The organism is Alkalimonas cellulosilytica (genome assembly GCF_036325985.1).
GTDB classification, from domain to species: domain Bacteria; phylum Pseudomonadota; class Gammaproteobacteria; order Enterobacterales; family Alteromonadaceae; genus Alkalimonas; species Alkalimonas cellulosilytica.
Window position 1 is genome coordinate 115,343 of record NZ_JAUHLI010000010.1, and the last position, 57,671, is coordinate 173,013.

The 57,671-nt window shown below is 51.1% G+C and carries 48 protein-coding genes (1 of these 48 cut by a window edge); 28 read left to right on the forward strand and 20 right to left on the reverse strand.

The window, feature by feature from the left end; genetic code table 11:
- Positions 1-1,334, reverse strand: partial view of an acetolactate synthase 3 large subunit gene (locus QWY20_RS11440; protein WP_330129145.1) — the 5' portion only. It extends 406 nt beyond the left edge of the window; only the first 1,334 of its 1,740 coding nucleotides appear in the window; the start codon lies at positions 1,332-1,334; its stop codon lies off the left edge, out of view.
- A 27-nt stretch (positions 1,335-1,361) separates the two neighbouring features.
- Here QWY20_RS11440 and QWY20_RS11445 point away from each other — a divergent pair, with 27 nt between their 5' ends.
- Positions 1,362-1,493, forward strand: a complete 132-nt coding sequence (locus QWY20_RS11445) for a hypothetical protein (RefSeq protein WP_330129146.1) — start codon at positions 1,362-1,364, stop codon at positions 1,491-1,493.
- A gap of 149 nt (positions 1,494-1,642) precedes the next feature.
- On the forward strand, positions 1,643-2,491 hold the full coding sequence (locus QWY20_RS11450; RefSeq protein ID WP_330129147.1) for a co-chaperone YbbN: 849 nt from the start codon (positions 1,643-1,645) through the stop codon (positions 2,489-2,491).
- 8 nt (positions 2,492-2,499) lie between these two features.
- Here QWY20_RS11450 and QWY20_RS11455 read toward each other — a convergent pair whose 3' ends face one another.
- Positions 2,500-2,901 carry a response regulator gene (locus tag QWY20_RS11455; RefSeq protein WP_330129148.1) on the reverse strand — a complete coding sequence of 134 codons (402 nt, stop codon included), beginning with the start codon at positions 2,899-2,901 and terminating at the stop codon, positions 2,500-2,502.
- 94 nt (positions 2,902-2,995) lie between these two features.
- Between QWY20_RS11455 and QWY20_RS11460 the strand changes: the two genes are divergently transcribed.
- The gene (locus QWY20_RS11460) at positions 2,996-4,180 is read left to right on the forward strand and encodes a methyltransferase (RefSeq protein WP_330129149.1); all 1,185 of its coding nucleotides are present in this window, start codon (positions 2,996-2,998) and stop codon (positions 4,178-4,180) included.
- On the opposite strand, the gene QWY20_RS11465 is transcribed toward QWY20_RS11460, so the two are convergent.
- From QWY20_RS11465 to speA, 3 genes are all read right to left on the reverse strand, one after another.
- Positions 4,177-5,112 (reverse strand): acyltransferase, encoded by a 936-nt coding sequence (locus tag QWY20_RS11465; RefSeq protein WP_330129150.1) that lies wholly within the window; start codon positions 5,110-5,112, stop codon positions 4,177-4,179. The two genes, QWY20_RS11460 and QWY20_RS11465, sit on opposite strands and share 4 nt — an antisense overlap.
- A gap of 3 nt (positions 5,113-5,115) precedes the next feature.
- A complete protein-coding gene (locus tag QWY20_RS11470; RefSeq protein WP_330129151.1) occupies positions 5,116-6,009 on the reverse strand; it encodes an acyltransferase in 894 nt (297 codons plus the stop codon).
- An 83-nt stretch (positions 6,010-6,092) separates the two neighbouring features.
- Positions 6,093-7,979 (reverse strand): biosynthetic arginine decarboxylase, encoded by a 1,887-nt coding sequence (speA, locus tag QWY20_RS11475; RefSeq protein WP_330129152.1) that lies wholly within the window; start codon positions 7,977-7,979, stop codon positions 6,093-6,095.
- A 199-nt stretch (positions 7,980-8,178) separates the two neighbouring features.
- On the opposite strand from speA, the gene speE reads away from it, so the two are divergent.
- Positions 8,179-9,045, forward strand: a complete 867-nt coding sequence (gene speE, locus QWY20_RS11480; protein WP_330129153.1) for a polyamine aminopropyltransferase — start codon at positions 8,179-8,181, stop codon at positions 9,043-9,045.
- A 58-nt stretch (positions 9,046-9,103) separates the two neighbouring features.
- On the opposite strand, the gene QWY20_RS11485 is transcribed toward speE, so the two are convergent.
- Complete coding sequence (locus tag QWY20_RS11485; RefSeq protein ID WP_330129154.1) at positions 9,104-9,754, reverse strand: OmpA family protein; 651 nt, start codon at positions 9,752-9,754, stop codon at positions 9,104-9,106.
- Between the two features lie 150 nt (positions 9,755-9,904).
- Here QWY20_RS11485 and proB point away from each other — a divergent pair, with 150 nt between their 5' ends.
- Positions 9,905-11,041 (forward strand): glutamate 5-kinase, encoded by a 1,137-nt coding sequence (proB, locus tag QWY20_RS11490; RefSeq protein WP_330129155.1) that lies wholly within the window; start codon positions 9,905-9,907, stop codon positions 11,039-11,041.
- On the opposite strand, the gene QWY20_RS11495 is transcribed toward proB, so the two are convergent.
- Together QWY20_RS11495 and argA are read right to left on the reverse strand one after the other, a co-directional pair.
- Entirely contained in the window at positions 11,026-13,140 is a 2,115-nt protein-coding gene (locus QWY20_RS11495; RefSeq protein WP_330129156.1) for a DUF6351 family protein, read from the reverse strand. The two genes, proB and QWY20_RS11495, sit on opposite strands and share 16 nt — an antisense overlap.
- Positions 13,141-13,193: 53 nt before the next feature.
- Positions 13,194-14,516, reverse strand: coding sequence for an amino-acid N-acetyltransferase (argA, locus tag QWY20_RS11500; RefSeq protein ID WP_407935427.1), 1,323 nt, complete (start codon positions 14,514-14,516; stop codon positions 13,194-13,196).
- Positions 14,517-15,015: 499 nt separating this feature from the next.
- On the opposite strand from argA, the gene QWY20_RS11505 reads away from it, so the two are divergent.
- The 4 genes from QWY20_RS11505 (at position 15,016) to QWY20_RS11520 (ending at position 18,993) form a co-directional block, all read left to right on the forward strand.
- Positions 15,016-16,266 carry an HlyD family secretion protein gene (locus tag QWY20_RS11505; protein ID WP_330129158.1) on the forward strand — a complete coding sequence of 417 codons (1,251 nt, stop codon included), beginning with the start codon at positions 15,016-15,018 and terminating at the stop codon, positions 16,264-16,266.
- Positions 16,267-16,313: 47 nt separating this feature from the next.
- On the forward strand, positions 16,314-16,667 hold the full coding sequence (locus tag QWY20_RS11510) for a hypothetical protein (protein WP_330129159.1): 354 nt from the start codon (positions 16,314-16,316) through the stop codon (positions 16,665-16,667).
- A gap of 64 nt (positions 16,668-16,731) precedes the next feature.
- Positions 16,732-16,899 (forward strand): hypothetical protein, encoded by a 168-nt coding sequence (locus QWY20_RS11515; RefSeq protein ID WP_330129160.1) that lies wholly within the window; start codon positions 16,732-16,734, stop codon positions 16,897-16,899.
- Complete coding sequence (locus tag QWY20_RS11520) at positions 16,900-18,993, forward strand: peptidase domain-containing ABC transporter (RefSeq protein ID WP_330129161.1); 2,094 nt, start codon at positions 16,900-16,902, stop codon at positions 18,991-18,993.
- A 365-nt stretch (positions 18,994-19,358) separates the two neighbouring features.
- Here QWY20_RS11520 and QWY20_RS11525 read toward each other — a convergent pair whose 3' ends face one another.
- Genes QWY20_RS11525 through QWY20_RS11535 form a run of 3 tightly spaced genes read right to left on the reverse strand, consistent with a single transcriptional unit; the run spans position 19,359 to position 21,580 of the window.
- Positions 19,359-20,507 (reverse strand): glutathionylspermidine synthase family protein, encoded by a 1,149-nt coding sequence (locus tag QWY20_RS11525; protein WP_330129162.1) that lies wholly within the window; start codon positions 20,505-20,507, stop codon positions 19,359-19,361.
- 20 nt (positions 20,508-20,527) lie between these two features.
- On the reverse strand, positions 20,528-21,145 hold the full coding sequence (locus tag QWY20_RS11530) for a DUF1190 domain-containing protein (protein ID WP_330129163.1): 618 nt from the start codon (positions 21,143-21,145) through the stop codon (positions 20,528-20,530).
- A gap of 24 nt (positions 21,146-21,169) precedes the next feature.
- Positions 21,170-21,580, reverse strand: a complete 411-nt coding sequence (locus tag QWY20_RS11535; protein ID WP_330129164.1) for a DUF350 domain-containing protein — start codon at positions 21,578-21,580, stop codon at positions 21,170-21,172.
- Between the two features lie 278 nt (positions 21,581-21,858).
- Here QWY20_RS11535 and QWY20_RS11540 point away from each other — a divergent pair, with 278 nt between their 5' ends.
- The 3 genes from QWY20_RS11540 to QWY20_RS11550 all read left to right on the forward strand — a co-directional run bounded on the left by QWY20_RS11540 (position 21,859) and on the right by QWY20_RS11550 (position 27,747).
- The gene (locus tag QWY20_RS11540; protein ID WP_330129165.1) at positions 21,859-23,919 is read left to right on the forward strand and encodes a M13 family metallopeptidase; all 2,061 of its coding nucleotides are present in this window, start codon (positions 21,859-21,861) and stop codon (positions 23,917-23,919) included.
- A gap of 249 nt (positions 23,920-24,168) precedes the next feature.
- Positions 24,169-26,583, forward strand: a complete 2,415-nt coding sequence (locus QWY20_RS11545; protein WP_330129166.1) for an alpha/beta hydrolase family protein — start codon at positions 24,169-24,171, stop codon at positions 26,581-26,583.
- Positions 26,584-26,703: 120 nt separating this feature from the next.
- Positions 26,704-27,747 carry a hypothetical protein gene (locus QWY20_RS11550; RefSeq protein WP_330129167.1) on the forward strand — a complete coding sequence of 348 codons (1,044 nt, stop codon included), beginning with the start codon at positions 26,704-26,706 and terminating at the stop codon, positions 27,745-27,747.
- Between the two features lie 20 nt (positions 27,748-27,767).
- On the opposite strand, the gene malQ is transcribed toward QWY20_RS11550, so the two are convergent.
- Positions 27,768-29,906, reverse strand: a complete 2,139-nt coding sequence (malQ, locus tag QWY20_RS11555) for a 4-alpha-glucanotransferase (RefSeq protein WP_330129168.1) — start codon at positions 29,904-29,906, stop codon at positions 27,768-27,770.
- 406 nt (positions 29,907-30,312) lie between these two features.
- On the opposite strand from malQ, the gene QWY20_RS11560 reads away from it, so the two are divergent.
- From QWY20_RS11560 to QWY20_RS11570, 3 genes are all read left to right on the forward strand, one after another.
- The gene (locus QWY20_RS11560; RefSeq protein ID WP_330129169.1) at positions 30,313-33,081 is read left to right on the forward strand and encodes a TonB-dependent receptor; all 2,769 of its coding nucleotides are present in this window, start codon (positions 30,313-30,315) and stop codon (positions 33,079-33,081) included.
- Positions 33,082-33,152: 71 nt separating this feature from the next.
- Positions 33,153-34,655, forward strand: coding sequence for a tryptophan halogenase family protein (locus QWY20_RS11565; RefSeq protein ID WP_330129170.1), 1,503 nt, complete (start codon positions 33,153-33,155; stop codon positions 34,653-34,655).
- A gap of 239 nt (positions 34,656-34,894) precedes the next feature.
- A complete protein-coding gene (locus QWY20_RS11570; RefSeq protein WP_330129171.1) occupies positions 34,895-36,604 on the forward strand; it encodes a hypothetical protein in 1,710 nt (569 codons plus the stop codon).
- Between the two features lie 57 nt (positions 36,605-36,661).
- Here the strand turns inward: QWY20_RS11570 and QWY20_RS11575 are convergent, their stop codons facing one another.
- Positions 36,662-37,861 (reverse strand): cyanate transporter, encoded by a 1,200-nt coding sequence (locus QWY20_RS11575; RefSeq protein WP_330129172.1) that lies wholly within the window; start codon positions 37,859-37,861, stop codon positions 36,662-36,664.
- 118 nt (positions 37,862-37,979) lie between these two features.
- Between QWY20_RS11575 and QWY20_RS11580 the strand changes: the two genes are divergently transcribed.
- A complete protein-coding gene (locus QWY20_RS11580; RefSeq protein ID WP_330129173.1) occupies positions 37,980-38,477 on the forward strand; it encodes a MarR family winged helix-turn-helix transcriptional regulator in 498 nt (165 codons plus the stop codon).
- A gap of 289 nt (positions 38,478-38,766) precedes the next feature.
- Here QWY20_RS11580 and QWY20_RS11585 read toward each other — a convergent pair whose 3' ends face one another.
- From QWY20_RS11585 to phnD, 7 genes are all read right to left on the reverse strand, one after another.
- Positions 38,767-41,184: a PAS domain S-box protein gene (locus tag QWY20_RS11585; RefSeq protein WP_330129174.1), complete on the reverse strand. Its 2,418-nt coding sequence runs from the start codon at positions 41,182-41,184 to the stop codon at positions 38,767-38,769.
- 3 nt (positions 41,185-41,187) lie between these two features.
- On the reverse strand, positions 41,188-42,741 hold the full coding sequence (locus tag QWY20_RS11590) for a methyl-accepting chemotaxis protein (protein ID WP_330129175.1): 1,554 nt from the start codon (positions 42,739-42,741) through the stop codon (positions 41,188-41,190).
- 361 nt (positions 42,742-43,102) lie between these two features.
- Positions 43,103-44,206, reverse strand: a complete 1,104-nt coding sequence (locus QWY20_RS11595) for an OprO/OprP family phosphate-selective porin (RefSeq protein WP_330129176.1) — start codon at positions 44,204-44,206, stop codon at positions 43,103-43,105.
- 89 nt (positions 44,207-44,295) lie between these two features.
- The gene (phnE, locus tag QWY20_RS11600; RefSeq protein ID WP_330129177.1) at positions 44,296-45,096 is read right to left on the reverse strand and encodes a phosphonate ABC transporter, permease protein PhnE; all 801 of its coding nucleotides are present in this window, start codon (positions 45,094-45,096) and stop codon (positions 44,296-44,298) included.
- Entirely contained in the window at positions 45,086-45,895 is an 810-nt protein-coding gene (gene phnE / locus QWY20_RS11605) for a phosphonate ABC transporter, permease protein PhnE (protein WP_330129178.1), read from the reverse strand. Before phnE (QWY20_RS11605) ends, phnE (QWY20_RS11600) begins: the two co-directional genes overlap by 11 nt.
- Complete coding sequence (gene phnC / locus QWY20_RS11610) at positions 45,870-46,652, reverse strand: phosphonate ABC transporter ATP-binding protein (RefSeq protein ID WP_330129179.1); 783 nt, start codon at positions 46,650-46,652, stop codon at positions 45,870-45,872. The genes phnE (QWY20_RS11605) and phnC overlap by 26 nt, the downstream gene beginning before the upstream one ends.
- Before the next feature lie 83 nt (positions 46,653-46,735).
- Entirely contained in the window at positions 46,736-47,581 is an 846-nt protein-coding gene (phnD, locus tag QWY20_RS11615) for a phosphonate ABC transporter substrate-binding protein (protein ID WP_330129180.1), read from the reverse strand.
- Between the two features lie 248 nt (positions 47,582-47,829).
- On the opposite strand from phnD, the gene phnF reads away from it, so the two are divergent.
- The 12 genes from phnF (at position 47,830) to QWY20_RS11675 (ending at position 57,626) form a co-directional block, all read left to right on the forward strand.
- The gene (gene phnF / locus QWY20_RS11620) at positions 47,830-48,558 is read left to right on the forward strand and encodes a phosphonate metabolism transcriptional regulator PhnF (RefSeq protein WP_330129181.1); all 729 of its coding nucleotides are present in this window, start codon (positions 47,830-47,832) and stop codon (positions 48,556-48,558) included.
- 93 nt (positions 48,559-48,651) lie between these two features.
- Complete coding sequence (phnG, locus tag QWY20_RS11625; RefSeq protein WP_330129182.1) at positions 48,652-49,143, forward strand: phosphonate C-P lyase system protein PhnG; 492 nt, start codon at positions 48,652-48,654, stop codon at positions 49,141-49,143.
- Positions 49,136-49,714 carry a phosphonate C-P lyase system protein PhnH gene (gene phnH, locus QWY20_RS11630; protein ID WP_330129183.1) on the forward strand — a complete coding sequence of 193 codons (579 nt, stop codon included), beginning with the start codon at positions 49,136-49,138 and terminating at the stop codon, positions 49,712-49,714. The genes phnG and phnH overlap by 8 nt, the downstream gene beginning before the upstream one ends.
- Positions 49,714-50,850 carry a carbon-phosphorus lyase complex subunit PhnI gene (locus QWY20_RS11635; RefSeq protein ID WP_330129184.1) on the forward strand — a complete coding sequence of 379 codons (1,137 nt, stop codon included), beginning with the start codon at positions 49,714-49,716 and terminating at the stop codon, positions 50,848-50,850. Before phnH ends, QWY20_RS11635 begins: the two co-directional genes overlap by 1 nt.
- The gene (locus tag QWY20_RS11640; protein WP_330129185.1) at positions 50,847-51,749 is read left to right on the forward strand and encodes an alpha-D-ribose 1-methylphosphonate 5-phosphate C-P-lyase PhnJ; all 903 of its coding nucleotides are present in this window, start codon (positions 50,847-50,849) and stop codon (positions 51,747-51,749) included. Before QWY20_RS11635 ends, QWY20_RS11640 begins: the two co-directional genes overlap by 4 nt.
- Positions 51,746-52,576, forward strand: coding sequence for an ATP-binding cassette domain-containing protein (locus QWY20_RS11645; protein WP_330129186.1), 831 nt, complete (start codon positions 51,746-51,748; stop codon positions 52,574-52,576). The genes QWY20_RS11640 and QWY20_RS11645 overlap by 4 nt, the downstream gene beginning before the upstream one ends.
- A gap of 7 nt (positions 52,577-52,583) precedes the next feature.
- On the forward strand, positions 52,584-53,306 hold the full coding sequence (phnL, locus tag QWY20_RS11650; protein WP_330129187.1) for a phosphonate C-P lyase system protein PhnL: 723 nt from the start codon (positions 52,584-52,586) through the stop codon (positions 53,304-53,306).
- Positions 53,303-54,472 (forward strand): alpha-D-ribose 1-methylphosphonate 5-triphosphate diphosphatase, encoded by a 1,170-nt coding sequence (locus QWY20_RS11655; RefSeq protein WP_330129188.1) that lies wholly within the window; start codon positions 53,303-53,305, stop codon positions 54,470-54,472. Before phnL ends, QWY20_RS11655 begins: the two co-directional genes overlap by 4 nt.
- Positions 54,473-54,489: 17 nt before the next feature.
- Positions 54,490-55,074, forward strand: coding sequence for a phosphonate metabolism protein/1,5-bisphosphokinase (PRPP-forming) PhnN (gene phnN / locus QWY20_RS11660; protein ID WP_330129189.1), 585 nt, complete (start codon positions 54,490-54,492; stop codon positions 55,072-55,074).
- A complete protein-coding gene (gene phnP / locus QWY20_RS11665) occupies positions 55,065-55,823 on the forward strand; it encodes a phosphonate metabolism protein PhnP (protein ID WP_330129190.1) in 759 nt (252 codons plus the stop codon). Before phnN ends, phnP begins: the two co-directional genes overlap by 10 nt.
- Before the next feature lie 6 nt (positions 55,824-55,829).
- The gene (locus QWY20_RS11670) at positions 55,830-56,687 is read left to right on the forward strand and encodes an EamA family transporter (RefSeq protein ID WP_330129191.1); all 858 of its coding nucleotides are present in this window, start codon (positions 55,830-55,832) and stop codon (positions 56,685-56,687) included.
- Positions 56,688-57,035: 348 nt separating this feature from the next.
- Complete coding sequence (locus tag QWY20_RS11675; protein WP_051514543.1) at positions 57,036-57,626, forward strand: TetR/AcrR family transcriptional regulator; 591 nt, start codon at positions 57,036-57,038, stop codon at positions 57,624-57,626.
- The last annotated feature ends 45 nt before the right edge of the window (positions 57,627-57,671 follow it).

Genomic DNA, 57,671 nt, shown 5'->3' on the forward strand with positions numbered 1-57,671 from the left:
GGGTAATTCAGCTTCACGCCCATGGCGGCTGGTAAGCCAAAGCCCATGGTGCCCAGGCCGCCGGAGTTGATCCAGCGGTTTGGTTTGTTAAACTTGTAATACTGGGCAGCAAACATCTGGTGCTGCCCCACATCGCTGGTGACATAAGCTTCACCTTGAGTGATGCGGCTGACCGCCTCAATCACCGCCTGGGGCTTTAACACCGGCGTATCGCTGTCGTAATGCCCTCCATGCACGGCGCGCCACTCATCAATTTGTTGCCACCAGGTCGCCAGAGCCTGCACGTCCGGCTGGGCTTTCTTTTGCTCCAGTTGCGCCAGCATGGCTGACAGCACCGGCTTCACCAGACCAACAATCGGAATATGGGCATTGATGGTTTTGGAAATGCTGGCCGGATCGATATCAATATGGATGATGGTGGCTTCCGGGCAGAATTTTTTAGTGTTGTTGGTGACCCTGTCATCAAAGCGGGCGCCGACCGCCAAAATCACATCGGCATGGTGCATGGTCATATTGGCTTCGTAACTACCGTGCATACCCAGCATGCCAACAAACTGCCGATCGGCGGCAGGGTAAGCACCAAGGCCCATCAGGGTATTGGTCACCGGGTAGTTCAGCTTGCGGGCCAGCTCAGTCAGTTCTTCGGCTGCCTGGCCCATAATGACGCCGCCACCTGCATAAATCACCGGTCGCTTGGCTTTTAATAAAGCAGTGACCGCTTTTTTAATTTGCCCAGGGTGACCAGCGGCGGTCGGGTTGTAAGAACGCAGCTTAATCGACTCCGGATACTGGTACGGGTAGCGCTCATTGGGCATCGTCATGTCTTTCGGAATATCCAGCACCACTGGGCCTGGCCGGCCACTTTGCGCGATGTAAAAGGCTTTTTTGATCAGGTAGGGGATATCTTCTGGCCGGCGTACCGACATGTTGTGTTTCACAATGGGTCGGGAAATACCGAGCATGTCGGTTTCCTGAAAAGCATCTTCACCAATCAGGTGGCTCATCACCTGACCGGTCAGCACTACCATTGGGATCGAATCCATGTAGGCGGTGGCAATGCCTGTCACCGCATTGGTCGCACCGGGGCCAGAGGTAACCAGCACCACGCCAGCCTTGCCACTGGCACGGGCATAGGCATCGGCCATATGGGTGGCAGCCTGTTCATGGCGCACCAGCACATGCTTGACTTTGCTTTGCTGAAACAGCGCATCGTAAATATGCAGGACAGCGCCACCCGGGTAGCCATACAGGTACTCTACCCCTTCATCGGCCAGGGCTCGGATTACCATGGCGGCGCCAGACAGCATCTCAGGTTTGGTATTCTGGCTTGTCATCGCTTCATTCTCTTTTGGTTCTGTGTAATGCAAAGCAAAACGACCTGCATGCAGCAGGCGATTGAGTCTAACCTTGCCTGTGATGGCAAAGCTGTTATTGAACGTGGCTGGTTGGAGGTGCCGCTTCGTTGGCGGCTGCGGCTGTTTGTACTGTTTTAAGCCGTCTGTATGGCTCTAATGTACGTGATCACTGGCCCGATGTCGATGCCTTTTGCTGGTTTTTTCATGGCCTCGTTGCCTTGCCATGCCTTGCAAAACAACAGGGCTGTCCTCATAGTATAACCATTGCTCGTTAACAAGGAACAACCGTGTCTTCCAGCCCGATTTTTGATGTCAGTATGGACAATGTGCGTGAACTACTGGCCGCCTCTCAGCAACAACCAGTGGTATTTTTATTCTGGTCGGCGCAAAGCCAGGAATCGCTGCAACTGGATCAACAATTAAGTCAGCGCATTGCTAAAGCCCAGGGGCAGCTGTTACTGGCCCGGGTCAATTGCGATGAACAGCAGCAAATGGCGATGCAGTTTGGCATTCAGGCCCTGCCTACCACATTAATCATCAAAGATGGACAGCCGATCGATGGTTTTGCCGGCCCGTTGGACGACAAGGCACTGGACGACAAACTGGCGGCCTACCTGCCCAAAGCGGAAGACGAGCTGTTGCAGCAAGCTCTGGCTTTGTTGAGTGAGGCCAAGCATCAAGACGCCTTTCCACTACTCAGTGAAGCCTTGCAACTGGCACCTGAGCGGGTGGATATCAAGCTGTTACTGGCCGACTGCGCGGTAGAGCTGGGCCAGCTGGAGCAAGCAGAAGCCCTGCTGGCAACCGTGCTGCTGCAGGATCAGAATGCTGACTTTAAGGCCGTCCAGTCCAAGCTAACACTGGCCAAAGAAGCTGCCGACACCCCGGAAATTCAGGCTTTGGAAACAGCTCTGGCCAGCACACCGGATGATATGCAGTTAAAAGAACAGTTGGCCGTTCAGTACCAGCAGGTAAAACGCTCTGCTGAGGCACTGGAGTTGCTGTACGGCATTTTGCAGCAGGATTTAAACTTTTCGGAAAGCAAAAAGCTCTATCTGGATATCCTGGCGGCGCTGCCCAAAGGCGATCCAGCCGCCAGTCAGTATCGGCGAAAGCTTTACAGTTTGCTGTATTGACTCAGGGTTCATGACTCATTGGCTGGCAGCATGGTTTGCTGCCAGATCTGGCGGATGCGCTCTGACAGTGTCATGGGGTCAAAAGGTTTCACTACCACGTCGATCGCACCTAAGTCTTTGTACGATTGGACTTCATGGCTTTGCACCTTGGCAGTCATGAATACCACGGGTATGGTGCTAAGATCAAAACGTTGTTGCAGTTGTCGCAGGGTCTCAGGCCCATCCATGCCAGGCATCATCACATCCAGTAATACCAACTGAGGGTTAAAGTCGGCAAACTGTTCCAGCGCCTGCTGACCGCCATGGCAGCTGCATACTTCAAAACCACCTACGGCCTCCAGGGCGATTTTGGCAATTTGCTGAATGGAGGGGTCATCTTCTACATGAAGAATTCGAACCAGTTCGGTCATGTCAGGGAATTCCTGTTGAGCTACAGCTTAAGCCCACTATAATGCAGTTCTTTCGTCCAGGCAAAAAACCATTCAGACCTCTCAGGAGCAACCGATGTCGCACCAGGCTGACTTTATGCAATTACATCAGCTGCTCAGCCGCTACCAGCCTTACTGGCAGCTGATGCCTTTTGCCTGTGGCGAACTTCCCTGGCAAAACACCCATTTACAAGAAAGGCTGAAGATACTTTCGGATCACGCCATCGCCGAGCTCGACAAGGATCCAACCGCACGGCAAGCCTGGTTTATCGATTGTTTTCCAGAGTTGGCAGAGTTACCGGAATTGCCAGCTTTCACCCCTCTGCGGCCAGAGCCAGAGCTGCCTTTTTGGCTCAGCAATGGGATTCCCGGGCGTAAAGTGGAGCAAATCCAGCAGTTTTGCACCCAGATCCCTGACAGTGCAGCCCCGGTGCTGGAGTGGTGTGCCGGCAAAGGGCATTTAGGCCGGATGCTGGCTTACGGCCAACAGCGCCAGGTACTGAGCCTGGAATGGCAGGATGCTTTGTGCCAGCAAGGTGCAGCGCTGGCAGAAAAACACCAGTTGCCCCAGCGCTTTGTAAAGGCTGATGCGCTTTCAGCAGAAGGCCTGGCGGTACTAAAGCCGGAACAACAGGTACTGGCTCTGCATGCTTGTGGCGAACTGCATCTGCAGCTGCTTCGCTCTGCCAGTCAGCAGGGCTGTCAGCAGCTGCAACTGGTGCCCTGTTGTTACCACCTGATCCCAGAGCCGCAGTATCCACCGCTCAGTCAACTCGCGCAGCAGCATGATTTAGCACTCAGCCAGCACGATTTAAAGCTGGCGGTGCAAAGCCAGGTCACAGCCGGGGCCCGCATCGAGAGGCTCAGACAAACCGAAGTCGAGTGGCGGCTGGCCTGGCAGGCAGTACGGACGGAACTAACCGGTGATGCGAGCTACCAACCACTGGCGTCGGTCAGCAAACAGATTTTCAGCACCGAGTTTCGCCAGTTTGCTGAGTGGGCTGCCGGGCAACAGCAATTGGAACTGCCAGCCGGGCTGAAACTGGATACTTATCTGGCACAAGGCCGGACACATGCACGCTTAGTGCGGCGCATCGAGTTGATACGGCATTTGTTTCAGCGCCCACTGGAGCTTTGGCTGCTGTTCGACCGAGCCTTGTTCTTAGAGCAACAAGGCTACCAGGTCGAAGTGGGCACTTTTTGTGACAGGGTTCTGACACCACGCAACCTGATGCTGCGGGCAGAGCGCATCCAGCGCTAACCGGAGCCGGCGCGCGACTCAGCCAGAGAAGTTAAGCGTTGGCCAGAGCGGTGAAAGTCGGTGATCAGTTGGTCTTTACGCTGCCAGCGCTCATTGAGCCACTGCTGGAACTGCTGACGAAAAATAGCATCACCAAAGTAATCCCCAATCATCGCGTCGGTGACTGGCAAGCGATCCACCTGCACCACTACCCGCTTTAATTTGCCCGATAGCATGGCAAGTACGATATGTTTGGGATTATCCGGATAAATGATGGTCACATCCAGGATGGCATTGAACTGCTCACCCATGCTGGCCAGGGTAAAGGCAATACCACCCGCCTTGGGCGGCAACAAATGGGTAAAAGGACTTTGCTTTTGCTGTTGCTTGGCTTTGCTGCAGCGGGTGCCTTCGACAAAATTGATGATGGTGGTCGGCTGATGACGGAATTTCTCACAGCTGCGCTTGGTGCTCTCGATATCCTGACCTTTGAGCTCCGGGTGTTTGGCTAAGTAGGCCTGGCTGTAACGCTTCATAAAAGGCATATCCAGTGCCCAGGCACCGATGCCGATAAAAGGTACCCAACGCAGCTCTTCTTTTAAGAAAAACTTCGGCAGCGGCATCCGACCATGGGTAAATTGCATCAGCAAGACCACATCCAGCCAGCTTTGATGATTAGCAATCATCAGGTACCACTGCTCACGGCTCAATCCTTCCGCCGGCAGCTGTTCCTGCCAATCCAGATTATTCACCAGCTTAATAAAAAAGGCATTGATGCCAATCCACTGATGGTAACAACCATGCACCGCCCTGCTGCAAAAGCGCTGCCAAGAAGGCACCGGCAATAAACGCAGCAAACTCAGTACCAGCACAATGAATCCCCAGAACGCCAGGTTCAGAGCAAACAAGGCAAAACTAATGGGGGCCAATACCCAGGCTGGTAAGGTCGACATGGCTCAGGACTCCTGATCTGCAGCCATCTGCTGCAATTGTTGATCTTTGTACTGCCAGAGCTCATTCACCCACTGCTGGAACGAAGCCCGAAAAGCCGGATCCTGATAGTCTCCGAGCAGCTGATCGGTAATAGGCAATACCCGTACTTTGACGTTTATAGCATGAACAGCGCCGGAAATATAATCCCAGAAAGTCGGGATCCGCTCCGGGTAGTGAATGGTGACATCAAGAATTTTATGCAGCTGCTGGCCCATAGCCCCAAGCACAAAAGCCACACCACCGGCTTTTGGTTTTAGCAAATGCCGGTAGGGTGATTGCTGCTTATCGTGTTTCATTTGGGTAAAACGGGTGCCTTCCACAAAATTCATCACGGTTGAAGGCTTAAAACGGAATTTTTCACAGGCTTTGCGGGTGGTTTCGATGTCCTTGCCCTGCAAGTGCGGTTTTTTAGCCAGCTCGGCTTTGCTGTAGCGCTTCATAAAGGGAAAATCCAGCGCCCACCAGGCCAGCCCCATAAAGGGCACGTACAGCAGCTCTTTTTTCAGAAAAAATTTGATAAAGGGAATACGATGGTTAAACAGGTATTGCAGCACCAGGATATCAGCCCAGGACTGATGGTTAGCCAGCAGCAGATACCAGTCTTTGCGCGACAGCGCATTCAGCCCTTCCACCTGCCAGCGAATACGGGTAAATAGGCGGGTGGTAACATTGTTCATGCTGATCCAGGCGACAGCAATGGCATCCAGCAGATAGGTCAGCCAGGCTTGCCAACGTTTTACCGGCAGCAGCTTCAACAACGCCAGCAGCAGCAAAGGCACAAACCAGAACAAGGTATTCAGTGCATAAAACAACAAAGCCAGCACGCCACGTACCGGCTTTGGTAAGAAGTACAGCATGGTCTCACCTATGATTGAAGCCGGCACCGCCCCAGTCTTTGGAGCGCGCTACCGGCACAGATCCGATCAGTGCTTAGTGTACCTTAATCTTCAAAGTAGGTGTATCCATTGACACCTGCCTTCAGCTCTTCTAACAACTCGGCACGACGCTCTGCCGGGATAGCCAGGGTTTCCAGCTGATCGCTGTAAGACTGGATCAATTTATTGGCGTCAAAGTGCACATAGCGCAGCACATCGGCTACCGTATCGCCTTTGATGGCATTGGTCAGCTGGTAGCCACCATCGTCGGTCAACTCCACATGCACCGAGTCGGTATCACCAAACAGGTTGTGCAAATCACCCAGAATTTCCTGGTAAGCTCCCACCATAAACATACCCAGCAGGTACTGCTCATCTTCCTTGTACACTGGCATTGGCAGGCTGCTTTCGATGCCATTGCCATCGGCATAACTTTTTAGCATGCCGTCGGAGTCGCAGGTGATGTCCTGGATGATGCAACGATGATCCAGTGGCTCATGCATCCGCTCCAGCGGCATCACCGGAAACAGCTGATCAATGCCCCAGGCATCCGGCATCGACTGGAACAGGGAAAAGTTGACGAACAACTTGTCGGCCAGCTTTTCGTTCAGCTCATCGTGAATGGCCCGGTGTGAGCGTGAACTTAAATCCAGGTTATCGCGCACCCGGTTGATGGTGGCGAAGTAAATTTGCTCCAGCAAGGACCAGTCCTGCAAGTTCAGCAAGCCATGCACATACTGGGTATGGGCATCGCTGAAATAATGCACCGCATCATGGTAAGCCTCCACCGCTGTGCGCGGTGTGACATTGGTGTAGGCATCCCACAGCCCCAGCACCACGGATGGGGCATCCTCGCCTGGCTCAGGCAGGTACTTCAGCCCCGGCGCCCGCTCAATATCAATCGCATCTGTCACCAAGACCGCATGGTGTGCCGTCATGGCGCGGCCAGACTCGGAAATAATGTTCGGATGTGGCAAGTCGTATTCGTCACAGACTTCTTTTAAACCATTGACCACATTGCGGGCATACTCGTGCATGGTGTAGTTCATCGAACAGGTCGAACGCGAACGCGAGCCTTCGTAATCGACCCCGAGGCCACCACCCACATCTACCGTATCAATCGGCACCCCTAAAGTACGCAGCTCAGCATAATGGCGGGCGCATTCGCGAATAGCATTGTGGATATCACGGATATTGGCGATTTGCGAGCCGATATGAAAGTGCACCAGCTGAAGCAAATCGAGCTTGCCCGCTTCTTTGAGCACCTCAATGGCCTGCAGCACCTGGGTAGCGGTGAGGCCAAACTTGCCTTTCTCGCCGCCGGTGTTTTGCCACTTGCCTTTGCCAATCGAGTTCAGCTTGATACGGATACCAATGTGCGGTGCCGCCCCCAACTGGTCGATTTCACGCAGCAGGGTTTTTAGCTCCGACAGTTTTTCCACCACGATGTAGACCTTATGGCCCATCATCTGGCCAATGGTGGCCAGCCGCAGGAACTCACTGTCTTTGTAGCCGTTGCAGACAATGCTGAGGGGTTTATCCGACACACCCAGAATGGCCATCAGCTCGGGCTTACTGCCCGCTTCCAGACCCACATTGCCGCTGTCATGGCTGAGCAGTTTTTTCACCACCGAGTACTGCTGGTTCACCTTAATCGGATAGACCGCTGTGTACTGGCCCAGGTACTCTTTTTCCTGCTTGGCTTTTTCAAAAGCGGTGATCAGAGAGTCGATACGGTGCTGCAGAATGTCGGTAAAACGCACCAGCACCGGCAACGTCAGGCCATCGTCTTTGAATCGCTGTACCAGCTCAGGAAAATGAATACCCGGTTTGCTGTGATCCTGATCAGGATAAGCCACCAGTTCACCCTTGGGACTAATATCAAAATACCCTTCACTCCAGGTGGCGACATTGTAGATAGAACGTGCTTTTTCGGTACCCCAGTCAATCATGGTGGATCCTTATCCTGTCATCGCAGCAGAAAAAAGAAAGCGAATGCTGTATGAGACAGAATTCGCGGCAATGTCTCTATTTTAAGCCCTATCACGACCAGTTGCAGCAAAATACGATCAAAAATTTGTCTGAACGGCGTAATACAGGCAAAATAACGGCCCTAAAATGCAATGCAAAGCTTTCAGAAAGGGGACAACGATGTCTGGTCTGGATACACAACAATGGTTTACCGAAGTCTTTGAACCCAGTGGCAGTGCCTTTGGCCTGGCCATTACCGCCAAACTGGACGAGGTGCAGTCGCCGTTTCAGCACATTGAAATTTTTGACACCACCCACTTTGGCAAGTTGATGGTAATCGACGGCTGCACCATGGTCAGCACGCGCGAGAACTTCCTCTACCACGAAATGATGAGCCACCCGGCGCTGTTTACCCACCCCAGCCCGAAAAATGTGGTGATCATTGGTGGTGGCGACTGTGGCACCCTGCGTGAAGTGTTAAAGCACCCAGGCGTGGCAACGGTGCATCAAATTGATATCGACGAGCAGGTCACCCGGATGGCGGAAAAGTACTTCCCGGAGCTCTGTGCCTCGAACCATGATCCACGCGCGACCATTTTGTTTGATGATGGCATCAAATTTATGCGCGAAGCCGCGCCTGAGTCGATTGATGTGGTGATTGTGGACTCAACCGATCCGGTTGGCCCAGGCGAAGGCTTGTTTAACCGTGCTTTTTATCAAAGCTGCCTGAATGCGCTGCGCCCGGGCGGTATTCTGGTGCAACAAAGCGAGTCGCCCCTTATTCACCTGCAGTTGCTGACGGATATGCGCCAGGCCATGCTGGATGCCGGCTTCGCCGCGCTGCAAACGCTGAACTTCCCACAAATGATTTATCCCTCCGGCTGGTGGACCTGCACCCTGGCCCGAAAAGGGGAAGCCTTTACCGGTTTCCGTGAAGCCGATGCCGCTGCCGCCAATCTGGATACCGACTACTACAATGTCGACATTCACAAAGCAGCGATGGCGCTGCCCAACTTTGTGCAGAAGGCCTTTGCCGGGCAAAAGTAAGCACTTTTCCCCCATAAAAAAACCTGCCGCGGCAGGTTTTTTTATGGGGGTGCATCACTCAGCTTTCAGTCACTGGCTCGATATGAATTTCCACCCGGCGGTTCAGCGCCCGGTTGGCTTCCGAAGTATTAGGCACCATCGGGTAGGTCGGACCAAAGCCCTGGGTTTCCATCCGAATTGGCAACACACCCTGGGCAGCCAGGTAGCTGCTAACGCTATCGGCCCGCTGCAGCGATAAACGCATATTGAAATCGTACGGGCCAGTATCATCGGTGTGACCAGAGATAATCAGCATGGTTTTGTCGTAGTTGCTGAGCACCCGGGCAATATCGTTCAGCACCGGATACAGCTGGGGTTGAATATCCGCCCGGTTAATGGCAAAAGTCAGCTGAGATGGAATTTCCAGCCGCAGGTTATCGCCTTCACGGTGCACCCTGACACCCGTACCGCTCAGCTCTTCGCGTAGCGCTTTTTCCTGGTTATCCATATAGCTACCCACAGCCGCACCAGCCAAAGCACCGACAGCGGCACCAATTACCATGCGCTTGTTGCTACGATTGGCGGTGGCTTTACCGGCAATCGCACCAGCTACCGCGCCAATGGCGGCGCCCCGGGTGGTATTCTGATTGTCCGTGCTGGCACAACCAACCAGCCCCCCCAGCGATAAACTACCAGTCAGCACACCGATCATCACAAGCTTTGACTTCATCTGCATAAACTCCTTTGACGTATAATGAACAGCATAATCCCACAAGCTGAATCATGGCTGAACTATTTTTTCATTCGCTCACGAAAATACATAGACATATGGCCATCCAAAATTATAATCAGAACACTTTCTAATCACTGAGTGCTTGGTATGCTGGGTCATGGTTGGCGTCGTTTGGTGTTAAAAGTAGGCAGCGCCTTAATCGCGCCAGAGGGTAAAGGTTGCTCTACCCGCTATTTGCTGACCCTGGCGCGTTTTATCAGTGAGTGCCGCTCCAGAGGCGTCGAAGTGGTGTTGGTGTCCTCTGGCAGTGTCGCCGCCGGGCGCAGCGCCATTGCTTTTTCCCATCAACCCTTGCCTATTCCGGTCAAGCAGGCCATGGCTTCCGTTGGCCAGTACCAGATGATGCAGCTGTGGCAAAACTTACTTGATTGTCACTGTGGCCAGTTGCTGCTAACCCACGATGATTTTCACAACCGCCGCCGCTACCTGAATATTGAAAACACCCTACGCACCCTGCTGGATCATCAGGTACTTCCTATCATCAATGAAAACGACAGTGTCGCCACCGCCGAGCTGAAGCTGGGCGATAACGACAACCTGGCGGCATTGGTGGCGACCGCTGTGGATGCCGATGTATTGATTATTTGTTCGGACATCGATGGTTTGTACAGCGCCAACCCACGCAGCAACCCCCAGGCGCAGTTTATTGCCGAGGTAGCGCGCATCACGCCGGAGGTGTTCGCCATGGCTGGTGGCAGCCATCATCATGTTGGCACCGGCGGCATGGTGACCAAGCTGCAGGCGGCGCAAAAAGCCGGGCAGCAGGGCATTGATACGCTGATCGTCAACGGGCAAAAAGCCGCCGTATTTGAAGCGCTGTTGGAAGGTAAAACCGCTGGCACCTTGTTTCATCGCCAACAGGAACGGCTCAGTGCCAAGAAACACTGGCTGCTGCACGGTTTAAAAAGTCAGGGCCAGATCCAATTGGACGCAGGTGCAGTGAAAGCGCTGCAGCAACAGGGGGCTTCTTTGCTGGCCAAAGGGGTCAGTGCTGTGACCGGCCAGTTTGATAAAGGCGATGCCGTACTGCTGTGCGACAGCAGTGGAGCCCCTTTTGCCAAAGGCATTTGCCAGTATCCGGCATCAGAGCTTGGCCGGATTAAAGGCCTGCACAGCCAGCAAATCGCCGCCACCCTCGGTTATTGCCCACGTGAAGAAGTGATTCACCGTGACGATCTGGTGCTGTTGTCCGCGGCCGAAGCTGCTGCTCAGTCCTCGAAATAACGCCAATCCGGTGGATAGGCCAGATCCGGCTGCTGATAATCGCACATGCCATCCGGGAATATCTGGCTAAGCTCCCTCAACCAGGGTGTCATATCCACGGCACCAAAGTCACCGCGCGCCAGTGCCTGCTCAATTGGCATCAGCGCGCATTGCAGCAGCAGGCCATGACTCGGTGCACCAGCCTGTTGCCGGCTGTTGCTCAGCACCGGGTAGCTTTGCCGGCAAAGGCCTTGAGGCTGCCAGACGTCATCGCCACTGACAATCACCTGGCCGTCGGCTGCAAAACAGCGATCCGAAGCCGACGCCGGTGCTTCACCGCGACGAACCCAGTCCACCACAGCCGCAAAGGCTTCGCTTTCCGGCGTGTAATCCGGATGACTGACCCAGATGCGTTGCCACGCTTCGTTTCCTCGCTGCGCCAGCCGCTCACGGGCCATAAAAGATGGCTGCAAATGATGCATATCCAGCACCGGATCCAGGTAGTGGCGCAAATCCAGCACCGGGATCGACAGCTCGCCGGTAAACAGCTGACCATAGCGATAAGCTCGCTCTATCGCTGCCCGGTTTGCCCGATAACGTGGTGCCACCTTGATGCCAGCATCCGTCATCTGCAGCGGTGCCATATTGTGCCGGCCAAAGGCACTGAGCCAGATGGGCGTATCCCAGATGGGCAGAAAACGCGCCCGCTCGGGCTGCATCTGATGCTGCGGCAGCCAGCTGCCAATGCGGGCATTTAACTCAATAAACTGCTCAGGGCTAAGCTGACCGGCTCGAAGTGCCAACAAACCATAGGGCACACCAACATTGTCCCACAAGCTATGGGCAAAGCCATGCTCGTCACGGCCATAGATATCCACCAGATCTTCCCAGTAACTCCAGTGCGAACTTTGCAGCAGCTTTGGAGCAACAAAAGGCCGCAACCGGCCCTGGTTTGGGTTATGCACCACCGACGACAGTCCGAACCAGGCATTGATGCATTGGGTCGCCCCCTCCATCGGAGTGGGTTTGATGCCAGACAACAACTGGATGGCGCTGATTTCCCGCTGGAAGCGCACCTGCTGATCCGGCACTGTGCTCAGCCCCTCCACCAATTGCCGCTGCTGCCAGTCTTGCCACACGCTTTTATCACTGGCATGGAAGTAGTAGTAGTTGTGCAGCAGATCGCAATCCAGCGCATACAGCACCTGGCTCAGCATATCCGGATAGCTGTATTGGGCAATGGCCGCATCCAGCAACCCAGGGGCATTTTGTGCCAGCAGATATTGCGCAATACCGCCACCGGAGCCGCCAATACCAATGGTCATTTCCGGCTCGCCATACAGGCTGATAAAATGCTGCTTTAGCTGGCGCGCCACTTCTTCGGCCCGCAAAAAGTGATAACTGTGGCTGGTGCGGTTGGCGCTGCTGCTGACCACGGCATAGCCCTGGCGCAGCTGGGCAGCCCGGTTACGCAGCAAGCGCTCAATGCGCAGCTCCCCCTGACGAAAACCGATGCCAACCCCGCCATGGAACTGGTAAATCAGCTGCTGATTCCATTGGCTTTGGCCAGTGCGCAGCGGAAACTCATCGGTCAGTACCGGCATCACCAGCAGGTAAAAATAGCGCTGTATGGTGCCAAGTTCAGCCCGAAGCAACAGCTCACCATCCGCCAGCGTCCCTCCCTGATAAGCCGCTACAGTTCCGTCCTGGCTAAGCCTGAACCAAAGCAGACGGCTGGGATGCAGGCAGTCCTGGCTATACCCCTGCATCGCGCCATCTTCGGCATAAATAGCAACGCCATAGCCCTGGTCGTTATCGACCAGCGGCGGCTCGATGCCCATCTGATGCCAGGCACAGTAAAAGGGGTATTGCTTGGGGCCGGAAAAAAGGGGCGTCGATGGGCCCACTTCACCAAGTGGGATAGGGTACGAGTAGGTATCCAATGGCCGTGGCGTGCGGCCAATAAAGTCATCGACTTGCAACAGCTCGCCTTCGCGCTCTGGCGGCACTGCCAGCACCGGGTGGGGTTCAAAAAAGCTGGCCGGGATCTCACTGCGCGGCCACATCAGAATCAAAGCCAGCACCAGGCCAAGCAACAACAACCATTTCAATAAGCGCACTTTGTTCTCCTTACTCGTTCTCTAAATAAGGATAGCAAGACGCCGGACTTGTGCTAGCTCAAAGCCAGAGCCAACACCTTGGATTTACGCTGATAATTGTACAATTGCTTCTTTTGCGCCGGTAAATCATCCACCGTGGCCAGCTCAAAGCCATGCTCCAAAAACCAGTGGATGCTGCGGGTAGTTAGTGCAAACAGGGTATGATAACGCTGCTGCTTAGCCCGCTGGATCACGTACTTCAGTAAAACACTGCCCCTGTCAGCATCGCGGTAATCCGGATGCACCGCCACACAGGCAAACTCGCCGACCTGCTCATCGGCAAAAGGATACAAAGCCGCGCAGCCGATCACCAAGCCTTCTTTTTCAATCAGCACAAAGTAATCGATTTCCATCTCAAGCTGCTCGCGTGAACGCCGCACTAACAGACCCTGCTGCTCCAGCGGCCGGATCAAGTCCAGAATACCGCCGATATCAGCAATGGTAGCCGGGCGCAGTTTCTCGGCCGATTCATTGACCATTTGAGTACCAATACCATCACGGGAGAACAGCTCCTGAAGCAAGGCACCATCGGCATTATGACTGATCAGATGGCAGCGCGGCACCCCGGCGCGACAGGCGCTAATCGCCGCATGCAAAAAGGCCAGGCTGGCAGCGCAGCAGCTGCCTTGCTGCTCTAAGCGCAGCAAGTTTTGCTCCGCATCATTGGGTAGGAGTTCTGGGATAATATCACCATCATCGGATAAAATGCCGCCATCAGCACTGAAACCTATCATTTTATCGGCTTTTAACTTAATGGCGACCTGAGTGGCAATTTCTTCTGCGGTCAGGTTGAAGCTTTCGCCGGTGACGGAAGCCGCGATGGGCCCCATCAGCACCATGCCGTTGCTATCGAGCTGACGGCGAATGCCCTGCACATCAATGCGACGGACCCGGCCACTGTGGCAGTAGTCAATGCCTTCATCCACACCAAGAGGCTGGGCAATGACAAAGTTGCCACTGACCACGTTGATTTGCGCGCCCTGCATTGGCGTATTGCTTAAACTCATCGACAGCCGGGCAGTAATATCCAACTGCAAAGCGCCGGCCACCTGTTTGATCAGCTGAAAAGTATCGTCATCGGTGATCCGCACCCGCTTGTGATAACTGGCATCCAAGCCGGCTTGCTGCAGTGCCTGGTTGATTTGCGGCCTGGCACCATACACCAGCACAATTTTGATACCCAGACTGTTCAGCAGAGCAATGTCATTGATAATGCTACGAAAACCAGGTTGAGCAATGGCTTCGCCACCCAGCATCACCACAAAGGTTTTGCCACGGTGGGCATTGACATAAGGGGCAGACTGGCGAAAGCCAGAGACAAGTTCAGTAGTACGCACCTTGGCAAAATCCTTCATCGGTTGAACACCCAGGCTGATGCAACACCACTGTATGAAAGCATCATGACAGCCGGATGAATCAGAAAAGAATAATTATACGGAAAAACAGGATAAATAATCAACAAGTATTCATTATCACACTGACGCTAAAGAAAAATTAATATAAAACAATATTTTATAATTTCATGAATTTAATTTGCATTTTCCATGTGGGTTTCTATCTAAAAAGATTGCATTTCCATTCTTTTACTTCATTCGGCATACGCATTCGCAAAGCGGTGATTTTAATACTTAACGGCACCGAGCCTTGCCGCTTGGCTGTCGTGGCCTAAGGGCCCAGCGGTTCTCTGCTATAAGCAACCATGCCAGCCCTGTATTCGGCTGGTTTTTCATAAAAAAATCAATGTAAATTATTTGACAGAAAAAACAACCCAATCTAACTTGAAATTATCATTAAGCAAGTTAATTTCACAATAAATTTGTTGGTGTTGGAGCGCCCATGTTAAATAACGGACTATTTCGTGCTAATGCGGTCAGGCAGCAGGCCGCCAAACTGGATGGCGATGTCATTATTGCCCAGCCGCTTAGCAGCAGTCTACTCACCATCACGCTACTGCTGCTGGTATCCTTGTTGATTACCTTTCTGGTACTGTCCTCTTTTCACCGCAAAGAAACCGTTACCGGTTATTTAAAGCCCGATTTGGGCCTGGCCAAAGTCAGCAGCCCGCGCCCCGGCATTGTCAGCCAATTGTTTGTCGAGGATGGTCAGCAGGTCGAGGCCGGTGCACCGCTGGCGCTTATTCATATCCCCGAGCACCTGGCCGATGGCCTGTCGCTCAGTCAAAGTTTGTTTCAGGGCTTAGTGCAGCAAACTGAGTTACTCAGCTTACGCCAGCAGCAATTGCAGCAGCAATTTGCCCAGCAGGAAACCGAATTACAAAGCCGCTTGCTGCTTAGCCAGAGCATGTTGCAGGAGCTTCAGGGCCAGCAGCAGTTGCAACAACAGCGTTTGGCGTTGCAGCAAAGCCGTTTTCAGAACTTCCAGCAGTTGCATCAGCAAGGCGCTATCTCAGAGCTGGAGCTGCAACAGCAAGCCGAGCTGATTTTAGGCATCCGCCAGCAACTGGCCGAGTTAAGTGCCAGTGCCCAGCAACAGCAGGCCAGCATTGAGCAATTGCAGGGCCAACTGGCCCGGCTGCCGGTGGAGCAGGCGCAGCAATTGGCGTTGCTCGATACCGACCGCTCACGGTTGGCGCAACAAAAAGTGGAACTGGATGCGCGCGGTCAGCTATTAATTACCGCACCGATTTCTGGCCGGGTGACCAATCTGGTGGCCGATATCGGCACCAGCTTAATCAGTCAATTGCCGTTTTTAACCATTTTGCCTGAGAACGCAGAGCTTAGAGCGGTATTGCTGGTGCCTACCCGGGCCTATGGCTTTGTGCAGCCAGGCCAGCATACCCGCATTCGATTTGATGCCTTTCCGTACCAGCGTTTTGGTTTGTACGACGGGGAAGTAATTCGCACAGCGCAGGCCATCGTGCTTCCGGGGGAAGTCGATATGCCTGTCGCCGTGCAGGAGCCAGTCTACCGGGTAGAGGTAGCGCTGGCGGCGCAAGAAATCCGCGCTTACGGCAACAGCGTCCCGCTGCAATCGGGCATGCTGCTAAGCGCAGATATCGTGCTGGAACAACGCAGCCTCATCAGCTGGTTGTTTGAGCCGATTTTAAGCCTGAAAGGGCGATTATAGTCCCTCAGGTTCTTACGTAACTTAAAATCATCTCAAGGAGAGATACTATGCAAGAATTGACATTTGAGCAAGTGGATGTGGTTAGCGGTGGTTATTATATAATCCCCGATACGTTAAACGATTTTTTTCAGCAAACTGGAGGTTTCTGGGATATATCATCATCAGCTGGCTTTATCGACAATGATGCTGGACGATATGAAAGCCCATCGGATGGCAGCCCCGGTCGAAGTTTCACCCCTTCTGAGAAAGGTTTCATAGTCGCCTTTACTACATATTTAGGCGCAAAGTTTGGCAACGCATTTGGAGCCGCAGCAATGGCGTACGTTGGGACAGTCTTAGCGGAGTCAGGTACAGCTGGTGGCAATTATCAACCGGTAGTGCCTGACTATATGGCACCATAAATTTTAATTTTTCTAACGGATTAGGCGATTTTGCATCAATCGTCTAATCCAAGCAGGTGATAAAATGAAATCTTTTATAATTGCTATCCTGACTGGATTAACAACAGCAGTTTTATATTTTCTTTTGAATTCCTTTTTCCCAGAAATCACATTGGGAATTAAAGCAATATTAGTAGCACTTTTTGCCGCAACAGCGTATTTTTTTTACTCCACTGTTGCAAGTAAAAGGTAAATGGTAGTCACCCTCCAAACCGAAGCCGCTGAATGCGGCCTTGCCTGCATGGCGATGGTGGCCAACCACCATGGCCATCAAATCGATTTGACCACTTTGCGCAGTCGCTATGCGGTGTCGCTGAAGGGTGCCACCATGCAGCAGCTGATGCGACTGGCAGAGCAGCTGGATATGACCGGCCGGGCGCTGAAGTTAGAGTTGGATGAGCTGTCGAAGCTAAAAACTCCCTGCATCTTGCATTGGGAAATGAACCACTTTGTGGTGCTAAAGAAAGTGCATCGTAATGGCATTACCATCTTAGATCCTGCCATGGGCGAGCGCCGCCTGAGCATGGCGGAGGTGGATAAAGCTTTTACCGGGGTGGCGCTGGAACTCACTCCCGGCAATGAATTTAAGAAAATCGACGAGCGGGTACAGCTCAGCTTAACCTCGTTCTGGAGCAGCATTCAAGGCTTGGTGCCCTCGCTGGTTAAGTTGTTTGTGTTGTCCTTGCTGCTGCAGTTTTTTGTGCTGGCGTCGCCTTATTACACCCAGCTGGTAGTGGATGAAGTGCTGGTCAGTAACGACCGGCCGCTGCTGTTAGTGCTAGCGATAGGTTTTTCTTTGTTGATGGTGATGCAAATCACCATTCAGGTCCTGCGCAGCTTGATTGCGCTGCATTTAGGCACCCATTTGAATATGCAAATGGTGACCAATTTGTTCCGCCATTTGCTGCATTTGCCTGTATCGTTTTTTGAAAAACGCCATATGGGCGATATTACCTCGCGATTTTCCTCGTTAGGCTCGATTCAACAAATTCTGACCAACAGTTTAATTGAAGGAATTCTGGATGGCCTGATGATCGTGCTGGTACTGGTAATGATGCTGCTTTACAGCCCATTGCTCAGTCTGGTGGTGTTTGCAGTAGTCATTTTATATGCCCTACTGCGCTGGGCTTTTTATTGGCCCATGCGCCAGTTAACCGAAGAAAGCATTGTCACTTCGGCCAAAGAAAACAGCGTCTTTATGGAAACCATTCGAGGCATTCAAAGCTTAAAGCTGTTTGGTCAACAAAATGAGCGTTTAAACCTGTGGCAAAACCGCCATGCTGAATCAGTAAACAAAGGCTACCGTTTGGCCAAGTGGGGCATAGGTGCAAGCACTGCCAACCAGCTGTTGTTTGGCATTGAAGGCATAGTGATTTTGTACTTAGGTGCTCTGGCGGTAATGAATGGCAGTATGACCATCGGCATGCTGTTTGCTTTTATAGCTTACAAAGGCCAATTTACCGGCCGGGCCGCTTCGCTGATTTCTCTGGTGGTTGAAATCAAAATGCTGAAACTGCACTTAAACCGCCTGGCCGATATTGCTCTAACCGACAAAGAAGACGAAGGGTTAAATCAGCCGAACCGTGATATCAGCGGCCAGCTGAAGTTAAGCAATATTCGTTTTCGCTACGCCGATAACGAGCCGTTGCTGTTTAAGGATCTTTGTATGGATATCGCGGCTGGGGCCAATATCGCCATTATCGGCCCGTCTGGCACAGGCAAAACCACGCTGATGAAACTAATGCTTGGTTTATTGCCGCCTGAAAGCGGCAAGGTGGAAGTCGATGGCATTGAGATTAAACAGCTAGGGCTGCGCAATTACCGCAGTCAGATTGCGGCCGTGATGCAGGACGACCAACTAATGTCCGGTACTTTGGCCGAAAACATCAGTTTTTTTGACCCGCAATTGGATATGCAGCGCGTAGTTGAAGTCGCGCAGTTGGCCGGAATTCATCAGGATATCAGTGCCATGCAAATGGGCTACAACTCCCTGGTCGGCGATATGGGCAGCGCGCTATCCGGTGGTCAGAAACAGCGCTTATTGCTGGCCCGGGCCTTGTACCGCCAGCCCAAAATTCTACTGCTGGATGAAGCCACCAGCCATTTGGATGTGGCACTGGAGCATTACGTCAACCAGGCCATTCAGCAGCTTAGTATGACCCGGGTTTTGATTGCGCATCGGCCAGAAACCATCCTAAGCGCAGAGCAAATTTACCAGCTGGCAGACGGCCAGTTGCAGGATGTAACTGAGGCGTACAAGGCGCAGTTTGGTAAGACAGCCGGATGATCTACTTGAACTTACAACAGCAGCGTGCTGCTACACTTTTGAATTATGGGTATTTTTCCTTTCTCAGTTTGGAGCATAGATATGATTTATTGCAGGCTTACATTCATAATCCTGACGGGCGCACTTGTTTACTGGGCTGCAACGCTGGATTTGATCAATTCGAATCACTGGCTGATCAATACAGCAATTTTGGCTGGGTGGATTTTCTTGTATGAAGTGTTAGAGCGCGCTATCAAGTCCAGGAAAACACGCCAGCAAGCGAATAAGCAGCACTTATAGCAGGAAACACCAGCCAAAGCACTGCGATTGGACATCAAACCGGTTTGTATTGATCTGGTTTTTATTTATCACGTAAATCCATACCGCTAATCCAAAATAATATGCGGCAAAAAACGCGAGCTGTCTTTGGTGATCAGGCTGTTGTCTTCGCGGATGCCGATGCCGGCTGCGCTGTCGCCGACCACCCAGCTACCGATTAAGGTGTAATTGCCGTCAAAGCTTGGCAAAGGCTGCAGCCGTTGGCGGATAAAGGGCGCATCCTGATAAGGGCCGGGTTCGCTTAGGCGTTTGCCATCGGCAGTCACCAATTCGATATTGGCCCCTTCACGCGAGAACAGCGGCTTGCGCAGCCAGCCTTTCTCCAGTGCTTTGCCGCTATCAAAATGACTTTCCAGTAAGTTAGGATGGCCCGGGTGTTTTTGCCACAACAACGGCAGAATGCCTTTGTTGGACAAGAGCAGCTTCCACAGTGGTTCCAGCCAGATGGTCTGAGAGGTTTTTACCTGCTCAGCAAAGGCTTCTTCCAGCATAAATTCCCAGGGGTAGAGCTTGAACAAACCGGTAATGGGCTCGTCCTGCAGATCGTAGTACTGCCCATCCAGGCTACCGATGTCTTCCAGCGCGATGTAGCGGCCATCGACGCCACTTTGGGTGGCGATATCCAGTAGGTAATCGACGGTACCTTTGTCTTCGATACTTTCGCGCACACTGGTAAAATGAAACGGCTGTGGCAGCGCCAGGTTGGCAAAGGCCTGCTCCAGTTTGTCCTGCAGTGAATTAAACTGATCGGCACCAGCCGGCAGCTCGCCGCGCATTAATTGATCTTCCAGCCAAACCCACTGAAAAAAGCCGGTTTCGTACAAAGAGGTCGGCGTATCGTAGTTCAGCTCCAGCAATTTGGCCGGGCCGCTGCCGTCGTACACCAGATCCATCCGGCCATAGAGATGTGGATCGCCACGCTGCCAGGATTCGGCCAAGGCATCGCGGTAATCTTCTGGAATAGCCAGTTGATCCAGCTTTTGTTCATCTGCCAGAATATCCGGCACCAGATCGAGCGCCATCGCATGCAGCTCTTCGGTTACATCTTCCAGATCCTGTTCAATCTGGCGCAGACTGAACTGATAGTAGGCGCTTTCATCCCAATAGGGCTCGCCATCGATGGTATGAAATTTAAAACCCAGACTTTCGGCATAGGCCTGCCAGCCCGGGCGGGGCGTACTCTTGACTCGCTTCATCGTGCTCGCTTCATTTCCGCTTAACTGCCATAACTACGCTGGCGATTGGCTTGTTGCCTGGCTGCTTGCTGGCGCACCGCAGCTTGTTGGCCAAAACCACCTCGGCGCACCAGTTGCGCCCGCTGCGGCTGCACCGCCGAAGGCCTTACTCTGGCTACACCCGGTTGGCTGGCCACCGCCTGATTGGTTGCGGTACGAAAGGTGGAGCGATCATCGCGCGACTTGTACAACGGCTGGGTGGGTACTGCAGAGCGATTGCTGGCAGCGCTTTGCTGCAGTGGCTGTGCCTGACCACCAGCCAGGTTGCCGCGATTCATCATTTGGCCCGCCATATAGCCCATCATCATTGGCATAAAGAAGCTGCCGCTTTGATGACGCTCAGGGGCGGTTTCACACTGGCCAGCACCAAAATCGGCTTCGCATTCAAGTTGATTCTGATAGCGCGGCGCCACCTGGGTATGCAGCGCCGTGGCACGTTCAAATTCGGCCTGGCACTCTGCTGGTGGATGATAAAAAGCGGCGCACTCTTCCGCGTTATGGAACACATGCACTTCCTGCTGCTGCTCGCCACAGCCAGCCAACAGCAGAGTGGCGGCTGGTGCCATCAAGACCAGCGCGGCTTTTTTACTGCGTTTCATGAAAACTCCTCCGGGCGGTTCGAATCAATAGCTCATGCTGGCAGAGTTCAGCATCCCCACCGCAATGGAACACGCGGCAGAGAAAATACCAGCGGCCAGTTCGCCTTGCTGAATACGAGCCGGCAATTGCTTCAAGGTCAGCTTCACCACAAAGAAGGTCAGCACCTGCACTACCAGGGCAACGCCACCCCAGATGGCGCAATCAAGCAGCGACATCGAATGGGTAATGGCACTGGCCAGCGGAATGGAAAAGCCTATCAGCGCGCCACCAAAGGCGACTGCCGCGGCGCTGTTGTTGGCGCGGATCAAGTCAAATTCGTGATGTGGCGTCACCCAGCTGTAAATGCGGGCAAAACACAGCAGCAACAGTGCGGCCAGCGCAAAATACAGCAGAAAATAAGGGACACCCGACAACGACAACCAAACCGTTTCCATGCAATGACTCCATCAAACTGGTGAAAAAGAGCGTCGATCCTGACGAAAAAATCAGCCCAGTACAAGCTTTTTAGGTTGGTTCAGCTGCCATAAACTGCGATTAACCGCTCGCGGCACGGCGAAGAGCGCGTCCGGCTTTACACAGAGGCTGAACTTTATACACTGGTCTGAGGATGCGCTGATCGTCATCAAGTGGTACCAAGTAAAATAGACAAACCTAAAACAACGACAAAAGATCCAACACAACTATGATCCAAAACAACTACAGGAAACGCGTTATGACCAAATCTTTACTCAGCTCGGTAGCGCTGGCGGTTAGCCTGGCACTCACAGGTTGCAGCGGCGAAGCGCCATCCCAGCAGACATCGTCCAGCCAGCAGCAACCAGCCCTAAGCTCGGGCATCGAACTGCACAACATGGACACCAGCGTGGCGCCACAGCAAAACTTCTTCCGTTATGTTAACGGCAAGTGGCTGGAGCGCACTGAAATTCCAGCCGATCGTGCCCGCTGGGGTAGCTTTGATGAGCTGCGGGAAGTCTCTGAGCAGCATGTGCTGGCCATTATCCATGAGTTGGCAGCAGAGCAGCATGCTAAAAACAGTGATGCGCAGAAGATTGCCGACCTGTTTCGCTCATTTCTGGATACCGACACCATCGAAGCATTGGGCCTGACGCCACTGCAACAGGATTTAACCCGGATTGACTCGCTGCAAAGCCATAGCGAACTGGCGACACTCTGGGGGGAATGGCAAAGCATCCGGAGTGGTGTGCCGGTAGCGCTGTTTGTCAGCCAGGATCAGCGCCAGTCCGATCAATACATTACCGCTGCCAGCCAATCCGGCCTGGGCCTGCCGGATCGCGACTATTACCTGAAAGATGATGAACGTTCGCTGCAAATTTTGCAGGAATACCAAAACCTGATCCAGCGCTTTTGGCAGCTGGCAGGCTGGTCTGGCGGCGAGCAAGCCGCTGAAACTATAGTGGCAATTGAGCGCCAGCTGGCCGAAGCCCAGTGGAGCCGCATTCAAAACCGCGATCGCAATGCCACTTACAACAAAATGACCCCGGCAGAGCTGGCGGCAAGTGCACCAGGCTTTGACTGGGCAACGATGCTAAATGCTGCCCAGCTGGGTGATATTGATGCACTGGTGATCCGTCAGCCCAGCTTTTTTAGCGATTTTGCCACTTTGCAACAAGGGATTGCCCTGGCGGACTGGCAAAAATACCTGCGCTTTCATCTACTGCGCAGCAGCGCTTCAATGCTGCCAGCCGCGTTTGATGAAGCCAGCTTTGATTTCTATGGCCGGGTATTAAGTGGCCAGCAAGAGCAGCGCAGCCGCGAAAAGCGGGCCGTGCAAACCACCGAGCGGATGCTGGGCTTTTTGGTCGGCAAAAAGTATGTCGAGCGTCACTTCCAGCCGGAAGCCAAAGCTCGGATGGACGAGCTGGTGAAAAACTTTATGGTGGCCTTTAGCCAGGCTATTGATGAGCTGGAGTGGATGAGTGATGCCACCAAGGCTGAAGCTCAGGCCAAGCTGGCCAGCTTTAACACCAAAATTGGCTACCCGGATGTCTGGCGTGATTACGATTGTGTCACCATTGCCGCCAATGATCTGATGGGCAATGCCCGGCGCAGTGCTGAATGCGAGTACGAGCGCATGATTGGCCGCTTAGGCCAGCCGGTGAACCGCGATGAGTGGGGCATGACGCCACAAACCGTCAATGCTTATTACAGCTCGACCATGAATGAAATTGTCTTTCCGGCAGCCATTTTGCAACCGCCATTCTTTGATGTGAATGCCGACGATGCATTGAATTACGGTGCTATTGGCGCTGTGATTGGCCATGAAATTACCCATGGCTTTGATGATCAGGGCCGACGCTCTGATGGTGAGGGCAACCTGCGTGACTGGTGGACTGAAGAAGACGAGCGTCAGTTCCGCGAGCGGGCACAGCTAATGATTGATCAGTTCAACGCCTTTAACCCGATTGACGATCTGCATCTGCAAGGTGCATTAGGACTGGGTGAAAACATCGCCGATCTGGGTGGCCTAACGGTCGGTTACCGCGCTTACCAAAACTCACTGCAAGGCCAGCCAGCTCCGGTGATTGACGGCTTTACCGGCTCGCAACGTTTCTTTATTGGCTGGGGCCAGATCTGGCGCATCAAGTTCCGTGATGAAGCTCTGCGCCAGCAAGTGATTACCGGGCCTCACTCACCAGGCAAATACCGGGTACTGGGGCCACTGTCCAATATGCCGGAATTTTACCAGGCCTTTGATGTGCAGCCAGGCGATGGCATGTACCGTGAGGAAGCAGTGCGGGTGAAAATCTGGTAAGCCACTCTGTGGTTGATATAAAAAATGCCGGCGATATCGTCGGCATTTTTTATTCTTGGTTGGGTTGGAACAGCAGCATCCTAACCGGTCCAAAGTGAACAAAAACTTAACTTGATACACAGTTGTTTACTGCTTGTACAGCAAACTCAGATCGTTTCATCCTGAATTCGACACCAATCAACGTCTCCGGCTCGCCACTGCTCATATTATTTGTTACAAAAAAGGAATCACTCTGTCCAGGGACGTCAAATGAAAACACTATCTCTCTTTTTGCTGGGGCTGGTTATTACTCTCAGCCAACCCCTTTGGGCCGAAGCCGTTGATGTTGGCTATATGGAGCCAGCGGCCGAAATCACCGCCATTGTGGATGCGCCGCCACCGCCGGCTGCTAGTTTAAGCCCGGATGGTCGCTGGTTGCTGTCGCTGGAGCGCCCGGCACTGCCGTCGCTGGCAGACTTGGCAGAACCCGAGTACCGGCTGGCCGGTATGCGCTTTAATCCACGCAATCAGGGCCCATCGCAGCCACGCTATTTATCCGGTGTGCAACTGATTGAGTTGGATAACCAGCAAGCCAAATCAATCCGTGGCCTGCCGCGCAATCTGCGGGTGCTGTCGGCGACCTGGTCACCGGATAGCCGCTATCTGGCTTTGCTGCAACTGGAGCAGGATCACACCGCCTTGTGGCGGGTCGATGTTGAGCGCGGCCGCGCTGAGCGCTGGTCAAAGGTCAAAGTCAACGCCATCCGCGGTGGCGAGCTGCAATGGTCTGCTGATAGCCAGGCGGTGTATCTGCTGGCTGTCGACCCTAAACGTGGCGCAGAGCCAGCCGCCCCGGCGGTACCGGCAGGTCCGGTGGTGACCGAAGTGCGTGGTCGTACAGCGCCGGCCCGTACTTATCAGGACTTACTACAAAACAGCCACGATGAAGCGCTGTTTAATCATTACATGGCTAGCCAGTTGGTACGGGTTGGTCTGAACAACCGTATCCAGGTGATTACCGAGGCCAAGCCTTATTTAGGTTTTTCGCTGGCACCGGACAATCAGCATCTGTTGACTACCCGCTTAACCGAGCCCTATTCCTATGCGGTGCCGATGTTTCGTTTTGGCCGCACCAGTGAAGTACTGAACCGCCGTGGTGAATTGCTCTACACCGTGGAACAGCAGCCACTGGCCGACAATCTGCCGATTGCCTTTGATGCCGTGGTCGACAGCCGCCGCGCCATTCAGTGGCGCAGCGATCAGCCCGCTACCCTGGTCTGGGCCCAGGCTCAGGACGGTGGCGATCCACGCCAGGCCGCTGACACACGAGATCAGCTGCTGCAGCTGGCTGCGCCTTTTACGGCCGAGCCGACACCTTTGCTCGATATGCAGTACCGTTTTGCCAGCATGCTGAGCGCAGAAGATGGCACCAGTCTGGTGTGGGAGCGTTGGTGGCAGGATCGGCAGGAAAAGCTCTGGTTGCTGACCGATACCGAACCCAAACTGCTGTGGCAGCGCTCGTACGAAGACCGCTACGGCGATCCGGGCACGCCGCTCACCCGCCTGGATGCCAATGGCAACCGGGTACTGCGACTGGATGATGGCGCCATTTTGTTAACCGGTGCCGGAGCTTCTGATGACGGCGATCGGCCATTTATCGATCGAATGCAGCTGCACAGTGGCGAAACCGAGCGGCTATGGCGCTCCGAAGCCCCTTATTATGAGTACCCCATCACGCTGCGCGCCGATGGCCGTTTGCTGACCCAGCGGGAAAGCATCGACACGCCGCCGGACTTTTACCTGCGTGACTTGCAAAACGGTGCACTGACGGCAGTCACCCAAACCCCGCACCCAATGCCGCATACGCTTGGTATCAGCCGGGAAATGATCCATTATCAGCGCGAAGATGGTGTGCCGATGTCTGCCACCTTGCTGCTACCGGCTGGTTACGACAAAGAGCGCGATGGCCCACTACCAACCATTATCTGGGCTTACCCACGCGAGTTTCGCAGCAGTGCCGCGGCCGGCCAGGTCAGTGGCTCGCCCCATCGCTTTAATCGTATCAGTTACTGGAACCCACAGTTTTTGGCAACCCAAGGCTATGCGGTGCTGGATAGCGCCACCATGCCCATCGTTGGGGAAGGTGATAACGAGCCGAACGACAGCTTTATCGAACAGCTGGTGATGAACTCCAAAGCGGCGATTGAAGCCGGCGTCAGCCGTGGTGTAACCGATCCGGAGCGGGTCGCGCTGGGCGGTCACTCCTACGGTGCCTTTATGACCGCCAATGTACTGGCGCATTCCGACCTGTTCCGCGCCGGCATTGCCCGCAGTGGTGCCTACAACCGCAGCTTAACACCCTTTGGTTTTCAACGTGAGCAGCGCACTCTGTGGGACGATACCGATCTCTACATCCGGATGTCGCCATTCTTTCATGCCGAGAAAATCAAAACGCCACTGCTGCTGATCCACGGCGCTGAAGACAACAACTCCGGCACCTTCCCGATGCAGAGCGAGCGTTTGTACCAGGCCATTAAAGGCAACGGTGGCACTACACGGCTGGTGATGCTGCCGCTGGAGTCGCACGGCTACCGCGCCCGCGAATCGGTGCTGCATATGCTGTGGGAGACCGTGAACTGGCTGGATGAGTTTGTTAAAAACGCCGAGCCGCGCAAAACCGACTAAGCGGATAGCTAACTCGACAAAAACCAGCCCCTGATGAGGCTGGTTTTTTTATTTGCTTCACCTTACTAAAAGCCGTAGGCTGTCATTTCTGTGTCTTTTAAATGTTTATAAGGTAAAAAAATGGGGCTGCTGCGTAAGCTGACCAAAGCTTTGTTATGGCTTACTCTCGGCATCTTGCTGCTGGTACTCAGCCTCTATGGACTATTAGTGGCCATCAACTGGCAGGATCAAGCGCCATCCAATGCTGCTTTAACCTTAGAAGCCAGCTTGCAGCACACAACGCACATCGATGCTACCGACAATGGCTACCAATATTTGCTGAAACACGGCAACCAAAGGCACCTAACCGTATCCACAGACTTGCAGACACTTTTTCGGCAGTGTGAACAAGGCGACTGCCTGCAAGTGGTAACCGCAGCCCATGATCAAGTGCCCACGCTGATCGGGCAGCATCAAGCTTTACTGGATTTTTATCGGCAACTGCAACAGTTTAGCTATTGGCAAGAACCTGTCCCTGCGCAACCTGATAATTTGCCTTCTTATCAGCCACTGCTCAATGCCCAGCGTTTGCAGTTGCTGTTGGCCTGGCAAGCGCTGCAGCAGGATGACTTAGCCACAGCCCGGCAATTATTGGATGATGATCTGAAATTCTGGCGTTTAGTGATAGCGAATAACCAGCTTTTGCTGAGTGCGATGATTAGCCAGACTGCAGTGCAAAGGCACTTTGCCTTTGGCCAGATGATGATGCAATCAATCTCTGTCGAGCAGCAAGCTGCTTTACTCCCTGAAGGCTGGCTTGTCCCTTTTCGTGAAGCCGAGCTCAATGCAAAGCGAGTGTATGCCGGCGAGTGGTTGTTTGGTACCAATATTATGCATGAGATGTGGCAGCAAGAATTCACAAGTACAGGTAGCACGCGCATGGAGCATCTGATGATGCGGGCACTCAATCCACTGTTCTTACCTCAAGCCAGTGCCAACGACTATGCCGAGCTGCTCCTGGCCTGCCTGTCTCACCAAGGGCAGCAGGCTATCGCATGGTATCACTGGTTTTACAATCCGCTTGGCAAGCTACTCAACCATAGCAGTAATCTGAACTGTCACAATTTCAATTGGCAACAATCAGAGCAACAACGCCGGCATTTGATTGAAACTTATACCCGATGAACCAGAGTATTTTTTGAGCATCAGTTGCCCCGGGCCGCCTTAATCTCAGCCAGCAGTTGCTGCACATCGGTGCGCTTTAGCAGCTGCTCGGCGGGCTGTGGCAAACGGCGCTGCCAGTTCGGGTACTCGGTACTGGTACCCGGCACATTGACCGGTGTATCCACCAGCACCAAGTCTTCCAACTGAAAGGCCATTAGCTTAGCCGGCGTAGCGGCCACAAAACGGTGACTGTGACGGATCAAGGCTGCATAGTCACCCTCTGGCAAATCAAACTGATGACGCAGGATCTGCTTTTCTTGCTCGCGCAACTGGTGCAACTGCTCAGCCACCTCTGCGCTGGGGTACAAATCCAGCCGGTGGCGCAGCGCCAAGTCGTGTTCCTGCCAGTAGCCCACCATAGTTGGCATATCGTGGGTGGTGACCGTCGCCATCGAGCGCTCCGGGTAGGTGGCATCGCTGTGCTGGTAACTGCTGTCTTTTTGCTCCAACAAAAACACCCGGTACGACAGCACCTGATACTGCTCCAGCAAACGGCTGATTTCCGCCGGTACTGTGCCCAAGTCTTCGCCAATCACCACACAGTGATTGCGCTGGCTTTCCAATGCCAGGATGGCAAATAAATCATCCGCCGGAAAACGGACATAGGCGCCCTCGGTGGCACTTTTGCCCACCGGCGTACACCACAATCGCAGCAAGGCCATCACATGGTCAATGCGCAGAGCACCGGCATGCTGCATATTCGCCTGCAGCAAATCAATAAAGGGCTGGTAGGCTTTGCTTTTTAGCACCACCGGATTGTAAGGCGGCAAGCCCCAGTCCTGGCCTTTGGGTGCCATAATATCGGCTGGTGCGCCGACACTCAGCTTGAGAAAGTAGTTTTCCGGCTCCGCCCAGGTCTCGGCGCTGCTGCGGTTGGTGCCCACCGCCAGGTCGCGGTACAAACCAATGGCCATACCGGCCTGCAGACAGGCTTGCTGGGCGGCAGCCAACTGACGGTAGGCCAGCCACTGGGCATACAACTGCTGCTGAATCGCGTCCTGATGCTGCACAGCAAACTGCTGCACTGCCGGGCTATGCGGCCACTGATACTCGGCCGGGAATTGCTGCCAACTGGCCATCTGCCAGTCTTTGGCAAACATTTGCTGCTGCAATACCTTGTACACCACCAGTTGATACAGGCTATCGCCACCGTCTTCGACAAAACGCTGAAAGGCTTTGGCTCTGGGGGTTGCTGCCTGCAGCTCCTGCTGCTGAAAATACGCAAACATCAAACCGATAATGCGCTGTTTCAGCCGGCTGACGGTGGCATAATCCACATCGGCGGCCTGGCGGCACTGCTGCAGCTGCTTTTTAAAGTCAGCGCTTTGTACTGCCTGCTGCACCGCATCAGCCAGGTACTCGGGCTCCAGCGTTAAATCGGCATAGAGGCTGTTTAGCCACAAACGGCTGTTCGGGCTGTACGGGCTGCAATCCTGGGGCAGGGCCGGATAAAGCGCGTGCAGTGGGTTTAAGCCAATAAAATCACAGCCTGCGGCCGCAAACTCTGGCGCCAGCCGGATCAGGTCACCAAAGTCGCCAATGCCCCAGTTGTGTTCGGTATTCAGTGCATACAACTGAATGGCCGGGCCGGCGGTTTTGCGAAACACCGCTTTATCCTGCAGCTGAAAACAGCGCGATGGCGTGATGATCAGACGCTGCGTCAATTGGTTTTGACCGGCAGTTAACGTGAGCTGGTGGTAACCGGTTTCCAATTCGACCGGAATGTGCAGATGAAACGCCAGCCAGGCACCATCGGCCAGGTCGGCTTGCTCCACGATATCGCCCTGATGCAATTCCAGTTCGCCCTGCAATTGCAGGCCATGCTCGGTATCCACCTGCCAACGCCAGTGGCTTTGAGCGCTGGCTTTGGGCTGCTGCAAACGAACCTGCAAGGGCGTATGCTGCTGCGCTACCGTCACTGGTGGCAGATAATGACGCCAGTGCTCAGCTTCCAGCTGCTGAATATGGGCGGCGATGCTTTGTTCTGTGCTTAAATCATAACCCATCGCCAGCAACACTCCTGCAACCACCTGCCGGGAAATGGTCTCAGGCTGGCCGTGGGCATTGATGTAATGATCCTGTACCCCGGCCAGTTCGGCCAAACGTTGTTGTAATTCCATAGTGCACCTGTTGCCGGAAAGCAGCTAGCTGGCAGCCAGCGAACATGGCTGGCATCATCAAAATAAATCACTGAGCCAAGCATAAACAGCGCAGCTGCGGAAAGGAATGCACTGCATACGTATGCATTGGCGGATAGGCAAAAAACCAGTAAAAACACTGACTTCCAGACACACCTTTTTGCTGAATAAGCAAAAAACCAGCCAAATCAACGATTAAAAATCAAACAGGCGCACCAAATGGGGTCAACCTGCTAAAAAACAGCCCCACTTCTGTGCAGAAGTGCCACTATGAATACGTATTCATGTTGTTGTTGCACCCGAATAAGTTTAATAAATAGCAAGACGACAGGATTAGCTGCTGCTGAAAAAGCAGAAGCATATAAAAACCAACACGGGGATAAAGGGCATGAACAAGTTTAAACTCAGTCTGCTGACCATGGCGATGGCCACCGTCGGCATTAGCCATTTTGGCGCTTACGCGCTGGAAAGCGATACCGAAGCGGCAGCAGAAGAAGATTCTGTAGAAGTAATCTCGGTGCGAGGCTTCCGTCGCAGTTTGCAAGAATCTCAAAATCTGAAGATGTTTAACAGCTCCTTTGTCGAAGCAATTTCGGCTGAAGACATTGGTAAATTGCCTGACTCCAGCATCGCTGAATCCCTGGCTCGGATGCCAGGCTTAGCGGCGCAACGGTTAGACGGTCGTGCCAGCCGAATTACAATCCGTGGTTTTGGTGAAAATGAAAGTGCCACTACCTTTAATGGTCGGGAACAGGTATCCATTAGTGATAACCGTGGCGTTGAATTCGATTTATACCCTTCCGAAATCATGAGTCAGGTAGTGGTCTATAAGACACCTGATGCCCGGCTTGAAGCCGAAGGAATTGCTGGTGTCATTGATTTGCGAACGGTCAGCCCACTGAGCCGAGATGAGCGGGTAGTGCAGGTCAATGGCCAGTATGAGCGAACCAGCTTTGGCAAGCTAAACCCGGATGGCAATAATGCCGGTATGCGCGGCACTTTTGCGTACATCGACCAATTTGCTGATAATACCCTTGGTGTAGCAATTGCGGCTACCACAATGAAATCACCAAACCAGGAAAAGCGCTGGAATGCCTGGGGATACGATGGCGCTCAACAATCTGTTGAGTGGGGTGCGGGCATTGACGCCGGTGACTTTGAGTTAAGTAATGACTTCGTCATCCTTGGCGGTGCCAAACCTTTTGCCCGCTCTTCGACCTTACGTCGTGACTCCATCCTGGCCGTGGTTGAGTACCTACCTAATGACCGCTTAAAGTTGACTGCCGATGCACTTTATGTCGACTTTTCAGATGAAAAAATACTCCGTGGTATTGAAGTACCAGGGGTTTGGGCTGGTGGAAATACCTTGATCCGTGAAGTAAGCGACGGGGTTGTTTCTCAGGGCACCATCACCAACCGCGCGGTTGTGCGTAACGACTATGAAGTTCGTGATGCCACACTAAAAGCTTTTGGGTTTAATGCCAATTACGATCTGACTGACTACATTACTCTGGATTTTGATATCAGCAGGTCCACAGTGAAGCGCCAGATCTGGAGCATGGAAAACTACTCTGGCACTGGCCGTGGGGATGGTGTAGGCGCAACAGATACCATCGACTACGTGCTTGATCCAGATGGCACTGGCGCAATATTTACTCCAACCTTAGATTATTCAGACTGGAACCTTATCTTACTAGGTGCACCATTAAGTTGGGGCAACGGCGTAACAATTCCTGGAGATGCTCAGGATGGCTTTATCAATACACCAGAAATTGATGGCGATTTGACAACCTTGCGTCTAGCTGCAAATCATGCGCTGGATAATGCCGGCCCTATCAGCAGCCTTGATTATGGTATCTCGTACAAAGATCGCTCTAAAACCAAGCGCTCTGAAGGTTATTACTTAACTTTAACCAGTTACCCCGGCGCATTAGCACCAGTGCCAGAGCAGTATCGACTTGGTTTCACCGATTTAAGCTTTTTAGGCTTCGGTAATATGATTGCTTATGACTCACGTGGTTTAGTTCGTGACGGCTTTTATAACTTAACCCCTGAAAGCTTGAATGATCCAAGCCACCTGGCACGCTCCTGGACAGTCAATGAACAAGTCACCGCTATTTTTGCACAAGCCAACCTGGATACTGAAATTGCTGATTTTGCGCTTTCAGGTAATGTAGGTTTACGTTATGTGCAAACCAAACAAGACTCGCAGGGCTTTGGTAACTATGTCGTGGATGGCATCGTACAGTCTGTCCCAACAGACGTATCGCATGACTTCAACATCTTACTGCCCAGTTTGAACCTGAAGTTAGCCCTGGATGATCAGCAAAGTATTCGTTTTGGTGCAGCAAAAACAATGTCTCGCCCTAGACTGGATGATATGAATGCATCCATGAGCATTTCGTACAATCAAAATGCAACATCCGAAGCTGCCTGGAGTGTTGGTGGCGGCAACCCAACACTGGAACCTAAAACAGCGGTTGGTTTGGATTTAGGCTATGAAAACTACTTTCACCCAGAAGGCTATTTTGCCGTCACTGTATTCCACAAAGAGCTGAAAGACTGGATTTTTGGTGGTTCAACTCGCTTTGAGTTCGATGACATCACTGCGCCTGATGGCTCTACTCCGGTCAACAAGCAGGCTATTGCCAGTGGTCAGGTCAATGGAGGCTCTGGCAGCTTGTCTGGCTTGGAATTATCGGCTTCGATTCCATTAAGTATCGTGCATTCAAGCCTGGAAGGTTTCGGTATTTTTGCCAGCCATACGAAAATCACCTCCGACATTCAGGATCCAAATGGCAATGATTTCGAGCTGCCTGGTTTATCCGATAAAATTCAGACGTTTACCTTTTATTATGATAAAGAAGGTTTTTCTGCGCGGGTTTCTATGCGCAAGCGCTCTGACTTTAAAGGCGACATCTACAATATCGGCTTTGAGACAGCGCAAGTAGATATTGACGGTGAAACCATTTGGGATGCACAAATCGGTTATGATTTTGGTGCAGCCGGCTTTACGAAGTTAGATGGCCTAAGCGTATTCCTGCAAGGCCAGAACCTAAGCAACCAGCCATTTACTACCCGTCATGGCAGTGGTGCGATTCGTGATTACCAAGACTATGGCAGAACCTACTTGTTAGGCTTCTCCTATCAATTCTAAGGGATTGTAACTGGTGAAAATCAAGCCCCTAAGATAGGCTTTATCTTAGGGGCTTTCTTATGGTGTAAAACATGAATGAACAACAAGCAGTAAAAGAAGTTGTGATTGTCGGGGGCGGGACAGCGGGCTGGATTAGTGCAGCACTACTGGTCAAGATGCTTGGGAAGTCCATCAAGATCACACTGATTGAATCCGAAGAAATTGGCATCGTTGGTGTCGGTGAAGCAACCATTCCACCCGTAATTCACTTTAATGAAGGTCTTGGCATTGATGAGGCCGAATTTCTGAAAGAAACCCACGGCAGTATCAAACTGGGTATTCAATTTGAAAACTGGGGGCAGCAAGGTGATAGCTATATGCATGCCTTTGGAAGCTTTGGCAAAGATTATCCATTTTGCACTTTCCACCACTTCTGGCTGAAAGCACAACAACAAGGTTTGAGTGGGGATTTCTGGGATTACTCGCTTAACTATCAGGCAGCAAAACGAAATCGCTTTAACAAGCTTGATGCGATTCCCAATGTGAACCTACAGGGGCTGGTTTACGCTTATCATTTTGATGCCTCCCTGTACGCCAAGTTTTTACGGCGACATTGTGAGAAATTAGGCGTCGTACGCACGGAGGGGCGCATCGACCAAGTGGAAACAGACCCAATAACCGGGCATGTGAGCCAACTTATTTTGCAAGATGGCGCAACACTTACAGGCGATCTTTTTATTGATTGCAGCGGTATGCATGCCTTGTTGATTGAAAAAACACTCAATACCGGCTACGAAGACTGGAGCCACTGGTTACCATGCGACAGAGCCTGGGCTGTCCCTACTGATAGAGTTGACCATGTCGTGCCATATACCCGCTCTATTGCCCATCAGGCTGGCTGGCAATGGCGAATTCCATTACAACACCGCACCGGTAATGGCTTGGTTTTTTCCAGTAAGTATTGGTCAGAAGACGATGCCAAAGCGCATTTATTAGCAAGCTTAGATGCACCGCCTCTGGCTGAACCCAGGTTGATTACATTCAGGACGGGACGACGTCTGAAGCAATGGAACCGAAATGTTGTCAGTATTGGCTTATCTAGCGGATTTCTTGAACCATTGGAGTCTACTAGCATTCATCTGATCCAATCAGGCATCATTCGTTTGGTGAAAAACTTCCCTCACCAGGGGATCAAGCCGGAGGAGGTTGCCGAGTTTAACCGCCAGTCACAACTGGAGTTTGAGCATATTCGTGATTTTATTATCTTGCATTACAAACTTACGCAAAGAACCGACAGCAAGTTCTGGCGAGACTGCCAGCAAATGGAAATCCCTGAGCGTTTAGCCAAAAAAATGGATTTGTTTAAAGCAACGGGTAAAGTCTATCGCGAACAGGATGAGCTGTTTTCACCCATTGCCTGGATCCAGGTTATGCTTGGCCAGGGTCTAGTCCCTGAAGATTATCACCCTATTGTTAATGCTTTAACCATAGAGCAATTGCAAGAACTGCTTGGCTATCTGAAAACTATTTTTGTCGAAAATGCAAAGAAACTACCTGAGCACGATGAGTTTCTTAAACACTTTTGCGGCACATGATACAACAGCACCAAGCTATGCTGGCTAAGCTAAAAACCATAATGAATGGTTCTGCACCATCAGTCATTAACGGCTCAAACCAAGCGGTTTCACGCTATTGTGAAGCCGCTTCACACACACAATCAATTGCACCAAATCAAAACTAAAGCTATCATACTCCGCTTACAAATGTAACATTAATCGGTACTGCTTCACACCCCAAGGACGAGGTGGTGCCACGGCATAATTCAGGAGACACCATGCGTACCCTTCTTATCGCTGCGGCCTTGCTGGCTGCTGCAGTTTTTGCTTATATTAAGCTGTCTGCCAATGGCGTGGAACAAGCCTCAGAGCAGCTAAGCTATATTCCGGCAGACACAGCCCTGCTCACCGTTCAACTGGAACCTTTTGATCTGGTTCGTTACCTGCAGCAGATGCATCTGTATCCACAAAATACGCAGCAAACCCTGGATATGCTCACCAGCATGCTGAGCACCTCGGAAAATAACAGCGGCCACTTCCTTGCTGCCTTGCTGGAAAGTTATCTGCAAATCATGAATCAGCCAGAGCAACTGACTGAGCTCACCGGCATCGGCCATGACTTTCGCAGCTTGTTTTATCTGGTTGGCTTATCCCCGGTCAGCCGGGTTCAGTTAGCCGATGAGCAAGCGTTCTGGCGTTTTTTCGACCGGGTAGAACAGCAAAGCCAGCTTTGGCATCAAGCCGAAGAGCTGGATGGCGTAGCCTATCGCCGTTACACCCTGTTTCCATTCAATGGCCACAGCCTGGACTTACTGGTGACCAGCCGTGATGGTTGGGGCACGCTGGTGCTGACCTCATCTGGCTTTGATCCGGCCCATCACGCCGAAGCTCTGGCCATTCGCAAGCCAACCGATGCACTGAACTGGCAAAGTGCGGTAGCACCGCTGGCCAAGCGCTACCAATTGAATGAAGCCAGCTTTGGCATGCTCAGCAGCGCCCAGGTGATGAAAGCCATCACCAGCAGCAACCATAATCGCCTGGCTCGCGATCTGCATGCCCTGTTAGGAGATGATCTTACTGCCATCATGGCCGACTGGCACACAACCGCCTGTCAGGCCGATACCGCCGCTATTGCCGCCAACTGGCCAGGCATTTATTTTGATAACCAGCTCAATAAGCAGCCCATGAGCAGCCGGATGTTGATCGCCAGCAGCGATAAAGCTGCCATGGCATCCCTCGACAAACTGCGTGGCTTTATTGCACCGCACGTACAACAGCCAACCAGCAACAGCCTGCTGCAACTAGGCCTTGGCCTCAATATTGGCCAATTGCTGCCCGCCGTTGGGGAGTTATGGGCCGCTACCAGCAATGCCAGCCTGCAGTGCGCTCCATTGGTTGAACTGCAAACCGCTATGAAAGCAAGCAATCCACTGGCAGCTCTGGCCATGGCCGGTATGGCCGGCTCGGTAAAAGGCGCCTCTTTCACTGTGAATGATATCCAGATGGACCCGGCCAGCGGCATGCCTGCTGATGTAGATGCGCTGTTCAGCCTGTCGGCCGACAATGCCCACAGCCTGCTGCAAAGCCTGCTGATGTTTTATCCGCCGCTGGCTGATATCACTTTCCCGGCGCAGGGCGAGGAAGTAGAACTGAATGAGCTCTTTCCGCTAGCCGCTCAATTTGGCATGGCGCCCAAACTGATGCTGACCCAAGATCACGCGCTGATTTATCAGGGCGAGCAAGCCAGCCACCAGGCCAAAACCCTGGCAGGCACCAGCCTGCGCCAAAATGGCTTGCTGCACTTTGGCATGAACTATGCCCGCCTGTTCACTGCCATGGCTGATGCGATGGCCGCCACAGGCGCAGAATTACCACCCGAGTTTGAGGCTTTGAAAGAGACACCCTACCAGTTGGATATGAGTTTGGATATCGAAGCGCAAGGCATTGCCATTGAAACCCGGATGCAGCTGGACGCCAAAGCAGACTAAGCAGGGTTTCACACCATACAGCCCGGTTCAACCTCACTGGCCGGGCTGGATTTTAGATCAGGCACCAACCTCAGCAGGCGCATAATGCTGCTGATAGCTGGCAACACTGAATCGGGCACCCAGCCAGAGCGCCAGCACGCTGGTAGCAGCCAAAGCCAGCCAGGCCAGGGTAAAGCTTTGCAGCCAGTCACGCAGCATCCCGGCCAACCAGGGCGAAAAGGCTGCAATGATGTAGCCCACTCCTTGTACAAAAGCCGTTAAGCGGCCGGCCTGTACCGGATGATCGATATGATCCATGGTAATAATCATCGCCAGTGGGAAAATGCCCCCAATGCCAAGGCCGATAAAAGCAACCCATAGCAACAGAGCCGTCTCAGGCATCAGAGCCAGCGCACTGAAGCCAACCAGCTGCAACACACAGAGCACCGCGATCACCGGCCGGCGATCAGCCCGTTGCGCTGCCCACCAGGGAAACAGCAAACCCGCTACCACTTCACAAGCCGTTAAAAAGCCCAGCAGCAAGCCGGCCTGCCGGGCACTGTAGCCTAGCTCCAGCGCATAAGGTGCCAGCCAGGCCAATACCGAGACATAACAACTGGTGCCCAACGCAAAGAAAACCGCCAGCTGCCAGCTGCGTGCTTTGCGCCACCAGGCAAATGCAGGCGGTGCCGGCTGGCCACAGGCCGGTTCAGTGGATGGCCGCATCGCCCACAGCCAAAGCAGCAAGGCCAGCAACACCAGCCAGCCCCAGTGTCCCAAGCTATGACGCCAACTCAGACTGTCAGCCAGCAGTGGCGTACTGATGGCGGCAATAGCAGCACCCGCCATAATGGCAGTGACATAAAGCCCCATCATAAAAGGTGCTTTTCCGGCAAAACGGGCTTTGATGATGGCGGGCATCAGAGTCTGGATCAAGGCAATGGCAATACCAGCCAGCAAGGCGGTGGCAATCAGCAGGCTGGCAGAAGGGGACCAGAAACGCAGCAGCGTTGCCGCGGCCAGCAGTAACAAAGCCACTCCAATGGTGCGCTCCAGCCCGAGCGGAGCAGCCAGCCGGAAGCCAACAAAGCTCAACAACCCCATGGCAAGCACCGGCAGAGTGGTCAGCAGCGAAGCGGCGCTAAAACTCAGCAGTAAATCGGTCTGGATCCCCTGCAGCAGCGGCCCTATCGCCGCCAGTGCCGGTCGCAAATTCAGTGCCACCAGCACAATGGCAACCAGGTACCAGCCTTGTTTTTTCTGCAGTGCGGTTATCATGCCCGTTGGCACCCCTAAAATCTTTTTGAAAAGTATCTTTATATAAAGATATTTTTATTGTGCCGATTTTTCGTTAAGCTGTAAAGCATCCATTGCCGCTAAAAGCCTTACCAATACCGTGATTACAGATGATTTGGATCGCATCACTGCCGAATGGCAGCGCCATGGGATAAAAGATGAGTTGCTGGCCATGCAGTTGCTGGGCCGTTTTGCTCGCCTCAACAAAACACTGGAACTGGCCTTTTTGCACTGTTACGACCAGCATGATTTAAAGCAGGGGGAGTTTGATGTGCTGGCCACCTTACTGCGCGCTGGTGAGCCTTATTCGTTGTCGCCCAGCCAGTTGCATCAGAGCATGCTGCTTAGCTCGGGTGCTATGAGCAGCCGGCTGGACAAACTGGAACAACGCCAGCTGATCGCCCGCCGCCACTGCACCGAAGACCGCCGGGTGGTGCATGTCAGCCTGACCGACAGTGGCAAAAATCTGATTGAAAAAGTACTGCCAGATCATATCGCACTGCAGCAATCGCTGATGGGCGATCTCAGCACAGAGCAACAGCAGCAACTCAATGGCCTGCTGAAACTCTGGCTGGCAGGGCTCAACGAACAATTTTAGTACAGAACGACTGCAGCATGCAGAGCTACAGTAGTGCTTTTGATACTAAACTTTTGACGGTTAGGGCTGCACAGATAAACAAACGGGCACTCCCATCTCACGCAGCAGATTGTGCGCCTGATCCACTACATCCATTTGCCACAGCATAAAATGCACATCAAGCTATATAGTGCGGGTATTGGCCAGAAATCGGAAGTAATTGAGTCCAGCGTGCCATCAAATGCCAGACCAACATAGTCGCCACTCTCTAAAAAAACCGGGAGATGAATCCACACTTTTAGCTTCTGACTCAGTCGTTATTAAATAAAACCGTCTCAATGAACTCAGGTTTAGCATAAAGAAAACCTTGTCCCAGACGACAACCGAGGTTGAGCAACGTATCCCGTTGCTCTTGGTGCTCAATACCTTCTGCAATAACATCAAGGTTAACAGCATTAGCAATGGCTACAATCGCAGCGACAAGCTGACACCCAGTTTCATTCTGCATGTCATCTACAAAGCTTTTATCAATTTTGATAGCATCAACAGCTAGTTTTCGGATATAGCTTAATGATGAGTAGCCAGTACCAAAATCATCGATGGATACCTTTACACCTCGCTCCCTCAGTTTTTTGAGGTTTTTTTGGACTTGCTCCCCCATATCAAGCAACACTCCTTCCGTTACTTCTAAATCGATAAGCTCTAGCGGCACCGCCATAGAGTCCGATAAATCAATAATATAATCCACCAGCGAGGGCTCGCCAAAATGACTTGAGGTGATATTGACAGCAATAGGCAAAACCGTTGCATTCACCTCTGAGGAGCGTTTTAAGTTTTTAAAAACCGTTCGTAATACATAACGATCGATTGACGTGGCAAGTCCCATGCATTCTGCAACTTTGATAAATTCAACGGGAGAAACAAAGCCTAATACCGGATCTGCCCAGCGCAATAAAGCTTCGTATCCAACTGCAATTCCGCTATCAAGGCTGACTTTAGGTTGTAAAAATACCTGCAATAATTGCTGCTCTAAGGCAATACGCAGACGCTGTTCTACGTCTAGTTGTCGCTGCATCGCTGAATGATGGTTAGGATCATAAAAAGCAATATTGTTTTGGCTGGCTTTGGCCCTAGGTAACACAGATTCTGCCTGACGAATAACACTGATAATATCCGTTGAATTGTTAGGATAAATCGCTACACCAATCTTGCCACTCACACGAATTTCATCATGCTCAAAAAAGTAGGGTTTTGCTAAACAATCCAATAGACATTCAGCAAGCTCAGAGGCCTCTTGAATATTTGAGATTTCAACAGCAGCTATAAACTCATCAGCTCCCGGTCGGCAAAATAGAGCGGGTTTTTTAATGCACTTTTTCAAACGCCTTGATGCTTCAATCAACATTTTGTCGCCGATATCGAAACCAAATCGATTATTGATCAAGCCAAAATGATTGCTGTCGGTGTAAAAAATCGCATAACAGCTATCATTCATCCAGTTGTGTAAGCTGCTAATAAATGCGTCTGAGTTCAGCATACCAGTGAGCGCATCATGGTTCTTAAGAAAAGCAGCTTCCCTTATCGCTTCTTCTTTTTCCGAAATATCAACTCCAAAGCCTTGAATTTCTTCGATACCGGTATCGCTGGGAACTTTGGTAAACCACCATTCAATATTAAAATTACCACTTTTACGAATCATGAGAGTTTTGCAATGTAATTGAGCATTGCTTTTGCTAGACATGACTTCTAGCAGTACTTGCTGCATATCTTGTTTATCACCAGGAATGAAGTTGATGAAGTGCATGCCAAGCACTTCTTGCTCTGAGCACTCAAAAATACGTTGAAAGGACTGGTTTGCGAAAGTAAGTTTGAACTCAGGATCCAAGCGGCAAATAATTTGTCCCTGACACTCAACAATGCTTTTGTAACGCTGCTCGGCTTTTGCTAACTCTATTAAAGCATTTTGATAATCGGTTAAGTCATGACATACACCAATAAATTGCTTGCCATATTCACTCTGAGCTTTCCCAACCGATAGTCGCATGGGAAAGATAGAGCCATCTTTTCGAAGGCCAGGCACATCCCTGCCAATGCCAACTATTTGCGCTTTATTGGTCGTTAAGTAGTTTTTAAGGTATTGATCATGCGCATCCTGATAAGGAGAGGGCATGAGTATCTTTACGTTCTGTCCTACAGCTTCTTCCCGTGTATAACCAAATAATGCTTCTGATGCCTGATTAAAGCTTAATATAATGCCCTTATCATCTATAGTGATAATACCATCGACCGCAGCATCAAATAACGCATTCTGTAGTGATTCAATATGAAGCTTCTCAGACAGTGTTTTTTTGTATTCGGATAAATCATGGCAAATACCGATGTAGTAGGTGTGATCCTTAATTCTTGCTTTGCCAACAGATAAATGCATTGGAAAAACAGTGCCATCTTTTTTTAATCCCCGAACATCACGACCAAGTCCAATAATTTTTGCATGGCCGGTTGTCTGATAATTGTGCAAATAGTTATCATGCAAGCTACGATCAGGTTCGGGCATTAACATACTTACATTTTTCCCTAAACACTCTCGCTTGTCGTATTGAAATAGCTGTTCAGCCGAATTGGAAAAATTAAGCATTCTGCCATTCACGTCAATAACTATAATGGCATCAGCTGCAGCGTCCAGTAAGGCTTTGTATAGAGCTCCTAAATCCTCAAATAAGTTATTCATGTGCTATCTCTTAAACCGAACAACAAGCTCATGAAGTTCGTCAGCAATTTGATTTACATAAGAAATCGTTTGGGACAAGTTGTTGGAGCTTACGGTTGTAGCATCAGCAAGCTCGGAGATATGTACGATTTGTCGGTTAATATCTTCAGCAACCTGAGCCTGCTCTTCTACAGCCGCAGCCATTTGCGTCGACATATCAGCAATTTGACTGACAGATTCAGTAATACCTTGCAGCATGGTCCCACTTTCTATGACCTGAGTAAGCCCATCTTCTGCTTCAACAGCTCCTGCCTCGGCGATGGAAACAGAGTCACGTGCCCTAGCCGTTAACTTTTCTACGATGCCATAGATTTCTTTTGTGGACTCCTGTGTTCGCTTTGCAAGATTTCGAACCTCTTCAGCGACCACAGCAAAACCCCTGCCTTGCTCACCGGCACGCGCTGCCTCTATAGCAGCATTGAGGGCGAGCAAGTTGGTTTGGTCTGCAATTTGTTCTATCATCTGGGCCGCCTGAGCAATAAAAGTTGTTTGCTCAGAGACGCCATGAACTGAATTGCCAATTTCCAACACGCGATCTTTAAGCAACTGAATAGATTTGTGTGTTATCTCTGAAACCTCTGTTGCTTTTCCTGCTAAAGCATTCACATGCTCTGCATGCTCAGCGGTTTGACCAACATGCCCGGATACTTCTGCTATGGTTGTGGTCATTTGGTTCATGGCGGTTGCAACCTGCAGAGTTTCAGCTTGCTGTGCCTCAATATCCTGGCTTACTTTTAATGTTAACTGAGCTCCCTTTTCGGATTCATCTGAGACACTTAGTGCTGCATTTTCAATACGTGTAATCACAGTTCCTAAATGTGCTAGCTGGCTTAAAATAGAGACCTTTAGCTTACCAAGCTCACCTGAATCATCGGTGTAACTTTTTACCGCAAGCTCATGTGAAAAAGCATGAGATAGCAGCGCATGTAAACCTTCCATGGTCTGTTTGCGACTCCATGACACAAAGCCTGCGTATGATATGACTGCAACTAAGAGTAACCCTTCGGCAAGGTCTTTATGACCCAGGAAGAAGATGATTGTGCAAATAATGATGGAAGCAATTAGCAGCAAATTTTCGACGCTGAGCGGTAATGAAAAAATGCGCGCATTTCCAGAGTTGATGCGTTGATAAAGCTTTGTAGCGCGTTCTATATCTTGTTTTTTGGGGCAGGAGCGTACCGACTCATACCCGATAACCTTACCATTTTCAGTTACCGGTGTGACATAGGCATCAACCCAGTAGTAATCGCCATTTTTACAGCGATTTTTGACCAGGCCCATCCAAGGCTTGCCTGATTTCAAATGTTCCCACATGACTTTAAAAGCTTCGGCAGGCATGTCGGGGTGGCGGACAATATTATGTGGCTGACCGATGAGCTCATGCTTTTCAAAACCGCTCACCTCGACAAAGGCATCGTTACAGTCAACGATGTTGCTGTTCAGATCGGTAACAGAGATTAACTTAGTCGAATTACTGAAGGTTTTTTCATTTGCCGTCACAGGTAAGTTTTTGCGCATAGTTCCCTCTAAGCTTAGATGCCATCTGATAAGCAAACTTCAAAAGGATGTTTGATAATTATGTTATAACGTAACAGATATAGATATGGCTGTAATTTGATAAATGTCAATAACATGAAATGCTTTATGGCTCTCGCAAGCAGCTTGTATTGCTATGAAAGCCCAAAATCGGGGTCAGAGAAAAATAAAATTATCAGACTATTTTTTTGCTCTGACACGATATCAACGATTCGGCCCCCTTGACTGGACTTCACTTCGCTGGGGGCGCTACGCGCCGGTAGGGGAGATAACACCCCGCCGCCTTCCTTAGCAGAGATTACCCTTTTCCGGCTTCTCTGCTAAGGTCTCTCAAGTAATGTTTTTAAAACGAGTACTGTACTCTCATTCCAAGTGCTTTAGGCTTTTCATCTCCATTAATACCATCTTTAATGTCAGAGAAGATAAGGTTTGCCATGAATCGTACACTTGATGATGCATAGTAGTTTAAGCCAAGTGTGATATTACTTTGTTTACCACCAATGATTTCAGCATCACTTAAATCCGCAACACTATACCGTGCAGCTACCTCCCAAGCACCACGATTTCCTTCGGGCCTTACCCCTCTGAAAACACCGTTTCGATACCCTCGTTTTTCACCGGTCAGAACATAGCTGGCTTGGATATGGAAACCATCAAAAGTAAGGTTTGTACTATCACTGCGACGAACATTGTTGGCAAGATATTCCGCTTCCATTGAAAAAGAACCTGCTTGATAAGCTGCCTCTAAGCCATATTTGAAGGTTGAATCCACATCAGTTAGATTACCGGTATCGATCAAGCGGATATCCGCAGGTCGAATTTCAGGACGATCGCGGTAGCGAACCGTGTTGTAACCCCTCCTATCATCAGCAGCAACCGATAGCCCCAAATGCACCAATTGATCACCTTTTATCGGATTCCACACGAACCGCCCCGCCACTCCGATTGGCGCATCCGCGTTCGCCACTCTGGAGCTGCCTATACTGCGGGTGTAGAGCATGCTCTGTACAACAGCTTGCTCAGTTGCCAGGGAATAGTGCACTCCCAAACGAAAAGCATCCGACGTAATGGTATTGTTTGACGATCGCTCCATAAACGTAATGTCGTTCGATCCAGTCAATTCAATCAAGCCCATAGGGACTTTTTCTTGTCCTATGGTCAGAGTGCCCATCGTCAGCTTTCTTTGTAAGTTAACCGCTACTGCGTTGGAACCATTCTCTGCAAAATCATACTCAATAATAAACGACCATAAGTCATCCAAGTTACCATTCATACCAAGCCTGGTTCGCCGAACGGCAGTACTGGCGCCAAGCTCAGTAATATCAGAACTATAAGCGGCAGTATCCAGATGCAGACGCCCTCGCACATCAACATTCTTAGCAACTGCAACGTTGCTCACAGCAGCCAATGCAATAGTAGTGGCGGTCATCTTGAAAATTGTGTTCACTGACTCTTCCTCATTTATTAACGGTTAAACTTACTATCGAAAAAACCAACTTGAAACTTTGCACAGCATGCTTGTATGCCTGACATCGGCTAATTCAGCCGCCTTCTTAACCACGCAGACAAATAGTCAATCAATAAAATGGTGACCAGCAGCACAATGATCATCGCGGCTGCCCGATCGTAATTGAACGTTCTCAAGGCCGTTGAAAGCGCAGTTCCAATCCCACCAGCACCAACCAAGCCAAGTACAGACGCCATTCGCACGTTGCGATCGAGAATAAAAAGCGTGTACCCGGTCATCTCACGAAGAACCGAAGGCCACCCTGCATACATTAGTGTTTGTAGGTAACCGGCACCTACCGATGCAAGAGCTTCATAACGGCCAGCAGGCACACGCTCCAAACTTTCGGCAAAGAACTTGCCCAAAAAACCTGAGGTGGAAATACCCAATGCCAAGATCCCTGGTAATGGACCCAGGCCGATGGCAGATACCAGGATCAGCGCCAACAGCAGATCGGGCATGGCGCGGCAGAAGTTGAAGAATTCGCGTACCAAACGGAAAATAACAGGATGCGGGCTGAGATTCCGGGCACCAAGCGGAGCCAGCACAAAGCTGATGATAAAGGCGATGGCTGAGCCCCAGAATGCCATGGCCAGAGTGGCGCCCATAAGGCTAAGGTACTGCTTCCAGCGAGAGAAGTCCGGACTGGTAAACCTGCTGATAAACTCGCCCATATCTTGCATCCCCCAAATCAGAGTTTGCAGGTTGATTTCAAGGTCGATAGCCATTAGCCAAACAGCGGCAACAATCAGCGTGGCCCAGAGTGGAAACCATTCTTTAGGTTTACCTGGCAGTGCTGGCAGCGTGTCATTTTTTTTATCAGAGTGCATGGCGATGGCCTCCAAGAATCTTGCCGCGAATGAAGCCAGACAACAGATCAAGCAATGCAACCAAAACAAAAATGCCAAAGATAATCATAATAAGGCGATCGTAATTGTATAAACGCAGTGCCATGATCATGTCGTAGCCAATTCCACCGGCACCCACAATGCCTAATACGGTGGCCGCCCTGACGTTGTGATCAAGGATGTACATGAGCGAACCCACAAAGTCAGGCATGGCTTGCGGCATCATGGCGTACCGGATCACCTGAACACGGCTGGCACCTGTTGCCTTGATGCCCTCAATGGCTTTGTCTCCGACCACTTCAATGTGCTCAGCAAAGAACTTGCCCATAAAGCCGACAGTGACAAATGCCAGCGCCAGAACACCAGGGAAAGGACCAAGGCCCACCGCGGATACGAACAAAAGTGCCCAGACCAGGTCTGGTAGCGCACGCATAAAAGAAAGCAGATCGCGCGCAATGCGATACACCACAGGGTGCGGACTTGCGTTACGCGCAGCCAGAATCCCCAAGGGAACGGATAACAGCAGCGCAATCAACGTAGCAACCAGCGCCATCTCAATCGTCTCCCAAAGGGCAGCAAGCAACGCTGGCGTGTATGACCAATCTGGAGACGTGATCAATCGCCCAAAAAACTCCGCAACACGTCCTGACGACGAATACAGCGAAGATACGGAAAACTCGACAACACCGCTGGTTGCCACCAGCAAACCAACAACAAACAAAAAGCCACCAACAAAAGCTAAAGGTGGCCTGCCGCTAGGCGTGGGCCAGCACAAGCTCATGGCGGACCTCCTTACGGCTACTAGCAGAACGACCATAGATTCTGGCCTCAGCATCACTGTCAAGCTGCTCTGGCGACCCATCAAAGACGATATGCCCATTATTTAGACCAATGATGCGATGAGCATAATCCCGCGCATAATCCAGCTGGTGCAAATTAGCCACTACAGAAATACCCTGCTCATCGCAAATATCCCTAAGCAAACCCATAATTTCGGTACTGGTAATTGGGTCAAGACTGGCTACTGGCTCATCCGCCAAAATTAATGCAGGTTCCTGAGCTAAAGCGCGAGCAATTCCTACACGCTGCTGCTGCCCACCAGAAAGCTGATCGGCTCTCATCCAAGCCTTCTCCACCAAGCCAACACGGGCTAGTGATTTATGAGCAAGTTCCAGATCGGAGCGAGGGAAAAGAAAAAGTGAGCTGGTAAACCAGTTCCGCTTACCAAGCCGGCCCGACAGCACGTTTGTCATGACGTTGAGGCGATCTACCAGATTAAACTGCTGAAACACCATGCCTACTTTCGCACGCACAGAACGAAGATTGCGTTTAGTTAACTCTGTACCATCGATGACCACCTGCCCCTCTGACGGTGTTTCCAGGCCATTCAACAGTCGAATCAGGGTGGACTTCCCTGCACCACTGGGGCCAAGAATCACCAGGAATTGACCGGGTGGGATGTCCAGATCAACACCTTTTAACGCATGAACATTGTTGCGGTAGTGCTTGTGAACACCACTAAGCTTGATGCTAGCCATAACATTTACCTTATCATTTGGAGTTATTTCACACCGGCATGGGCTATAGCGTGGTCAAGATCTCCTGGCCACGCCCAGCTGCCTCAAAGCAGTCCCATATCCATCATTTCCTGAATGCCCTTGTATTCACTTAGGTCTGTAGCACGATAGTGGGACATATTGCCCATGTGGATCGGGCCATCAACACGCTCATGCACTGTGGTAATAATCTCGGTAAGACGCGCTTTAAGCTCTTCGCCAAGAGCAGCTCGAATCATCATGGGCGGCCCCGGTACCGGATCGGAAGCCAGAATCACCCGAAACTCATCGCGGCTAATCAGCCCGCGAGCAACCATGGCATCAAAGAGAAAATCTCCCACGACTCCAGCATCAACGGAGCCATTACGAACGGCCATCACGGAAGCGTCATGGGTACCTGCAAACTGTAAGCGGCCGAAAAAGTCTTCCGGCATTTGACCGGTATGCTTGAGTACCTCATAAGTCGGCACCACGCCACCCGACGTAGACGCTGGATCAACAAAAGCGATATTTTTGCCCCGGAGATCTTCGAGCGTTTGCGCAGGACTATCCGCTCGCACAATAAAGTGCGAATAGTATTCGGCCGAGCCGGTTTCGCGGGAGACACCAACAGCAAAAGGAACTGCGCCGGCTTCGCGGTGCGCCAATAAGCCGGACGTGGCACCAAACCAGGCGAAATCTACGCGACCACGACGCATGGCTTCGATAATCCCTGCGTAGTCTGTAGCGAAAAAGACCCGAACTCGCTTTCCAAGCTGCTCTTCTAAATCCTTTCTTAATGGCTCAAAACGTGCAGCTGCTTCTTCGTTGTTTTCGGCAGGAATCACACCAAACGTGTATTGCGCCTGCACACTGGCAATCATCAAGATACTTACCGCTAACACCAATAGCCGCGTGATTGTTCCTAGCATGTTGCATACCCCTAACTGTGTTAATTAAATTGAATGCGGTTATTTTTTGCGCCGTTGTATAGATATCTCTACTACCCGGCGCAAGTGAAAGCCTAGTGCTGGCATGTGACAGTTTGATTTCATTTTTTTGAATCTTTTGCAGTGATCACTTTTTCCTAAAATCGATGGAAATATCATCTTCATGACATCTTTCTGTCATAAAGCTGTGCAACCATTTTCAGCATAGATATCTAGACGAGTTATTAGCTATGAGCCTCTATGCACTATCCAGCGAGCGGAAAGAGCCGCTATACATTCAAATTTCAGACTGCTTAGAAGCAGAGATCAGCAAAAGTTTTAAATCCGGTGATTGCTTATCATCCGAGGGTGAGCTGGCAGCTCGCTTTGGCGTCAATCGCCATACGTTGCGCCGGGCTATCGATGAACTGGTCAATAAAGGACTGGTCGAACGCCGCCATGGCAGGGGAGTCTTTGTGCTGGAGTCTCATCTTGACTACCGCCTGAATTCAGGAACACGCTTCACAGAAACGCTGTCCGCGAAAGGCTATAGCACCTCAAGCCGCATAATTCGTATGCAACGCATAATGCCATCAGCACGCATTGCTGAACGGCTTCAAATAGAACCACAAGCCCCGGTACTCTGGGTTGAAACCCTGCGTACCGTCGAGTCTAAGCCGCTGTGTGTTATTTCACACTTTCTGCCTGCCGAACGATTTCCAGAGATAGCGACCGACTATAGCGAAGGTTCGTTGCACCAATTTTTAACCAGCACCTATGGCTGCAAATTGCGCCGAACAGAGAGTTTGATTACGGCCCTATTGCCGCAGGGTGACGATGCAAGATTACTCGAAATCGCGGCAGGAAAACCTGTTTTACGGGTTAAAAGCGTCAACATCGATGAGCGTGATAATCGTCCGGTGGAATACGCCATCAGTCGAATGCGTGGCGATGCCGTCGAATTAAGTGTTGTTTTATAAATGCATATAGCAGCAGCTCTTTCATTACGGAGCTGCGCTCATTTTTAAACAGAGTTATCTAGATAACCGGATAACAAGGGCAATAAAAAGACTATGACCACTCAAGCAGATAACTACCAACCATCACACCCTCGCCATCAGTGGTGTCGATTAATGCAAGCATTACCCTCAAATGAGGTAATCACCGTCGCAAATCAGTGTGGCGCGGCCTATCAGGTAGAGGATTTGCAGCTACCTGAATCGGGACTGGCCTTACTAAAAACCCGCGATAGTGCCATGGGGGATGATTATTTCTTAGGTGAGATCCCCGTTGCACGGGCTCATGTGCGATTAATACACCAAGGTCATGTAGTGGCTGAAGGCGCCGCCCAATTATTAAATGACCAGACAAATCTGGCCAGATCAATGGCTATCTTAGATGCCATTCTTTCACAGCAACTACCTGGCTATCAGGCAGCGGCCAAGCTACTCGATGCCGGAGCCGTCATTTTAAAGGGTGAGTCTGAAAAACGCCGCGCCATGCTTAGCAGCACACTGGTCGACTTCAGCTTACTCGGCAATGAGGAGGATGAGCATCATGCTTAACACCGCCATCAGTTCGTTAGATGAACATGAAAAAGCGTTGCAAATTTGGCAGCCATCGATGCAGCAACAGCTGTTTAAAGGCTTGATGCAAAGCTTCAGTTATCCAGGAAAAATAATCACGATTGCACAACAACCGGCGTTGATGGCTGTAGTGGCTACCTTAGTCGATCAGGGCATCACGTTCTCTGATCCAGCACATCAACTTGACGCCTTGTTTACTCAGAGAATCGGCTGCCGCCTCTGCCCTCCAAGCGAGGCGGCTTTTTTGCTGTGCAAAGGGCTAACTTCCCCTGACTTTATACCCAATTTGGGCAGTCTGGAGTGTCCGGAGGCCGGCGCAACCATCATTGTCAGCGTTGATTCCCTGAGCAAAGGAACACCTTATCGGTTAAGAGGCCCGGGTATCCAAGATACCCTCACCCTTCAGGTGAGTGGCCTGGATACCGCCTGGATAAAGGCCCACCAAAAATGGCGTACTCACTATCCGATGGGCGCTGATTTGATATTGGTTACTGAGGATAGCTGGGTTGCGTTACCACGCACACTCATCATCATGGAGGAAACACGCTAATGGGTTATGTTGCGATTAAAGGGGGCGCTGAGGCCATTGCTGGTGCCGAGCAGGTGCTGGAAACCTTGCGAGCAGCAGAAGGTGACCAAGGAGCCCCCCTGGAGCTGAAGGCGATTGAGCATCAATTACGGCTATTAACATCCAGAGTGATTTCTGAAGGTGGCTTATACCATCCCGCATTAGCAGCCTTGGCCATTAAGCAGTCGCATGGCGATACACTCGAGGCTGCTTTTACCTTGCGCGCTTACCGCTCGACTAAACCACGCTTGCTGGAAACACCGGTGCAGGACACCAGTAAAATGCGCGTCATTCGAAGGATTTCCAGTGCATTTAAAGACATCCCGGGTGGCCAGATGTTGGGGCCAACGTTCGATTATGCACTCAGGCTTATGCGGCTCGACCTGGCGAAAGAGCAACCGGAAACGTTTCAGGAAATAGCCAGTACTTTTTTAAGAAACGCACCAGAGCCGATCGTGGCAGACAGTTTTCCTAAGGTGGTCAACTCGCTTCGTGCAGAGGGCTTGCTCCCTCCTGTGGCCACCAGTGATCGCCTGCCTTTTGATATTACCCGGGAGCCATTGGTGTTTCCTGTACCTCGCTCTGCAGCGTTAGCAACGATGTCACGGGCTGAAACCGGCTCTTTACTGGCCATTGCCTACTCCAACATGCGAGGCTACGGCGATGTGCACCCAACAATAGCAGAGCTAAGAGTGGGCTATGTACCGGTTGAGCTCCCCCATCCTGTGACCGGTGAACTGACCGAGATTGGTGAAGTGCTGATGACAGAGTGTGAAGTGGTAGCCATGTATGAGGCCACTGATGCCGGGCAAAAGCCCACCTTTACTCTTGGTTATGGTGCTTGCTTTGGTCATAACGAGGTGAAAGCCATCTCGATGGCAATTTTAGATAGAGCCTTGCAAAAAGGCATGGCAGATGGTGCTTCTAACCCATCGGAAGATCCCGAGTTTGTTCTGTTGCATGTGGATGGCGCAGATGCAATGGGCTTTGCCTCCCATTACAAGATGCCGCACTACGTGACCTTTCAGTCCGATATGGACAGGCTTCGAACAACACAAAAAAAACATGACACGTCACCCCAACCACAAGCAACCGCGCAAGAGAGCAAAACGTCATGAACCATGCTTACCAATTACCCCTTGATGACGCCCGTTACAACTTTGGCTTTATGGATGAGTACGCCAAGCGGGAAATACGACGCGCCATTTTAAAAGCGATTTGCATACCGGGCTATCAAACACCCTACGCTTCACGGGAAATGCCCATGGGTCGCGGCTTTGGCACTGGCGGCCTTCAGCTTACCTTGAGCCTGATAGGCAGTGATGACACGCTCAAGGTGATTGATCAAGGGTCAGATGACTCGGTAAACGCCGTAAACCTGAGACAGTTTGTTGCCAATACGTGCCCAGGCGTTGAAACCACCAGTGCAACCGAACAGGCTTCCATTATTCAATCCCGCCACCGCATTCCGGAGCTACCGCTTACTGAAACCCAGACGTTGGTACTGCAGGTTCCCTACCCGGATGCATTGGTGGTGGTTGAGTCTTCAGAAGCCCGGCGCAAAACCATGCATGGCGAAGGGGACTATTCGCGTTTGCTCACGAAATTGTATGAAGACATGGTTAAATTTAAGGAAATTACCATATCTCATCGTTATCCAACGCGAATCAATGGCCATTATGTCATCGATCCCAGCCCAGTTCCGCGTTATGACGTGCCCAAGCTTCATCAATCTGCAGCATTGACCTTATTTGGGGCAGGGCGTGAAAAGAAGATTTATGCCGTGCCACCCTACACCAATGCAGAGCCTTTGGTATTTGACGATGTGCCATTTCGAATTGAGGACTTTCGCGATGCCCACGGTAAGCGCATAGCCTGTTCCCGTTGTGGCAGTCAGGATTCATTTTTGGATGAGCTCCCTATGGCAGATGGCAGCAAGCAATGGCAGTGCTCTGACTCGGATTACTGCAATCAGCAGTTGATGAAAGCCAGTATGACCAGAGGACTTAACGCATGAAAAAAATTCTTGAAGTGCGAAACCTCTCAAAAACCCATGGCCATGGCTGCCCCAAGTGTGTTTCGTCAACTGGCCCTGACTTTGATACCAATGTATGCCCACACTGCGGCAGTATTGTTGCTGCGCATGATGTCAGTTTTGACCTGCATGAAGGGGAGATTCTGGGCATCATGGGTGAGTCGGGCAGTGGCAAATCCACCGTGGTTAAAACATTATTCTTTGATGACAAACCCAGCAGTGGCAAAGCCAGTTTTCATCAGCAAACTCAAACCCATGACCTGTTCTCGCTTAACCCAGCTGAACAGCGCTGGCTACGTAACCATTGCTTTGGCATGGTCTATCAAAATCCAAATCTAGGCTTGAACTTCAATGTATCTGCAGGTGGCAATATCGCAGAGCGTTTATTGATGAACGATCTCAGCCACTATGGCGAAATACGGCAGCGTGCTCGCGAACTGTTGGCTCGCACAGAAGTACTCAGCAATCGGATGGACGAATCTCCAAAACAATTCTCCGGAGGCATGCAACAGCGCGTTCAAATTGCTAAAGCGTTGGCGACACGACCACCGTTGTTATTTTTAGATGAGGTGACTACTGGCCTGGATCTTTCCGTGCAGGCTCGAATTTTGGATTTGATTTTAGAAATCCAGCAAGAGTTAAAAACAGCCATGATTGTGGTCACGCATGATTTGGGAGTGATACGGCTGCTAGCGGGAAGAACCATTGTGATGAAGTATGGCCGAGTCATTGAAGCTGGGTTAACCGACCAAGTTCTGGAAGACCCTCAGCATGCTTATACCCAGCGCCTTGTCGCTTCAGCTTTGTGAGGAAACCATGGAACCAAGACTTAAAATTGAAAACCTGAGCAAACATTTCCTTCTGCATGAGCAAGGGCAACAGATCCCTTCTTGCGCCAAGGTGAACCTTTCGGTTTTCCCAGGCCAACTCACTGCATTGGTTGGCCCTACAGGTGCTGGTAAATCATCGGTATTAAAGTGCGTTTATCGCTCCTATCTACCAAGCGGTGGTCGAATTTTTTACCATGAAAGCAATGGTCAAATAACTGATCTTGTTTCAGCAAGCGACCATAGCATGCTAGCGCTTAGGCAAAGTGAAATAGGCTTTGTTACTCAATTTTTGCACTGCCTGCCACGTAAAAGTGCGCTGGATATTACCTGTGAGCCCTTAGTTTCCAAAGGCATCAGCATGAACAAAGCCCACGAAGAGGCAAAGCGCTTGCTGAGTATCATGAAGGTACCTGAGCGCTTGTGGGGTGTGCCACCAGCCACCTTCTCCGGTGGCGAAAAACAACGAATTAATCTTGCTCGTGGTCTGATCGCAAGACCCCGCTTGTTGTTACTTGATGAACCAACGGCCAGTCTGGACCCCGCGACAACAGACAATGTCGTCGAACTACTGCAAGAAATCAAACAGGAGGGTGTCGCTATGCTTGCCATATTCCACCAACCAGAACTGGTACAGCGGCTGGCAGAACACCGCTATGAACTCACCCCACCTCAAGCCATGAAAACCAATTTGGAGACTCTCGTATCATGAAAGCACAACTTCTTATCAATGCTCGTGTCGTTTTTGCGGATAGTGTTCGTGATGATGTGGGTATTCTCATTGAAAACGGCCTGATTACAAAAGTTATAGAACAAGGCTCTGCAGCAACAGAGCACGCTGAGGTTTTTGATCTCCAAGGGCAATTGCTTATGCCCGGACTTATTGATCTGCACTGCGATGCGCTTGAAAAAGAGGTGGAACCTAGGCCAGGCGTACAATTCCCTTTAATGTTCGCTTGTGCGCAAGTCGATCGCAGGAATGCAGCCGCTGGTATCACGACTGTTTATCACGCCTTATCCTTTGCCAACCATGAATTAGGTGTGCGCAACAATGCCACGGCAGCCAAAGTTGCCGCCACGGTCCAGCAATGGAATGAACATGCTTTGGTCGATAACCGGGTACATGTTCGCTACGAAGTTACGGATGAAACCGCACCGCCACTGTTGAAAGAGCTCTTGGTAGACGGGAAAGCAAATATGATTTCGTTTATGGATCATACGCCTGGCCAAGGCCAGTTTAAAGATGTTGCTGCTTACCGCGCCTTTCATACCCGAACCTACCATAAAACTGACCAAGAGCTTGATGCCATGCTGGCAGAAAAACAGCAAAAAGCGGCAGGCGCCTTTGAGCGCATTCAAAACCTTGCCGCCATTGCCCGAGATTATGGGGTAGCTATTGCCAGCCATGATGACGATAGCCCAGAGCGGATAACCACGGTAAAAGCGATTGGAACCACAATTTCTGAATTCCCGATTAATAAAGAAACCGCACAGGCAGCAAGAGCAGAGGGACTCTATACCATTTTTGGAGCGCCTAATGTGTTACGGGGGCAATCACAATCCGGATCCATGCGCGCCATCGAAGCGATTACCGCTGGCGTTGCCGATTGCCTTTGCGGTGATTATTCCCCAGCCTCAATGCTGCCAGCAGCCTTAAGAGCGGCTGAGCTTGGCAACATTTCCCTGCCAGAAGCTGTTCGATTAGTCACATTAAATCCAGCATTAGCGGCAGGTTTATCCGACCGGGGAGAAATAAGACCAGGCCTGAGGGCTGACTTAATATCCGTTCGTGAAATCACTGACATGCCACAAGCAACACAGGTGTGGGTGGCAGGGCGGCCGGTGTTCAATACCCCCTATCCTTCCTTTATCCCGTAATGAGTGAGGCAACTGCTATGGAAAAGGCATCATTAATCGTTATAGTTGGGCCTTCAGGCTGCGGCAAAGATAGTTTAATCAGTTATGCCCGGCACAAATTGGCTGCAGAATCTGGCATCGTGTTTTGCCATCGCTATATTACCCGAGCAGCCAATGCCGGTTCTGAAAATCACATTCATTTGACGGAAGAAGAGTTTACCTCACGGAAAAGTGCAGGATTATTTGCCATGCATTGGCAAAGTTATGGGCATCACTACGGAATTGGCATCGAAATCAATCAGTGGCTGGCAAAAGGGGTTAGCGTTGTCGTGAATGGCTCCCGTAGCCATATCGCAGACATACAGGATAACTACCCCGAGTTAAAAGTAGTGTGGGTTGACGTCAACGAAGCCACCTTAAAACAGCGCCTTATCGCACGAGGAAGAGAGCCCCTCGATGCGATAGAGCAAAGGCTCCAGCGTAACAAGACTTTTTTCGAGTACGATAAACGACGATTGCAATCACGGTTAATCATGCTGGACAATAACGCGGCGCTGCAAGAGGCTGGCGAACAACTGATACTCCTTTTAAGAAACCACTTGGGAAGCCGGATATGCGCATAACCTTTACCGGAACAGCTGCTGCGGGAGGTGTGCCCCGATATGGATGCCAATGCATTGCCTGTGCTGCAGCGCGTTCTCAGGAAGCACGCCGAAGAGAGCCCTGCTCAGCCTTCATTGAAACATCAGACACACGTGTTTTAATCGACGCAGGATTGATGGACTTGCATGAACGCTTCCCGGCAGGCTCACTTGACGCCATACTCCTGACACATTATCACCCTGACCATGTGCAGGGTTTATTTCATTTACGCTGGGGAGTAGGGCCATCATTGGCCATTTTTGGCCCACCTGATAAAGATGGGTGTGCAGATTTGTACAAGAACCCAGGCATCTTGGAGTTTAATCCGCTTAGCACTTTTCAATCATTTCACATTGGCCAGCTTCAGGTGACGCCATTATCCTTAATACATTCCAAAATAACATTCGGCTATGCCATTGAAACTAGTTCTGGCAAACGCTTTGCGTATTTAACCGACACTGTTGGGTTACCTGCGAAAACGCTGACATTTTTACAGCATTGGCAGCCGCATGCCATGGCTGTCGATTGCAGCCACCCACCTCAAGAAATTCGACCAAAAAATCACAACGATGTCACCTTGGCATTGGCGTTAATACAGCAAATTAATCCTGGGCAGGCATGGCTCACTCACATCAGTCATAACGTTGACAAATGGCGCATGGAAACAAACTTTGAACTTCCCGAGAAAGTATTTTGGGCGGAAGATCACCTTCAAATTTCGCTGGAGTAAGAGACCATGGCCGAGCTATCTGCTGTTACCGCCATTGCTTTATCGGTCCTCATGCATGTGATTTGGAACACAATGGCCAGGCAGCTACCATCGGAGGCCTGGCCTATATGGTGGGTGCTATTAGGCCATTTGGTGCTACTGGGGCCTTGGGGTGTATACCATCTCATTACCGAGGTCAGATGGGACTTAAACTTCATAGCATTGCTAATTACCTCTGCCTTAGCGAATGCAATGTACTTTGTTAGTTTGAAATTTGCATACGATAGAGCACCTGTTGCTTTGGTGTATCCGCTGGCAAGAAGCTCCCCTATAGTGATTGCACTATTTAGCATGGTTATCATGCAGGAACAGCTGGGGCTTTTAAGCTGGATAGGGATCGTCATTGGTGTCCTTGGCTTGCTAGTGTTAACGCGCATGCAGCAACAATCAAGCGATCGCCTTGCCATTCCCTGGGCCATTTTAGCGATGCTGGGGACCAGCATCTATTCACTCAGCGATAAGGCCGCAACGGATTTCTTGCCAAGCTTTGCAAGTATTGTCGGCTTTATCTCGGTGGGCTATTTAGCCAGCTTTATCACGATGACTTGCATGCATAGGGTAACGAAAAGGCGTTGGTGGCCAGCAAAAGGCATCCGTATTTCAGCATTCATTATTGGCGGCCTTTGCGTGGGATTGGCGTATGCTTTGGTGGTGCACGCCATGCGATGGCTCCCCTCGGCTGAAGTCGTGTCTTACACGAACGCAGGAATTGTGATGGCCACTTTGATTTCGATCTTTATCTTCAAAGAACGAAGTTTTTGGAAAGCAAGGCTAACTGGCGCACTCACGATATGTTTAGGACTGTTTGTCATGAGTTTAAATTAGAGCTTACCTCCGCCAACATCAATAAGCTCTCTGTTTTTCGTCGCAATATCGAATAGCCAAGACCGGCTTTACAGGCTCGGCTATTTGTTGTGTAAACACATGTCATTGTGGCAATCAAATAAAGTTGGGAACTTACTACTCTCCGAGGCCTATTAATCAATAAGATAATAGCCTTTGCAAATTAATAAAGTTGGTAACAGATTACCCGTAAAACCCTAAAGCTATTTTTATAAAAATAATAAAGATAGTAACATTCAGAAAAATCCACTTCTACGTCACCCGATATCAGTTGACAAGAATCACCGCCATTTATATGATTGACCACTCACTAAAATAAGTGGTACTTTTATGTCTAATTTAGGTCGTCCAGTGAATTACGCGGCTCGAGAGGCCAAAATCGAAGCTATCCTTGATGCTGCCGTCCAATGCTTTGTTAAAAAGGGCTTTCATGGCGCTGGCATGGCGGAGATTTCTCGTGTTGCAAAAGTCAGCCAGGCAAGCCTCTATCAATACTTCGCCTCAAAAAATGAACTCATTCTGGAAATCGCTAAACGCTATTCTTCCAGAGATCTCGATGCTTTGAGAAGAATTGAGAGCGCTAGTGATTTCATGGATGCTTTGGAGCAAGAGGCCTATCTCACAGGCGATAAAACAGGGACTATTATGTATCTGGAGATCCTCGCAGAGTCATCCAGAAACCCAGAAATTAAGAAAGCGGTGCAAGATTCAGGTCAAGAGCTCTTTGACACCTGTTGTGCCATGATTAAGAAATTACAGGATAAAGATGAGGCAAGCTATTTGCTCACACCCGAGCAGATAACCCACTATATCTTTGCCTACATTGATGGTTTGTCCTGCCAAATAGCGACTGCGGATATTGAGTATTCGCGGGAGCTTTTACGTCAGCTTGTTCAGACCCTTCTTACACCAAAAAAGTAATTAATATTTAAGCCATACCTCAAGAGGGTTTGTTATGAGTTCGCC

What these genes read in the sequence shown, in the direction of transcription:
- QWY20_RS11670 (WP_330129191.1), top strand. Translation starts at nt 55,830, where the DNA reads ATGGCCGAGCTATCTGCTGTTACCGCCATTGCTTTATCGGTCCTCATG.
- phnP (WP_330129190.1), top strand. Translation starts at nt 55,065, where the DNA reads ATGCGCATAACCTTTACCGGAACAGCTGCTGCGGGAGGTGTGCCCCGA.
- phnD (WP_330129180.1), bottom strand. Translation starts at nt 47,581, where the DNA reads ATGCTAGGAACAATCACGCGGCTATTGGTGTTAGCGGTAAGTATCTTG.
- phnC (WP_330129179.1), bottom strand. Translation starts at nt 46,652, where the DNA reads ATGGCTAGCATCAAGCTTAGTGGTGTTCACAAGCACTACCGCAACAAT.
- QWY20_RS11455 (WP_330129148.1), bottom strand. Translation starts at nt 2,901, where the DNA reads ATGACCGAACTGGTTCGAATTCTTCATGTAGAAGATGACCCCTCCATT.
- QWY20_RS11590 (WP_330129175.1), bottom strand. Translation starts at nt 42,741, where the DNA reads ATGCGCAAAAACTTACCTGTGACGGCAAATGAAAAAACCTTCAGTAAT.
- QWY20_RS11675 (WP_051514543.1), top strand. Translation starts at nt 57,036, where the DNA reads ATGTCTAATTTAGGTCGTCCAGTGAATTACGCGGCTCGAGAGGCCAAA.
- QWY20_RS11565 (WP_330129170.1), top strand. Translation starts at nt 33,153, where the DNA reads ATGAATGAACAACAAGCAGTAAAAGAAGTTGTGATTGTCGGGGGCGGG.
- phnE (WP_330129178.1), bottom strand. Translation starts at nt 45,895, where the DNA reads ATGAGCTTGTGCTGGCCCACGCCTAGCGGCAGGCCACCTTTAGCTTTT.
- QWY20_RS11485 (WP_330129154.1), bottom strand. Translation starts at nt 9,754, where the DNA reads ATGAAGTCAAAGCTTGTGATGATCGGTGTGCTGACTGGTAGTTTATCG.
- phnL (WP_330129187.1), top strand. Translation starts at nt 52,584, where the DNA reads ATGGAACCAAGACTTAAAATTGAAAACCTGAGCAAACATTTCCTTCTG.
- QWY20_RS11645 (WP_330129186.1), top strand. Translation starts at nt 51,746, where the DNA reads ATGAAAAAAATTCTTGAAGTGCGAAACCTCTCAAAAACCCATGGCCAT.
- QWY20_RS11570 (WP_330129171.1), top strand. Translation starts at nt 34,895, where the DNA reads ATGCGTACCCTTCTTATCGCTGCGGCCTTGCTGGCTGCTGCAGTTTTT.
- speA (WP_330129152.1), bottom strand. Translation starts at nt 7,979, where the DNA reads ATGATTGACTGGGGTACCGAAAAAGCACGTTCTATCTACAATGTCGCC.
- speE (WP_330129153.1), top strand. Translation starts at nt 8,179, where the DNA reads ATGTCTGGTCTGGATACACAACAATGGTTTACCGAAGTCTTTGAACCC.
- phnE (WP_330129177.1), bottom strand. Translation starts at nt 45,096, where the DNA reads ATGCACTCTGATAAAAAAAATGACACGCTGCCAGCACTGCCAGGTAAA.
- QWY20_RS11635 (WP_330129184.1), top strand. Translation starts at nt 49,714, where the DNA reads ATGGGTTATGTTGCGATTAAAGGGGGCGCTGAGGCCATTGCTGGTGCC.
- proB (WP_330129155.1), top strand. Translation starts at nt 9,905, where the DNA reads ATGCTGGGTCATGGTTGGCGTCGTTTGGTGTTAAAAGTAGGCAGCGCC.
- QWY20_RS11510 (WP_330129159.1), top strand. Translation starts at nt 16,314, where the DNA reads ATGCAAGAATTGACATTTGAGCAAGTGGATGTGGTTAGCGGTGGTTAT.
- QWY20_RS11465 (WP_330129150.1), bottom strand. Translation starts at nt 5,112, where the DNA reads ATGTCGACCTTACCAGCCTGGGTATTGGCCCCCATTAGTTTTGCCTTG.
- QWY20_RS11585 (WP_330129174.1), bottom strand. Translation starts at nt 41,184, where the DNA reads ATGAATAACTTATTTGAGGATTTAGGAGCTCTATACAAAGCCTTACTG.
- QWY20_RS11535 (WP_330129164.1), bottom strand. Translation starts at nt 21,580, where the DNA reads ATGGAAACGGTTTGGTTGTCGTTGTCGGGTGTCCCTTATTTTCTGCTG.
- phnN (WP_330129189.1), top strand. Translation starts at nt 54,490, where the DNA reads ATGGAAAAGGCATCATTAATCGTTATAGTTGGGCCTTCAGGCTGCGGC.
- QWY20_RS11505 (WP_330129158.1), top strand. Translation starts at nt 15,016, where the DNA reads ATGTTAAATAACGGACTATTTCGTGCTAATGCGGTCAGGCAGCAGGCC.
- QWY20_RS11530 (WP_330129163.1), bottom strand. Translation starts at nt 21,145, where the DNA reads ATGAAACGCAGTAAAAAAGCCGCGCTGGTCTTGATGGCACCAGCCGCC.
- QWY20_RS11515 (WP_330129160.1), top strand. Translation starts at nt 16,732, where the DNA reads ATGAAATCTTTTATAATTGCTATCCTGACTGGATTAACAACAGCAGTT.
- QWY20_RS11560 (WP_330129169.1), top strand. Translation starts at nt 30,313, where the DNA reads ATGAACAAGTTTAAACTCAGTCTGCTGACCATGGCGATGGCCACCGTC.
- QWY20_RS11470 (WP_330129151.1), bottom strand. Translation starts at nt 6,009, where the DNA reads ATGCTGTACTTCTTACCAAAGCCGGTACGTGGCGTGCTGGCTTTGTTG.
- QWY20_RS11540 (WP_330129165.1), top strand. Translation starts at nt 21,859, where the DNA reads ATGACCAAATCTTTACTCAGCTCGGTAGCGCTGGCGGTTAGCCTGGCA.
- QWY20_RS11520 (WP_330129161.1), top strand. Translation starts at nt 16,900, where the DNA reads ATGGTAGTCACCCTCCAAACCGAAGCCGCTGAATGCGGCCTTGCCTGC.
- phnF (WP_330129181.1), top strand. Translation starts at nt 47,830, where the DNA reads ATGAGCCTCTATGCACTATCCAGCGAGCGGAAAGAGCCGCTATACATT.
- QWY20_RS11575 (WP_330129172.1), bottom strand. Translation starts at nt 37,861, where the DNA reads ATGATAACCGCACTGCAGAAAAAACAAGGCTGGTACCTGGTTGCCATT.
- phnH (WP_330129183.1), top strand. Translation starts at nt 49,136, where the DNA reads ATGCTTAACACCGCCATCAGTTCGTTAGATGAACATGAAAAAGCGTTG.
- QWY20_RS11525 (WP_330129162.1), bottom strand. Translation starts at nt 20,507, where the DNA reads ATGAAGCGAGTCAAGAGTACGCCCCGCCCGGGCTGGCAGGCCTATGCC.
- QWY20_RS11640 (WP_330129185.1), top strand. Translation starts at nt 50,847, where the DNA reads ATGAACCATGCTTACCAATTACCCCTTGATGACGCCCGTTACAACTTT.
- QWY20_RS11460 (WP_330129149.1), top strand. Translation starts at nt 2,996, where the DNA reads ATGTCGCACCAGGCTGACTTTATGCAATTACATCAGCTGCTCAGCCGC.
- QWY20_RS11545 (WP_330129166.1), top strand. Translation starts at nt 24,169, where the DNA reads ATGAAAACACTATCTCTCTTTTTGCTGGGGCTGGTTATTACTCTCAGC.
- malQ (WP_330129168.1), bottom strand. Translation starts at nt 29,906, where the DNA reads ATGGAATTACAACAACGTTTGGCCGAACTGGCCGGGGTACAGGATCAT.
- QWY20_RS11655 (WP_330129188.1), top strand. Translation starts at nt 53,303, where the DNA reads ATGAAAGCACAACTTCTTATCAATGCTCGTGTCGTTTTTGCGGATAGT.
- QWY20_RS11445 (WP_330129146.1), top strand. Translation starts at nt 1,362, where the DNA reads ATGCAAAGCAAAACGACCTGCATGCAGCAGGCGATTGAGTCTAACCTT.
- QWY20_RS11550 (WP_330129167.1), top strand. Translation starts at nt 26,704, where the DNA reads ATGGGGCTGCTGCGTAAGCTGACCAAAGCTTTGTTATGGCTTACTCTC.
- phnG (WP_330129182.1), top strand. Translation starts at nt 48,652, where the DNA reads ATGACCACTCAAGCAGATAACTACCAACCATCACACCCTCGCCATCAG.